This is a genomic window from Chromatium okenii, assembly GCF_002958735.1.
Classification (GTDB): Bacteria; Pseudomonadota; Gammaproteobacteria; order Chromatiales; family Chromatiaceae; genus Chromatium; species Chromatium okenii_A.
On record NZ_PPGH01000035.1, the window covers coordinates 435,419 to 492,040 of the forward strand.

The 56,622-nt window shown below is 48.7% G+C and carries 61 protein-coding genes, 1 tRNA gene, 1 other RNA gene and 1 pseudogene (2 of these 64 only partly in view); 36 read left to right on the forward strand and 28 right to left on the reverse strand.

Going from position 1 to position 56,622, the window contains the following annotated elements; translation table 11 throughout:
* From pgl to CXB77_RS10350, 9 genes are all read right to left on the reverse strand, one after another.
* Positions 1-538, reverse strand: the 5' portion of a protein-coding gene (gene pgl, locus CXB77_RS10315; protein ID WP_105073817.1) for a 6-phosphogluconolactonase. Its footprint begins 158 nt before the window's first position; the window shows 538 of its 696 coding nt (coding positions 1-538); the start codon lies at positions 536-538; its stop codon lies off the left edge, out of view.
* A gap of 15 nt (positions 539-553) precedes the next feature.
* Positions 554-2,752 carry a DUF349 domain-containing protein gene (locus CXB77_RS23820; RefSeq protein ID WP_431520722.1) on the reverse strand — a complete coding sequence of 733 codons (2,199 nt, stop codon included), beginning with the start codon at positions 2,750-2,752 and terminating at the stop codon, positions 554-556.
* The gene (locus CXB77_RS21850) at positions 2,662-3,483 is read right to left on the reverse strand and encodes a hypothetical protein (protein WP_242445623.1); all 822 of its coding nucleotides are present in this window, start codon (positions 3,481-3,483) and stop codon (positions 2,662-2,664) included. The genes CXB77_RS23820 and CXB77_RS21850 overlap by 91 nt, the downstream gene beginning before the upstream one ends.
* On the reverse strand, positions 3,419-4,057 hold the full coding sequence (locus CXB77_RS10325; protein WP_105073818.1) for an MBL fold metallo-hydrolase: 639 nt from the start codon (positions 4,055-4,057) through the stop codon (positions 3,419-3,421). The genes CXB77_RS21850 and CXB77_RS10325 overlap by 65 nt, the downstream gene beginning before the upstream one ends.
* Before the next feature lie 13 nt (positions 4,058-4,070).
* Entirely contained in the window at positions 4,071-4,307 is a 237-nt protein-coding gene (locus tag CXB77_RS10330) for a YdcH family protein (RefSeq protein WP_105073819.1), read from the reverse strand.
* Positions 4,308-4,416: 109 nt separating this feature from the next.
* Positions 4,417-5,814, reverse strand: coding sequence for an SUMF1/EgtB/PvdO family nonheme iron enzyme (locus CXB77_RS10335; RefSeq protein ID WP_105073820.1), 1,398 nt, complete (start codon positions 5,812-5,814; stop codon positions 4,417-4,419).
* Between the two features lie 121 nt (positions 5,815-5,935).
* Positions 5,936-6,634: an HAD family hydrolase gene (locus tag CXB77_RS10340; RefSeq protein WP_105073821.1), complete on the reverse strand. Its 699-nt coding sequence runs from the start codon at positions 6,632-6,634 to the stop codon at positions 5,936-5,938.
* A gap of 19 nt (positions 6,635-6,653) precedes the next feature.
* Positions 6,654-7,058 (reverse strand): hypothetical protein, encoded by a 405-nt coding sequence (locus CXB77_RS10345; RefSeq protein ID WP_242445624.1) that lies wholly within the window; start codon positions 7,056-7,058, stop codon positions 6,654-6,656.
* Between the two features lie 8 nt (positions 7,059-7,066).
* On the reverse strand, positions 7,067-7,780 hold the full coding sequence (locus tag CXB77_RS10350; protein ID WP_105073822.1) for an SDR family NAD(P)-dependent oxidoreductase: 714 nt from the start codon (positions 7,778-7,780) through the stop codon (positions 7,067-7,069).
* Between the two features lie 191 nt (positions 7,781-7,971).
* Here CXB77_RS10350 and CXB77_RS10355 point away from each other — a divergent pair, with 191 nt between their 5' ends.
* The 12 genes from CXB77_RS10355 to CXB77_RS10410 all read left to right on the forward strand — a co-directional run bounded on the left by CXB77_RS10355 (position 7,972) and on the right by CXB77_RS10410 (position 17,422).
* Positions 7,972-9,903: an NADH-quinone oxidoreductase subunit 5 family protein gene (locus CXB77_RS10355; protein WP_105073823.1), complete on the forward strand. Its 1,932-nt coding sequence runs from the start codon at positions 7,972-7,974 to the stop codon at positions 9,901-9,903.
* On the forward strand, positions 9,903-10,763 hold the full coding sequence (locus CXB77_RS10360; RefSeq protein WP_105073824.1) for a respiratory chain complex I subunit 1 family protein: 861 nt from the start codon (positions 9,903-9,905) through the stop codon (positions 10,761-10,763). The genes CXB77_RS10355 and CXB77_RS10360 overlap by 1 nt, the downstream gene beginning before the upstream one ends.
* A complete protein-coding gene (locus CXB77_RS10365) occupies positions 10,763-11,101 on the forward strand; it encodes a transcriptional regulator (protein WP_347338102.1) in 339 nt (112 codons plus the stop codon). The genes CXB77_RS10360 and CXB77_RS10365 overlap by 1 nt, the downstream gene beginning before the upstream one ends.
* Positions 11,070-11,351 (forward strand): helix-turn-helix domain-containing protein, encoded by a 282-nt coding sequence (locus CXB77_RS10370; protein ID WP_105073825.1) that lies wholly within the window; start codon positions 11,070-11,072, stop codon positions 11,349-11,351. Before CXB77_RS10365 ends, CXB77_RS10370 begins: the two co-directional genes overlap by 32 nt.
* Before the next feature lie 61 nt (positions 11,352-11,412).
* Positions 11,413-11,862, forward strand: a complete 450-nt coding sequence (locus tag CXB77_RS10375; protein ID WP_105073826.1) for an NADH-quinone oxidoreductase subunit B family protein — start codon at positions 11,413-11,415, stop codon at positions 11,860-11,862.
* A complete protein-coding gene (locus CXB77_RS10380) occupies positions 11,859-12,254 on the forward strand; it encodes an NADH-quinone oxidoreductase subunit C (protein WP_105073827.1) in 396 nt (131 codons plus the stop codon). The genes CXB77_RS10375 and CXB77_RS10380 overlap by 4 nt, the downstream gene beginning before the upstream one ends.
* 3 nt (positions 12,255-12,257) lie before the next feature.
* Positions 12,258-13,340, forward strand: a complete 1,083-nt coding sequence (locus CXB77_RS10385) for a nickel-dependent hydrogenase large subunit (RefSeq protein ID WP_105073828.1) — start codon at positions 12,258-12,260, stop codon at positions 13,338-13,340.
* Positions 13,341-13,344: 4 nt separating this feature from the next.
* Positions 13,345-13,677 (forward strand): 4Fe-4S dicluster domain-containing protein, encoded by a 333-nt coding sequence (locus CXB77_RS10390; protein WP_105073829.1) that lies wholly within the window; start codon positions 13,345-13,347, stop codon positions 13,675-13,677.
* A gap of 80 nt (positions 13,678-13,757) precedes the next feature.
* A complete protein-coding gene (locus CXB77_RS10395) occupies positions 13,758-14,795 on the forward strand; it encodes a type IV pilus twitching motility protein PilT (protein WP_105073830.1) in 1,038 nt (345 codons plus the stop codon).
* On the forward strand, positions 14,795-15,952 hold the full coding sequence (locus tag CXB77_RS10400; protein ID WP_105073831.1) for a PilT/PilU family type 4a pilus ATPase: 1,158 nt from the start codon (positions 14,795-14,797) through the stop codon (positions 15,950-15,952). Before CXB77_RS10395 ends, CXB77_RS10400 begins: the two co-directional genes overlap by 1 nt.
* Positions 15,953-16,115: 163 nt before the next feature.
* A tRNA-Phe gene (locus CXB77_RS10405) sits at positions 16,116-16,191 on the forward strand.
* A 76-nt stretch (positions 16,192-16,267) separates the two neighbouring features.
* Complete coding sequence (locus CXB77_RS10410) at positions 16,268-17,422, forward strand: TIGR03088 family PEP-CTERM/XrtA system glycosyltransferase (RefSeq protein ID WP_105073832.1); 1,155 nt, start codon at positions 16,268-16,270, stop codon at positions 17,420-17,422.
* 6 nt (positions 17,423-17,428) lie between these two features.
* Here the strand turns inward: CXB77_RS10410 and CXB77_RS10415 are convergent, their stop codons facing one another.
* From CXB77_RS10415 to CXB77_RS10430, 4 genes are read right to left on the reverse strand one after another with little or no spacing between them, the layout of a single operon-like run.
* Positions 17,429-18,049, reverse strand: a complete 621-nt coding sequence (locus CXB77_RS10415; RefSeq protein ID WP_172452630.1) for a tetratricopeptide repeat protein — start codon at positions 18,047-18,049, stop codon at positions 17,429-17,431.
* Positions 18,046-18,936 carry a hydrolase 1, exosortase A system-associated gene (locus CXB77_RS10420; protein WP_172452631.1) on the reverse strand — a complete coding sequence of 297 codons (891 nt, stop codon included), beginning with the start codon at positions 18,934-18,936 and terminating at the stop codon, positions 18,046-18,048. The genes CXB77_RS10415 and CXB77_RS10420 overlap by 4 nt, the downstream gene beginning before the upstream one ends.
* Complete coding sequence (locus CXB77_RS10425) at positions 18,933-19,769, reverse strand: hydrolase 2, exosortase A system-associated (RefSeq protein ID WP_105073835.1); 837 nt, start codon at positions 19,767-19,769, stop codon at positions 18,933-18,935. The genes CXB77_RS10420 and CXB77_RS10425 overlap by 4 nt, the downstream gene beginning before the upstream one ends.
* Positions 19,769-20,026, reverse strand: coding sequence for an acyl carrier protein (locus tag CXB77_RS10430; protein ID WP_105073836.1), 258 nt, complete (start codon positions 20,024-20,026; stop codon positions 19,769-19,771). Before CXB77_RS10430 ends, CXB77_RS10425 begins: the two co-directional genes overlap by 1 nt.
* A 219-nt stretch (positions 20,027-20,245) precedes the next feature.
* Here CXB77_RS10430 and rpmB point away from each other — a divergent pair, with 219 nt between their 5' ends.
* From rpmB to pgsA, 5 genes are all read left to right on the forward strand, one after another.
* The gene (rpmB, locus tag CXB77_RS10435) at positions 20,246-20,482 is read left to right on the forward strand and encodes a 50S ribosomal protein L28 (RefSeq protein ID WP_105073837.1); all 237 of its coding nucleotides are present in this window, start codon (positions 20,246-20,248) and stop codon (positions 20,480-20,482) included.
* Positions 20,483-20,497: 15 nt separating this feature from the next.
* Entirely contained in the window at positions 20,498-20,665 is a 168-nt protein-coding gene (gene rpmG / locus CXB77_RS10440; protein WP_005222974.1) for a 50S ribosomal protein L33, read from the forward strand.
* Positions 20,666-20,896: 231 nt separating this feature from the next.
* Complete coding sequence (gene nifL / locus CXB77_RS10445; protein ID WP_105073838.1) at positions 20,897-22,534, forward strand: nitrogen fixation negative regulator NifL; 1,638 nt, start codon at positions 20,897-20,899, stop codon at positions 22,532-22,534.
* Between the two features lie 2 nt (positions 22,535-22,536).
* Positions 22,537-24,123: a nif-specific transcriptional activator NifA gene (gene nifA / locus CXB77_RS10450; RefSeq protein WP_172452632.1), complete on the forward strand. Its 1,587-nt coding sequence runs from the start codon at positions 22,537-22,539 to the stop codon at positions 24,121-24,123.
* Positions 24,124-24,134: 11 nt separating this feature from the next.
* On the forward strand, positions 24,135-24,710 hold the full coding sequence (gene pgsA / locus CXB77_RS10455; RefSeq protein WP_105073839.1) for a CDP-diacylglycerol--glycerol-3-phosphate 3-phosphatidyltransferase: 576 nt from the start codon (positions 24,135-24,137) through the stop codon (positions 24,708-24,710).
* A gap of 1 nt (position 24,711) precedes the next feature.
* On the opposite strand, the gene metF is transcribed toward pgsA, so the two are convergent.
* Both metF and CXB77_RS10465 read right to left on the reverse strand, forming a co-directional pair.
* Positions 24,712-25,557 (reverse strand): methylenetetrahydrofolate reductase [NAD(P)H], encoded by an 846-nt coding sequence (gene metF / locus CXB77_RS10460; RefSeq protein WP_105073840.1) that lies wholly within the window; start codon positions 25,555-25,557, stop codon positions 24,712-24,714.
* Between the two features lie 253 nt (positions 25,558-25,810).
* The gene (locus tag CXB77_RS10465) at positions 25,811-26,605 is read right to left on the reverse strand and encodes a Rha family transcriptional regulator (protein WP_105073841.1); all 795 of its coding nucleotides are present in this window, start codon (positions 26,603-26,605) and stop codon (positions 25,811-25,813) included.
* Between the two features lie 168 nt (positions 26,606-26,773).
* On the opposite strand from CXB77_RS10465, the gene CXB77_RS10470 reads away from it, so the two are divergent.
* From CXB77_RS10470 to CXB77_RS10485, 4 genes and pseudogenes are all read left to right on the forward strand, one after another.
* Positions 26,774-27,760 carry an IS5 family transposase gene (locus CXB77_RS10470; protein ID WP_105072451.1) on the forward strand — a complete coding sequence of 329 codons (987 nt, stop codon included), beginning with the start codon at positions 26,774-26,776 and terminating at the stop codon, positions 27,758-27,760.
* 678 nt (positions 27,761-28,438) lie between these two features.
* Positions 28,439-29,491, forward strand: a complete 1,053-nt coding sequence (locus CXB77_RS10475) for a DUF1566 domain-containing protein (protein WP_105073842.1) — start codon at positions 28,439-28,441, stop codon at positions 29,489-29,491.
* A 93-nt stretch (positions 29,492-29,584) separates the two neighbouring features.
* Positions 29,585-29,689 (forward strand): annotated as a pseudogene (locus CXB77_RS24630) (InlB B-repeat-containing protein); the annotation flags it as partial.
* Positions 29,690-29,707: 18 nt separating this feature from the next.
* Positions 29,708-31,126 carry an InlB B-repeat-containing protein gene (locus CXB77_RS10485; protein WP_105073843.1) on the forward strand — a complete coding sequence of 473 codons (1,419 nt, stop codon included), beginning with the start codon at positions 29,708-29,710 and terminating at the stop codon, positions 31,124-31,126.
* A 149-nt stretch (positions 31,127-31,275) separates the two neighbouring features.
* On the opposite strand, the gene CXB77_RS10490 is transcribed toward CXB77_RS10485, so the two are convergent.
* The gene (locus CXB77_RS10490) at positions 31,276-32,145 is read right to left on the reverse strand and encodes a phage antirepressor N-terminal domain-containing protein (protein WP_105073844.1); all 870 of its coding nucleotides are present in this window, start codon (positions 32,143-32,145) and stop codon (positions 31,276-31,278) included.
* Between the two features lie 611 nt (positions 32,146-32,756).
* Between CXB77_RS10490 and CXB77_RS10495 the strand changes: the two genes are divergently transcribed.
* The 4 genes from CXB77_RS10495 (at position 32,757) to CXB77_RS10515 (ending at position 35,396) form a co-directional block, all read left to right on the forward strand.
* Complete coding sequence (locus CXB77_RS10495; RefSeq protein ID WP_105073845.1) at positions 32,757-33,053, forward strand: hypothetical protein; 297 nt, start codon at positions 32,757-32,759, stop codon at positions 33,051-33,053.
* A 105-nt stretch (positions 33,054-33,158) separates the two neighbouring features.
* Entirely contained in the window at positions 33,159-33,542 is a 384-nt protein-coding gene (locus CXB77_RS10500) for a DUF1566 domain-containing protein (RefSeq protein WP_105073846.1), read from the forward strand.
* A gap of 37 nt (positions 33,543-33,579) precedes the next feature.
* A complete protein-coding gene (locus CXB77_RS10505) occupies positions 33,580-33,798 on the forward strand; it encodes a DUF1566 domain-containing protein (RefSeq protein ID WP_242445625.1) in 219 nt (72 codons plus the stop codon).
* Positions 33,799-33,800: 2 nt separating this feature from the next.
* Positions 33,801-35,396: an InlB B-repeat-containing protein gene (locus tag CXB77_RS10515; protein WP_146108793.1), complete on the forward strand. Its 1,596-nt coding sequence runs from the start codon at positions 33,801-33,803 to the stop codon at positions 35,394-35,396.
* Positions 35,397-35,545: 149 nt separating this feature from the next.
* Here the strand turns inward: CXB77_RS10515 and CXB77_RS21855 are convergent, their stop codons facing one another.
* A complete protein-coding gene (locus CXB77_RS21855; RefSeq protein WP_105073848.1) occupies positions 35,546-36,364 on the reverse strand; it encodes a Rha family transcriptional regulator in 819 nt (272 codons plus the stop codon).
* 612 nt (positions 36,365-36,976) lie between these two features.
* On the opposite strand from CXB77_RS21855, the gene CXB77_RS10525 reads away from it, so the two are divergent.
* The 6 genes from CXB77_RS10525 to CXB77_RS10550 all read left to right on the forward strand — a co-directional run bounded on the left by CXB77_RS10525 (position 36,977) and on the right by CXB77_RS10550 (position 44,153).
* The gene (locus CXB77_RS10525; protein ID WP_105073849.1) at positions 36,977-37,900 is read left to right on the forward strand and encodes a DUF2887 domain-containing protein; all 924 of its coding nucleotides are present in this window, start codon (positions 36,977-36,979) and stop codon (positions 37,898-37,900) included.
* Positions 37,901-38,215: 315 nt separating this feature from the next.
* A complete protein-coding gene (locus tag CXB77_RS10530) occupies positions 38,216-40,687 on the forward strand; it encodes a site-specific DNA-methyltransferase (protein WP_105073850.1) in 2,472 nt (823 codons plus the stop codon).
* 14 nt (positions 40,688-40,701) lie between these two features.
* On the forward strand, positions 40,702-40,893 hold the full coding sequence (locus CXB77_RS10535) for a hypothetical protein (RefSeq protein ID WP_105073851.1): 192 nt from the start codon (positions 40,702-40,704) through the stop codon (positions 40,891-40,893).
* A gap of 18 nt (positions 40,894-40,911) precedes the next feature.
* A complete protein-coding gene (locus CXB77_RS10540) occupies positions 40,912-41,172 on the forward strand; it encodes a hypothetical protein (RefSeq protein WP_105073852.1) in 261 nt (86 codons plus the stop codon).
* Positions 41,173-41,355: a twitching motility protein PilT gene (locus tag CXB77_RS10545; protein ID WP_105073853.1), complete on the forward strand. Its 183-nt coding sequence runs from the start codon at positions 41,173-41,175 to the stop codon at positions 41,353-41,355.
* Positions 41,352-44,153 (forward strand): BPTD_3080 family restriction endonuclease, encoded by a 2,802-nt coding sequence (locus CXB77_RS10550; protein ID WP_105073854.1) that lies wholly within the window; start codon positions 41,352-41,354, stop codon positions 44,151-44,153. Before CXB77_RS10545 ends, CXB77_RS10550 begins: the two co-directional genes overlap by 4 nt.
* A gap of 89 nt (positions 44,154-44,242) precedes the next feature.
* On the opposite strand, the gene CXB77_RS10555 is transcribed toward CXB77_RS10550, so the two are convergent.
* The 10 genes from CXB77_RS10555 to CXB77_RS10600 all read right to left on the reverse strand — a co-directional run bounded on the left by CXB77_RS10555 (position 44,243) and on the right by CXB77_RS10600 (position 52,230).
* Positions 44,243-44,995, reverse strand: a complete 753-nt coding sequence (locus tag CXB77_RS10555; RefSeq protein ID WP_242445626.1) for an ATP-binding protein — start codon at positions 44,993-44,995, stop codon at positions 44,243-44,245.
* A complete protein-coding gene (locus tag CXB77_RS10560) occupies positions 44,989-45,552 on the reverse strand; it encodes a metallophosphoesterase family protein (protein ID WP_105074041.1) in 564 nt (187 codons plus the stop codon). Before CXB77_RS10560 ends, CXB77_RS10555 begins: the two co-directional genes overlap by 7 nt.
* Before the next feature lie 31 nt (positions 45,553-45,583).
* Positions 45,584-46,582 carry a zinc-dependent alcohol dehydrogenase family protein gene (locus tag CXB77_RS10565; protein WP_105073855.1) on the reverse strand — a complete coding sequence of 333 codons (999 nt, stop codon included), beginning with the start codon at positions 46,580-46,582 and terminating at the stop codon, positions 45,584-45,586.
* A gap of 21 nt (positions 46,583-46,603) precedes the next feature.
* Positions 46,604-47,527: a 2-dehydropantoate 2-reductase gene (locus CXB77_RS10570; RefSeq protein WP_105073856.1), complete on the reverse strand. Its 924-nt coding sequence runs from the start codon at positions 47,525-47,527 to the stop codon at positions 46,604-46,606.
* Between the two features lie 24 nt (positions 47,528-47,551).
* Positions 47,552-47,941, reverse strand: a complete 390-nt coding sequence (queF, locus tag CXB77_RS10575) for a preQ(1) synthase (protein ID WP_105073857.1) — start codon at positions 47,939-47,941, stop codon at positions 47,552-47,554.
* Between the two features lie 90 nt (positions 47,942-48,031).
* Positions 48,032-48,571 (reverse strand): glycine cleavage system protein R, encoded by a 540-nt coding sequence (locus CXB77_RS10580; RefSeq protein ID WP_105074042.1) that lies wholly within the window; start codon positions 48,569-48,571, stop codon positions 48,032-48,034.
* A gap of 241 nt (positions 48,572-48,812) precedes the next feature.
* Complete coding sequence (locus tag CXB77_RS10585; protein WP_105073858.1) at positions 48,813-50,066, reverse strand: 6-phosphofructokinase; 1,254 nt, start codon at positions 50,064-50,066, stop codon at positions 48,813-48,815.
* A gap of 36 nt (positions 50,067-50,102) precedes the next feature.
* On the reverse strand, positions 50,103-50,447 hold the full coding sequence (locus CXB77_RS10590) for a hypothetical protein (RefSeq protein ID WP_105073859.1): 345 nt from the start codon (positions 50,445-50,447) through the stop codon (positions 50,103-50,105).
* Entirely contained in the window at positions 50,447-51,772 is a 1,326-nt protein-coding gene (gene pepP / locus CXB77_RS10595) for a Xaa-Pro aminopeptidase (protein ID WP_105073860.1), read from the reverse strand. Before pepP ends, CXB77_RS10590 begins: the two co-directional genes overlap by 1 nt.
* Positions 51,769-52,230 carry a UPF0149 family protein gene (locus tag CXB77_RS10600; RefSeq protein WP_242445627.1) on the reverse strand — a complete coding sequence of 154 codons (462 nt, stop codon included), beginning with the start codon at positions 52,228-52,230 and terminating at the stop codon, positions 51,769-51,771. Before CXB77_RS10600 ends, pepP begins: the two co-directional genes overlap by 4 nt.
* Before the next feature lie 518 nt (positions 52,231-52,748).
* Here CXB77_RS10600 and CXB77_RS10610 point away from each other — a divergent pair.
* The 4 genes from CXB77_RS10610 to rpiA all read left to right on the forward strand — a co-directional run bounded on the left by CXB77_RS10610 (position 52,749) and on the right by rpiA (position 54,559).
* A complete protein-coding gene (locus CXB77_RS10610; protein ID WP_242445628.1) occupies positions 52,749-53,033 on the forward strand; it encodes a cell division protein ZapA in 285 nt (94 codons plus the stop codon).
* A gap of 15 nt (positions 53,034-53,048) precedes the next feature.
* Positions 53,049-53,235, forward strand: a non-coding RNA gene (gene ssrS, locus CXB77_RS10615) — 6S RNA.
* 30 nt (positions 53,236-53,265) lie between these two features.
* On the forward strand, positions 53,266-53,874 hold the full coding sequence (locus tag CXB77_RS10620; RefSeq protein ID WP_242445629.1) for a 5-formyltetrahydrofolate cyclo-ligase: 609 nt from the start codon (positions 53,266-53,268) through the stop codon (positions 53,872-53,874).
* Positions 53,875-53,899: 25 nt separating this feature from the next.
* Positions 53,900-54,559, forward strand: a complete 660-nt coding sequence (gene rpiA / locus CXB77_RS10625) for a ribose-5-phosphate isomerase RpiA (RefSeq protein WP_105073861.1) — start codon at positions 53,900-53,902, stop codon at positions 54,557-54,559.
* Between the two features lie 80 nt (positions 54,560-54,639).
* Here the strand turns inward: rpiA and CXB77_RS10630 are convergent, their stop codons facing one another.
* On the reverse strand, positions 54,640-55,725 hold the full coding sequence (locus CXB77_RS10630; protein ID WP_105074044.1) for a porin: 1,086 nt from the start codon (positions 55,723-55,725) through the stop codon (positions 54,640-54,642).
* 299 nt (positions 55,726-56,024) lie between these two features.
* Between CXB77_RS10630 and ppsR the strand changes: the two genes are divergently transcribed.
* A protein-coding gene (gene ppsR, locus CXB77_RS10635) for a posphoenolpyruvate synthetase regulatory kinase/phosphorylase PpsR (RefSeq protein WP_105073862.1) crosses the window boundary here: on the forward strand, positions 56,025-56,622 show its 5' portion. Its footprint extends 248 nt past the window's final position; 598 of the gene's 846 nt are visible here — the first part of the coding sequence; the start codon lies at positions 56,025-56,027; its stop codon lies off the right edge, out of view.

Sequence of the window (56,622 nt, forward strand, 5' to 3'; positions counted from 1 at the left end):
CGACGAGCGCCGCTGGCGTGAGCGACACCCGCGTTGCTGGCGGTTTCGGCGCTTGATACACCGGAATCACCAAACCGGACGGAAGCGGTTGCTGTGGAAACAAACTGGCGGTGTGCCCGTCCTCGCCCATGCCGAGCAGCACCAGATCAAATGGCAGCCGAGAACGAATCAGCGCGGCATATTCCGTTGCCGCTGTTTCAATGCCAATTTCAGTGCGGATCGGATACCACTGCGCCGCTGCGCTCGGTTGCTGCGCCAGCACAATCTGCTCAATTGCCAAGCTGTTACGCGCCGGATCATCCGCTGCCCCGCTGCGTTCATCACCACAAAACAGATGCCATCGCGCCCACTCAATGTCGGGCATGGCGACGAGCTGGGCATAAACCGCCAGCGGCGTCGTGCCGCCCGCCAGCACCAACTGAAATCGCCCCCGCGCTGCAATCGCCTGTTGTGCAACTTCGGCAATGTGCCGCGCAGCAGCAGCGGCAACTTGTGCTGCATCGGCGTATTGATGATTACAGAGGCGCAGTGAACACATGATGGCGCAGGTTTTTCAACCAGCAAGTATTTGATAAACCCGCGTAAAACGCGCTGCCAATGCCGCATCCACCGGCGCTGGACCGCAGCGATACCATTCGTGCAGCAACTGCGTTGCGCCTTGCAGCGGATCATCTTCACCAGCAACCATCCGCTCGGCCAGCCGCGCTACTTGAAACTCCAGCCGTTGCTGCGCGAATTCCGGCGGCGATTCAATGCCCGCGATAATTTCCAATTGCACACACAACCGCTGGCGCAGCGCAGCGTTGGCGGCGTAACGACTCCGCAATGCGTCCACCTGTTCCGGTTGTGCCGCAGCGGTCAGTGCCTGTTCAAACCGCGCCACCACTGCTGGATGCGCGGCGTGCTCAGTGGACTGCAACGCTTGCCAACGTTGACGGGCAACTTCTGGCGTGATCGGTTCGGCAGCCACGCCGAGTACGCTGTGTTCAAGCTGTTCACATAACGCAGCTTGTTGTTGCAGCAACGCCAACGCCGCTTGTCGCTGCTGCGCTGCCGCTGCGTGAATGCGTTGCGCCAGTGTTTCATGGCAGTCATGCCATTGCTGCGTGATTGCTCCGGCAGCTTGACGCGGAACCGGCGCATGTTGCGCAACACGCCAGCGTTCTTCCAATGCAGACAGTTGCGCGGCAAGCTGCTGCGGATCAATGTCAGTCGCAGCAATCAGCGCCTGCGCCTCGGCACAGATCGTTTCGCGGACGGCAAGATGATCACGCAGCGCGTTGCTATGCGCCTGAGTGAGTGCGGCGCGACGTTCAAACACTGCATCGCAGGCAGTGCGGAAGTTTTGCCACAGCCGATTCTCAATTTTTTGATGCGTGGGAACAGTGGTGTGCCATTCGCGCTGCAACGTTTTGGTCTGCTCAATCGCTGCGTCCAAATCCGTCACTTCTGCCAGCGCCCGCACTCGCTCAATCAATTCCTGCTTAAACGCTTGATTCACCTTGCGTTCGGCATCTAAACGCCGATCAAGCTGGCGCATTGACTGATGAAAGCGCCGCTCCAGCACTTTGCGATGTCGTCCTTCAGTCACGCCAATCGTTGCCCACATTTGGCGCGTATCACGTTCAGCACGGAGAATTTTTTTCCATTCCACTCGCGCCCAATCCACCTGCTTGAGAAATTCCTCAAGCTGCTGGCACACCTGTTCCCGCGCTCGCCGATTTGCCTCGCGTTCTGCTGCCTGCGCTTCCATAAACGGACGACACCGCGCAAACACCAATTCGGATGCAGCGTGAAATTGTTCCCACAAAGTTTGATTCGCTGGCGAACCGGATTGATCCAACTGTTTCCAATCCATTTGCAGCGCGTGCAGTTGTTCTGCCAGTGCTGCCAACGGTAAATCCTTATGAATCAAGGCATCCATCTCGGCGCACAACCCTTCACGATGTTGATCTGCGCCCCAGCGTCGCCAGTGCTGCAACTCGCGCAACTGCGGTGCGAGATGACGCAGCCGCTGCGCAATATCGGCAGTCGCCTGTTTCGGTAATTCGCTGGCGTGAATTAAATCCAATGCGGCTTGCAGGCTTTGGTACAGCGGATCGGCTTTTTTCAACTCACCGGCAGCCAGCCGCACTTCCAATTCCGCGAGTCGCTCGGGTAATTGCTGTAGCCGCTGTTCGGCATGTTTGCGTTGATGATTCAGGCGCATTTCCAAACGCTCGGCAATGGCTGCGAACTCCTGCGCCAGCGCCACATTCGGTTGCGCAACGGCGAGCGAGCGCCCCTGTTCAATCAAAGTGCGAGCGCGTCGATGCTCCATCAATTTGGTGTCATCGAGCAGTCGCTGCACCTGCGCCAGCGTCCGCTGCAAACGCTCGGTATTTTTACGTTGTTCCACCAGCGCATTGTGAGCGACATCAACCGCTTGCAGCAGATTTTGATATTGCACCGCCACGTTGCGATGCTGCGCATCCACTGGCGGAAGCGCGATCCATGCGGCATGAATTCGCTCACGCTCGGCGCAGATAGCCGTTTCATCAGTCAGCGTCGCTGCGATGGCGAGCGCATCCAGCAACATTTGCCGTTCACTGTGTGCTGCGTCAAGCGTGTCCTGAGCAGCAAGCTCGCGCTCGGCGCTGCGATTTTGCTCCGCAGCAATGGCTAAAAATCGTTCCCGTTCTGCCTGAAATTGGGCGGATAAATCTGCTGGCGCTTCATCTGCCAGCGCAGCCCATTGCCGTTCCAAATGCACCAACAGCGCCCGATCTTGCTGCGCATTGCCGGGACGACCAGACGCGCAACCTTCGCGCATAATTCTTCACCTTGCGCTCGAATCTGCGCCGGTCGCGCTTCCTGCTCGGCAAGGTGACGCAGCTTGTCACGAGCAACGCGATGAATATGCTTATCTTTTTTACCAATTTGCCGTGCCACCAGCTCCAACGCTGCGCGATCGTGCAAGCGTTCCACCGCGAAACTGCGATGTCCCGCCACAGCATCATTCACGGCGCATTCCGCCAGCACTGCGGGCGTGGTGACGCGCTCCAGTGCGGCACGGCGTAATGTTGGCTCCTGCGCGTTAATCGCTACCAATTCAATGAGTTGTGCGTCATCGCTGGCAGCAAGTGCGACTTGCTGTGCGGCAAGTGAAAGCTCGGCGCTGGCGCTGGCACACAACAATTGCTGATAACGGGTTGCCGCAGCTTCGCGCACTTCAGGCGCAGTGTCATCGTTGGCAAGCTGCTGAAGCAGTGATAAATCAAGCAGTTGTGCGACTGCTGCGCCGCGTTGTGCCGTATCGCTGGGATGACGGGCTTGGATAGCGAGGTCGTCCTGCGAGGGAACGGAAGTGGGGGCGGAGTGTCGCTTGCGGTCTTCAGTCGTTTGGTCAGGAATCGCGCAAATAACATGTCGCCTCCAATCAGGGTTTACTGGCGAGAAATGGGTTAGTCCGGCGCTCGTGGCCGATGGTGGACATGGCGCCATGTCCGGGAATAAAACGGAAATCGTCGCCAAGCGGCAATAAAAAATGCCGAATAGAATCAAGTAATTGTCGATGATTTCCGCGTGGTAAATCGGTGCGTCCAATCGCTCCACGAAATAGCACATCACCGACTTGTGCCAACTGCGACTGCGTGTTGACGAATACGACATGTCCGGGCGTGTGCCCCGGACAATGCAGCACCTCAAGCTGTACGTCACCAAAGGTGAGCGTATCACCGTGATTCAGCCAACGTGCTGGCGCAAAGGCAGCGACTGGCGAAAAGCCGAACATTTGGCTTTGCATCGGTAGCGTTTCGAGGAGAAAAGCATCGTCGTGGTGCGGACCCGTGATCGGCAGCGCCAGCGCAGTCGCCAACGCCACACTCGCGCCAACATGATCGAGATGACCATGCGTGAGCAAAATGTGTTCGGGTTGCAATTTCAGTTCGGCAATCAGCGCGAGAAGCTGCGCTGGCTCGCCGCCGGGATCAATGATCGCTGCCCGGCGAGTGCGCTCACACCAAAACAGGGTGCAGTTCTGCTGAAAAGCGGTGACGGGCAGGATGTGATAATTCACGGTGATGCAGCATTTAAGTCCGTAACAATTGATACAGCATGTCTTTAAGATGCAGCCGCTGCTTTTTCAATTCTTCAATCGTTTCATCGGCAACTGGTGTGCCGAGTTCTTCGAGATCGCGCACATGCGCATCCAACGCATCGTATTCATCCATTAGTCGCGCAAACTCAGCATTTTCAGTGCGCAGCACAATGATTTTTTCTTCGAGATTCGGGAATTCATGACGCAAATCGTGCATTTCACCGAGCATGGAAAGTCTCCTTGGGAGTGGTAAGTCACTGCAACATTGAAGTGTGAGTGACTTGATGATTAAAAGGTGCGGAAAAAGTTGCCGCATAGCGCGTACAAACGCCGGTACTTTATGGCTGTCGAACGACGCGAAAACCCAGCATGTTGAGTTTGGCCAGCGGAGTAAAACGGGCACGAACATAAACGCGCATGGATGCTGCCGGTTTATTGAATGCGCCACCTCGCGCTACTCGCGCTGTGCAATCACCAGTGATCCAAGCGCGTCCGTTATTCGGTGCGCCCTGATAATTCGGATGATAGCAATCAGCAACCCACTCCATTGCATTGCCCGCAGTATCGTATAACCCAAACGGATTAGGCGCAAAACTGCCGACCGGCGCAGTTGAACGGTTATCCCATGAAGTCCCGCAATCAAAGCAGAGAGCGCGACCTGGTTCCGCTGCAAATCCCCACCAAAATGAACTGGTTGCGCCACCTCGTGCTGCAAATTCCCATTCTGCCTCGCTCGGCAGCCGATAACTGTGACCGGTTTTATCTGACAGCCACGCAGTGTAAGCATTCGCCTCTTGCCAACTGACGCCAACCACCGGACGCGCCCCGCGTCCCCAGCCGAAATCGTCGGGTAACGGCTGCCCCGTCGCCTGCGCAAAACGGTCGTAATCCTGATAGGTCACTTCGTGCACGCCAATTAAAAACGGTGCAATTTCAACCTGATGCGCTGGATTAAAATCTTCACCTGTCAACCGATTCGTGCCCATTTCCAACACTCCGCCCGCCAGCATTGCAAGCGTCGGCGCAAACCCACCGCCCGCCAAACGGTCCCGCAGCGTCCTCGGCGGTTGTTGGGGCGCTGGCGTGTTGACTGGCGCAATTTCCTCCGTTGGCGTTTCCACCGATGCAATTTCTGGCGCGGGCACGATCACTGGCGCAGCAGTCAACAACGCACTGAACTTATTTTGTCCATGTTGCCACGCAGCGGTAAATGATTCCCGCGACCACCAAATTAACCAAATGGCTGCAACCAATAATGGAACAACAATGATCAATAATTGAATGCGCTGCCAATGTGGGGATTGTTTTAATACAGAAAATCGTAGACTTACATTAGACGGCTGGCGATTCTCTAGTTCCCGACGCATTTGCGCCATTTCTTCTCGCGCTTGAATAAGTGCACGTTCTTTACGTTCAATTTCCTGCTGCAATCCATCGAGCGCAATGTTTTGATCTTCTAGCGCATCTTCTAAACGCCGACATTCTTCAGTAATGTGCTCAAGCGCCGATTCTTTCGTTTCGAGTGCTTGATTTAAAATTGTCATTTCTTGCTGCATCGCCAATTGCGCCGTAACCGACATGACAGCGGTATTAGTTTGACGCGAGCGTTCGGCGATTTGTTGATTCAATCGCAGCACTTCCTGCTCGGCTTCTTGACGCATTTTTTGAAGCGTTTGGCGCAGCGCGATGAGTTCAGAATCGCTATCGGTGTTTGGCAATGTTATAGGTGTTGTCATATTAAATTGTCGTTAAACATCTTGATCAAGCACTGGCGCTTCAGCTCGAAGTGTGACGTGTTTTCATTCATTTTGTAGCGGTTGGGGCAGCGTTGTGATTGATGGTTTCACGAGCGAGAGATTATTTAATGAAAAATGGAAAATCAAGATCGAACGCATGAATAACGCGCTGACAGAGTTCAGCAGGAGTACGCGAAATCAGCTCTTCAGGAATACCTGCTTTTTGCGTGAGATGTTGATGATCTTCAAATCCATAAGACACCATAAACGGGTGCATTCCGGCGTTAATCGCAGCATGAAAATCTTTGCGTTCATCGCCGCAAGCATAGCTTTTTGCTGGATTGATATTGAAGTGTTCTCGAATGGTTTTAAATTGCGCAGTCTTTTCTTGATGCAGCGGAATATGCACTAAAAAATCCAGTGCTGTGGTGTCAACGCCGTGACGATTAAATAGAACATGCAGCGTTTCTTCGGGTTGAATGGTGATATTACGGGTGACAATACCAACACGCAGTTTTGGAGTGGCAATCAGTGTTTGAATCAGCGATGCAATTCCAGGAAACAATTGGCTTTCTTCACGATAGACTTCGGTCAGTGTGCTAATCAGTGCGTTGCGTTTACGTTTGCTGATTTGCCGACTGATATTTTTAGGAAATGCTTTTACTCCGCCAAGATATTTGAATAAGTGCCGACGTTTTTGAAAGCTCTCTAAATCACCCAACTCCATGCCCAACCGTGAAAAGGTTTCGGCAATGGCATCAAAAGCGTTAATTGTGGTGCCATCTGCATCTAAAATCATTAACCGATCATTGCTATACATGATTAGTGTGCCATTTAAATTAAGGAATTGCTCGAATTGCCGCGAGTGCCGCATTATAACGCGCAGTGAATTGATCAACCATTCCTGCTGCTTTTGCTGCTGCACAACCACCAATTTGTTCAAGTTGAATGGTGACATCTTGTTCCATACGCTGTTGAGCGCGGCGGTAATTCTGTTCAGGAAAACACTCATCTTCAACAGTTAATACGGTGATGCGCTGGGTACTCACCAGTAATTTATTGAGATTATCCATGCGTCGCCCAGAACCATCGCCTCGACAGCGAGCATGATAAGCATCGACTGCCGTTGCTGCTTCAACTGCGGTGACGAATAGTTGGCAATGTGCTGTATTGGTCATTTGCGCCAATGTTGTCGAATGCACTGCCGCGCCAATGAGCAATAACCTGAGGTGTTGTATTCGCATCTGATCGCTCAACTGCGCCCATAAACCGGAATTGCTGCGCCGGTAATGGCGCGAGCAGCATCAGATGCGAGAAAAACAATCACTGCTGCCAGCGCATCCAGTGCGACCCAATTCTGATGCTCTTGGTCGGGCATCGCAGCGCGATTTTCTGGCGTATCAAGTGTGCCGGGCAGCAGGCAATTAACGGTGATGTCGTGAGATTTGAGTTCCGCAGCGAGGCTTTCCGTCAATGTGACCACTGCCGCTTTGGAGACACAATACGGTGCCATTCGTGCACTGCCTTGGGTTGCAGCGCGAGCAGCGATATTGATGATTCGCCCGCTGCCAGCGGTCAATAAATGCGGCACAGTAGCGCGAACGCAGTTGATAACAGAACGTAAATTCAGCGCCAACATCGCGTCCCACTCGGCATTCGGTGTCTCATGCACCAGCGCTCCCATCGTGAACCCACCCGCCAAATTCGCCAGCACGTCAATCTGCCCAAAACGGGCTGCAACCTGCGTCACCATCGCTTCAACCGCTGTAGTATCAAGCACATCCGCTACAAAAATATCTGCGGCGCAGTCTGCTGCAAGTGTCTGTTTGATCTCCGCGAGCCGCTGCGGATCGCGCCCCACCAGTGCCAATCGCGCCCCCTGCGCCGCGCAAATCTGCGCCGTGATGCGTCCTAGATTACCGGTCGCCCCAGTAATAATCACAGTTTTATCATTGAGTTGAAACATGATAACGCTACTCCATTGTTTGATTATGCCGTAGTCATTTCAGGATAAAACAAATTTAATTGCCTTTTCACAATGAATTTCTGATGCTTTGCACAAGTTGATCGGCTAAATTGAGATTGACTGATTTAGCGTGTCTCGTTTGATGCGCCAGTTTCAACCGCTATCCGTCGTAAATACCAGAGGAGTTACAAATGCTTTTAATTGCTCTTCTCATCCTGTTCCCGTTACTTGCGGGTGTGACGATTTTTTTTGCTCCAACGCCAGATCGCCGCGCCGATTTTACCCGCTGGGCAGTGTACGGACTGGGCGCAACAACGGTATTGCTGGCGCTGCTTTATTTTCGTGCCCCGCCGCAATTTTTCACCATTGGCGCTTGGCTCAGTGAAATTCTGAATAGCGCCTTTTTCATTGGCGGAATCGCAGTCTCCGCTTATTTACTATTCGCGTGTCGCCGAATTAAAAAACGCGAATGGTGGATTCCCTTATTGATTTTAATACAAACTGGGTTGCTGCTATTTGCTGAACTTGCACCAGCGCATCCCGAAGTGGCGCAACCATTTTATGTGGACAGCTTTTCAATTTTAATAGCATTAATCGTCGGCATTGTCGGTGGACTGATTTGTATTCATGCCATTCACTACATGAATGATGATCAAACGCAGCATCCACAAACTGCAGATCGTCGCCCAGCATTTTTCTTCATGTTGTTTGTATTTCTCAGCGCCATGTTTGGTGTTGTTTTTGCTAATCATCTGCTGTGGCTGTTCTTTTTCTGGGAAATCACCACGCTGTGCTCGTTCTGGCTAATTTCCTATTCCGGCACTGAAGAAGCTATTCGTAATGGCTTTCGCGCACTGGGATTGAATTTAGTTGGCGGTGTTGCCTTTGCTGGCGCGATTGTGTGGTTGACATTTAGCGCAGAATTACACACTTGGGAATTAGATCAACTCATTGCTGCTGGCAGTACGTTGGCGCTCATTCCGGCAGCGTTAATTGCCATTGCGGGATTGAGTAAATCCGCACAATTGCCATTTTCATCTTGGCTGCTGGGCGCAATGGTCGCACCCACCACTGTTTCTGCGCTGCTGCATTCAAGCACGATGGTAAAAGCTGGCGTATTCATTTTAATTAAACTTGCGCCGGTATTTCATAATACCGCTGCGGGATTGCTGCTCGCATTCGTTGGTGGTCTAACTTTTCTCATTACTTCGCTGGCAGCAGTCACACAACACAATGCCAAACGCGTATTAGCCTATTCGACGATTGCCAATCTCGGTTTAATTGTGATGTGCGCAGGTGTGGGCACGGCCAATGCGCTGTGGGCAGCAATCCTATTGATTCTGTTTCACGCCGTGGCGAAAGCGTTGTTATTCCTTGGCGTCGGCACGACCGAACATCTCATCGGCAGCCGCGACATCGAAGATATGGAAGGTTTGGTGTATCGGCGTCCATTGCTGGCGGGAATGTTATTGGTGGGCATTCTCGGCATGTTCCTCGCGCCATTTGGCATGTTGCTGGGTAAATACACGAGTTTTCAGGCATTTCTGACGCTCGATGTGTTGCCACTGGGCGGCGTGTTGCTGGCAGCAATTCTGGCATTCGGCAGTGCTCCGACGCTGTTTTTCTGGAGCAAGTGGATGGGTAAACTGGTTGCCATGCCGCGCCGCCCGCAGCCAGTAGACATGCCGCTGGCGCGAGATGAAGCGATTGCGCTGGTGGCACTGACGGTCATCACTTACGTGGCTTGTGCGTTGTTTCCATTGGCAGATTGGGCATTTGTACAGCCCTACACCGACGCGCTGGCTGCGGCGCATTTATTGCCGATGACTGCCGATCAAGTTTCCGGTGAAACCATTGCATTGATGACGCTGATGCTGGCGGTGCTCTTTCTGATGCCGCTGTGGTTTTGGCTGCGTCCGCCGCGTTTCGCAGTGGTCAGCGGATATTTAAGTGGAGCCAATGTGGACGGCAGCGCCAGCTATCGCGGCGCAATGGGCGCGACCCGCGAGGTAGATAGTCGCGGCTATTATCTCACTGGATTTATTCAGGAAAACGTGCTGATGCAGCGCGGGCTGTGGGGCGCAATGATCCTGTTAACGTTGCTACTGTGGAGCGCCAGCTGATGAGTGCGCAATCTTGGATGTTTGCTCTTGCCTTCGTTATTTTCGGGCCGGTACTTGGCGCACTGCTCGCGGGCGTGGATCGGCGGTTAACGGCGCGGATGCAGTCGCGGCAAGGTCCACCGCTGCTGCAACCAATGTATGACGTGTTGAAATTGTTAGAGAAAGACACGCTGGTCGTCACAGAATTGCAGACGCTTTATCTCTGGGGCTTTCTGTTGTTCATGGTGATTTCTGGGGCGATTTTCTTTCACGGCGGCGATCTGCTGCTGAGTTTATTTGCACTCACCGTGTCGGGGATTTTGCTGTGTCTCGCCGCTTACGCCACCAATTCGCCCTACAGCAATATCGGTTCCTCACGCGAATTGCTGCTGATGATGGCTTACGAACCGATGTTGATTCTGACGGCGCTGGGCTTTTTTCTGGTCGCAGGCAGTTTTCGCGTCACGGACATCGTGGCGGGCAGTCCGTGGCAAGTGCTGCAACTGTTCGGCATTTTCCTTGGCTTTCTGTTCATTTTGACGATCAAGCTGCGCAAATCGCCGTTTGATTTGAGTGCGTCGCATCACGGGCATCAGGAATTGGTCAAGGGCATCACGACCGATTTCTCCGGGCATGATCTGGCGCTGGTCGAAATTGCGCACTGGTACGAAAACACCATTCTACTTGGCTGGCTGTATCTGTTTTTCGCGCCATTTGGCTGGATGTGGGCGCTGCCGCTGGCGCTGGTGCTGTTTTTTGCTGAGGTGCTGGTTGATAACACCCATGCCCGTTTGACTTGGATGACCACGCTCAAAATCACGTGGTGGGTGACAGGTGCGCTGGGCGTAACCAATTTGCTGCTGCTGCCTTTAATGAATTGATGCTGCGCACGGTTGCAGAAACAGACGTATTCAAACGTTATGCGGCTTTCATTTGGTCGGATGATGAACGTATTGCGTTTGTAAATTGGATTGCAGCGAATGCGCTGGCTGGTGATGTTATTCCTAGCTCTGGCGGTTGCCGTAAGGTGCGTTGGAATCGTTCCGGTATGGGAAAACGTGGCGGTGTGCGTGTGATCTATTGCAATGGCGCGGATGGTCGTATCTGGTTGTTAATCGTCTATGCCAAAGCGAAATTTGACAATTTACCTGCGCATTTTCTTCTCAAGCTGAAAGCAGAGGTTGAACATGGATCAAGAAATGTTGGCATTCCAAAATGATTTACTGAAATCTGTCCGTGAAATGAATACAAATCAGGCGGCGTGTATCACTGAAGTAACACTCTCATTAACTGCTGCAGTTCGTTGCTCCTGCGATCTATCACAAATGCAGTTTGCTGAGTTATTAGGCGTTTCAGTGCACAGATTGCAAGACTGGGAAGAAGGTCATAGCGAACCCGTCGGTGCAGCAAAAACCTTGCTCAAAATTCTGGAACGTCATCCTGATGTATTGCGTGAGTTGGCAGCCTAATAACGCTGTTTCCAATGTCGATCACAGCAATTTCCTGAAATAACGACAGGCACAGATACCGATGAGCTTCCTAAAAAAATCTCCGTGGATTTTGCATTACGCTGCAACCAGTTGTAATGGTTGCGATATTGAATTGCTGGCTTGCCTGACGCCGATGTATGACGTGGAACGGTTCGGCATCGTGAACACCGGCAATCCGAAACACGCTGACATCTTTCTCGTCACCGGCTCGGTCAACGAAGAATCGCGCAAAGTGGTCGAAAATCTCTACGCGCAAATTCCTGAACCCAAGGCAGTCGTCGCCATCGGTGCTTGCGCCCTGAGCGGCGGGATTTTCCGCGATGCCTATAACGTTTATGGCGGGATCGATAAAATCATTCCGGTCGATGTTTACGTCCCCGGCTGCGCAGCACGCCCAGAAGCAATCATCGACGGTATCGTGCAAGCACTTGGAATCCTTGAACAACGCGCCAGCGAGCGCAAACGTCAACGTAAATTGGTGGCGTCATGAATCAGCACGAATCGTTTGAAGAAATTGCGCTGGCGCAGTGGGTGGACACTGCGCGTCGTCATCAAGCAGAAGGGTTTCGCTTGGTGCAGATGACCGGCACAGCGCGAGCGGATTATTTCGAGGTGATGGTGAGCTTTGATAAGGATTATCGCTGCGTTAATTACCGTGTTCACGTACCCCGCGAGCAGCCGGAATTGCCCAGTTTAAGTGCGGTTTATCCGGCATCGTTTACGTATGAAAACGAATTAAAAGACCTGTTTGGTTTTAGCATTCCGGGGCTGGCGCTGGATTACGGCGGCAATTTTCTGCGCACCAAAACCAAGATTCCGTTTTCCGGCGATGTCACGCTCAAGCCAGCGAAGCCGAAAAAATCGGCGCAGGAGGAGGGCTAAAACATGTCGAAAACCACCATCGTTCCCTTTGGTCCGCAGCATCCGGTGCTGCCGGAGCCGATTCATCTTGATCTGGAACTCGACGACGAGCGCGTGGTGCAGGCGCTGCCGTCGATTGGTTATGTGCATCGCGGTCTCGAACTGCTCGCCGAACGCCATGATTTTATTGAAATGGCGCAGGTTGCCGAGCGCATTTGCGGGATTTGCAGCTTCATTCATAGCCAAGGTTATTGTCAGGGCATTGAGCAATTGCTGGGGCTGAAAGTGCCGCCTCGCGCTGCGTATCTGCGCACGATGTGGGCAGAAATGTCGCGGATTCAAAGCCATTTGTTATGGCTGGGATTGTCGGCAGATGCTTTTGGGTTCGAGAGTTTGTTTCAGCACAGTTGGCGCATCCGCGAAATGCTGGTTGATATTATTGAAGAAACGACTGGCGGACGGGTGATTTTTGGCACCTGCAAAGTCGGCGGCATTCGCAAAGATGTCGATGCAGAAACGCTGCAACGGGTTGGCGGCAAAATCCGCGAGATTGAAACTGCGTTTGATGAAGTGGCCAACATTTTCAGCATTGATCACACCGTCAGGCAGCGCACCGTTGGCATTGGCGTGATGACCGCCGAAGATGCCCACGCGCTCGGCGCAGTTGGTCCGGTGCTCCGCGCCAGCGGTCACGCCTATGACCTGCGGCAACTGGGTTATGCGGCGTATGGCGAACTGGATTGGGAGCCGGTCGTCGAAACTGCTGGCGATTGTTACGCCCGCTGCATCGTGCGGTTGCGCGAAATCAGTCAGTCGATTGACTTGATTAAACAATGCCTTGATCGAATGCCGGACGGGGAAATCGAAGTGACGTTCAAAGGCAAACGACCGCAGGGCGAAACGATGATTCGGCTGGAACAGCCACGTGGCGAGGTTTGTTATTACATGAGCGCCAATGGCGGAAAATATCTGGAGCGGTTCCGGGTGCGCACACCAACTTTCGCCAACATCGCGCCGCTGGTGCACATGCTGAAAGGCTGCGAGCTGGCGGATGTGCCGGTGATTTTATTAACGATTGATCCCTGCGTGAGCTGCAACGAGAGGTAATCCAATGTCTTGGTTCTCGATTTCCGCGCTGGTCACGCGCAGCGCCTTACACCGCCCAGCGACTCGGTTATATCCCGTAGAAAAACGGCAGCCTTATGCCAAAACTCGCGGGCATATTGCCTTCAAAATCACCGATTGCACCTTTTGCACCCTGTGCGCAGTGAAATGTCCAACGGGCGCGATTGTGGTGGGAAAAACCGATAACACTTGGGCAATTGACCACGGGCGCTGCATTCTGTGCGGCAACTGCGTCGAAAGTTGTCGGGAAAGTTGTATCAGCCTGCGCCAGCAGCCGTACCCGTCGATGCAACAACAGGAAGTTATCTGCTATCGGTAACTTTTGGAATATGTCTGAGGGCGCTGTTCATCGAGCAGCGCCCTTTATTTTGTAAGAGTTGACGACTGACGGAGTGATTCGTGGACATCGCCGAACTTCTCGCTTTTAGTGTTAAAAACAACGCTTCTGATCTTCATCTTTCTGCTGGCTTGCCGCCGATGATTCGCGTCGATGGCGAAATGCGCCGAATTAATGTTCCGCCATTGGAACATCGCGCCGTGCATTCGCTGGTTTACGACATCATGAATGACAAGCAACGTAAGGATTATGAAGAGTTTTTGGAAACCGACTTTTCGTTTGAGATTCCCGGCGTGGCGCGATTTCGTGTCAATGCTTTTAATCAAAAACGCGGTGCTGGCGCAGTGTTTCGCTCCATTCCATCCAAAGTGCTGTCATTGGAAGAATTAAAAGCACCAGTGAGTTTCAAAGAAATCGTCAACGTGCCGCGTGGGTTGGTGTTGGTGACTGGGCCGACCGGATCGGGCAAATCCACCACGCTGGCAGCGATGGTCGATCATCTCAACGAAAACGATTACGCCCACATTCTCACGATTGAAGACCCAATTGAATTCGTGCATATCAGTAAAAAATGCCTGATAAATCAACGCGAAGTGCACCGCGACACGCTCGGCTTCAGCGAAGCATTGCGTTCGGCGCTGCGCCAAGACCCCGACATCATTCTGGTCGGCGAAATGCGCGATCTGGAAACCATTCGGCTCGCGCTTACCGCTGCTGAAACCGGACATCTCGTATTCGGTACGCTGCACACGACCTCTGCCGCCAAAACCATCGACCGTATTATTGACGTATTTCCGGCAGCAGAAAAAGACATGGTACGCGCAATGTTATCGGAATCATTGCGCTCGGTAATTGCACAAACCTTATTGAAAAAAATCGGCGGCGGGCGAGTGGCAGCGCATGAAATTATGATCGGCACTCCGGCAATTCGGAATCTCATTCGTGAAGGCAAAGTTGCACAGATGTATTCAGCAATTCAAACCGGTCAAGCGCACGGAATGCAAACGCTGGATCAGAATCTAAAAGAATTGGTACAAAAAGGACTTATTAACCGTAAAGATGCGCGGACGAAAGCGCAGAATAAGGATGATTTCATGTAATGGACTTCAAACGCGCATTAGAACAATTACTCACTGCCTTAGATGATAAAAAAGGTTCTGACCTATTTATTACTGCGGGGTGGCCGCCGAGTATTAAAATTAACGGTACTATTTATCCTGCTGCGAAACAACCGCTCACTGCCGATCAAGTGCGCGGAATGGTCTATGAAGTAATGAATGAGCGCCAACGCGCAGAATTTGAGGACACTAAAGAATGTCAGTTTGCAATTGATCGCGCCTCACTAGGTCGTTTTCGCGTCAGTGCTTTTGTACAGCGCGATTGTGCGGGAATGGTTTTGCGGCGAATTGAATCGCAAATTCCCACATTAGAAGAACTTAAATTGCCCGCAATTTTACGCGAATTGGCAATGAATAAACGTGGGTTAGTGATTTTTGTCGGTGCAACTGGTACGGGCAAATCCACTTCATTAGCTGCATTGGTTGGTTATCGCAACCGCAAAAGTAGTGGACACATCATCACCGTTGAAGACCCTATTGAATTTGTTCACGAACACGACGGCTGCATCATTACCCAGCGCGAAGTTGGAGTGGATACAGAATCTTTTGATGTTGCATTGCGTAACACCCTGCGCCAAGCTCCTGACGTGATTTTAATCGGTGAAATTCGCGCCCGTTCTACGATGAAATATGCAATGACTTTTGCTGAAACTGGTCATCTGGTGTTGGCGACTTTGCACGCGAATAATGCTAATCAAGCACTTGATCGTATTATTAACTTTTTTCCAGAAGAATCCCGTGATCAGATGCTGCTTGATCTTTCTTTGAACCTTAAAGCCATCGTTGCCCAGCAATTGATTCCATGCAAAAATGGTCAGGGGCGGCGAGCGGTAATCGAAATCTTGATCAATACACCGCTGGCAGCTGATTTAATTCGCAAAGGCGAAATTAATAAACTGAAAGAGCTGATGAAAAACTCCGGCGAACAGGGCATGATTACCTTCGATCAAGCATTATTTAACCTTTATGCGGAAGGTGAAATTAGCTATGATGATGCCATTCATTTTGCCGATTCAGCTAACGAAGTTCGTTTAACGATTAAACTCCAAAGCGGTGACGCGCAACGCGCTGCAACGGATCGCGCAATTGATGCGATTACTTTGGTACAAGAAAGCGAACATAAAAAGTCCCTGCGTTAATGATCATCTGAGTTATCAATAATGTACATTGCGAAGTATTGATATTTCAAATAACGCTACGGATAAAACCATACTCATAGAAGACGCTCAAAAATGATGCTTGACACCGAGCGATCATGTTGTTCTAATACGCCCCTCAATTGAGTTGCACCTTTTTTGATACGCCCAGGTAGCTCAGTTGGTAGAGCAGAGGACTGAAAATCCTCGTGTCGGTGGTTCGATTCCGCCCCTGGGCACCAAACAAAAATCCTCGCTTTTTTGATAAAGAGCGGGGATTTTTTATGCCAGCGCATTTGGCTATTTGGCGGAACCAAGATGTCGCATTCCACGCGCAACAACCCACCACTCATTGCTCATATTATTCACCGATTAGCGATTGGTGGATTAGAAAATGGTCTGGTTAATTTAATCAACCACATGCCAACTAATCGTTATCGTCACGCCATTATTTGCATGACCGAATACACTGATTTCAGTCAGCGTATTCAACATAACGATGTCACACTTCACGCGCTACATAAGCGCGAAGGCAATGATTTTTCAATTCATGGACGATTATGGCGGCTTTTGCGTCAATTACGCCCAGCAATCGTGCATACCCGCAATTTAGCAACACTAGAAATGCAAACTACAGCCGCATTTGCTGGAGTGCGGCATCGTGTACATGGCGAACATGGCTGGGATATTGGCGATCTGGATGGTTCCAGTATTAAACAACGACGCTTGCGGCAGTTATTTCGACCTTTTATTAGCCAATACATTGTACTTTCTCAACATCAACGCGATTATTTATTGAAACATATTGGCGTTCCTGCTGCGCGTATCAGCCATATTTGCAATGGCGTTGATACACAGCGTTTTTATCCTACTTCTGCATCGCATATTAGTGCGCTTCCAAATGGCTTTGCGCCGCCAGGAACACTCGTGATTGGTACTGTGATGCGAATGCAGCCGGTTAAAGCGCCTGAAATTTTAGTAGATAGTTTTATTCAATTGCTTGCGCAAGAACCAACAGCGCGTGAACGAATACGCTTGGTGATGATTGGTGACGGCGCATTATTACCAATGCTGCGTGAACGTCTCACCGCAGCAGGCGTGATCAATCTAGCTTGGTTGCCCGGTGCTCGTGATGATATTCCTGACTTATTACGCAGCTTTGATGTATTTGTATTGCCGTCATTAGCAGAAGGAATTTGCAATACTATTTTAGAAGCGATGGCAAGCGGTTTACCTGTCATCGCAACGCGAGTGGGTGGAAATCCTGAACTGGTGATTGCAGGAGAAACCGGAGATTTAATCGCGCCAGCAAACGTTAATGAATTAACAGCAACACTTGCAGCTTATTTACATTCACCGGCGCGTATTCAAAGAGAAGGTGAAGCGGCACGTCATCGCGCTGAACAGGAATTCAGTCTTGATACAATGGTTGGGCGCTATCTGGCAGTGTATGACAAGTTATTAACGCATTGAGTGACGTTACTTTATTTTTCCACTTTTAGCTGCATCACCGCCCTGAGATTCAAGTTCTCTCAAACGGTGAATAAGCATGTCTGATTTATTACTCTTTGCGATACCCTGTTTGAGAATTTTAACTGCCTCAGCTTTATCGCCTTTCTCAACATAATAATCACTGATACGTGCATACGCTGGGCTGTAATTTGGACGTAGTGCAATCGCTTTTTTAAGCCAAGGCACTGCATCATCAGGTTGATTGAGTTTGAAAAGAATTCGTGCTTTTGAGACGTAAATTTCGGGAAGAAAAAAGAATTTAGGATCGTGGTTGTTTCTTAAAACGTAATCAATATCACTAATAGCATGAAAAATTTTACTGTGTGCAAGATCACGATCTGACATGTATACCGCATTATTTTCACTATTCAGAGCCCAGCAGTAATGATGTAAGTGGTTATAACCAAGACCATAGCGTTTAATGTATTCTTCAATTGGCACAGGATCACCGCTAATTTCTCTAATCTGCTGCGTCCCTTTACAATAAGCCGGTAATCGCAACAACTCACTGACGCTTTCAACATTGTCAGCTTGGACTGTGGTTGCAAAGAACAACGCCAACAAAACAATTAATTTTTTTATGTTCATTTGTGTTTCTCCTGATCCAAAAACCAAATTGTTGATTTTGAAACTTCGTTTCGCCATTTTTTACTCGAAAACGTGTGATTTGCTTGAGGAATAATGTGCTGAGAAATGTTCTCCTTTTGAGAAGCAATACGCCATTTACGATGACGTTCTTTCAACGAAATGAATTCCTGTGCTGTTAAATCATTTCCGCTCAGAATAAATAGGACTTTACCCTGAAAACACTGTAATCCACTGCACATTTTTTCAATAAAATTTGTTGCTGTGACTGTTTGAGTTGATGAAGCAACTGACTTTATATCTGAATTATCAATATAATTTTTTATTGAGCGAACCGATTTTAATAAATCAAGTGATGAACTGAAAAACCCAAATCGACCAGAAAATAATTTAGTCCAAAAAGAACGTTGCAGCAATCGCTTGGAATAATACTGTGTCAAACGCACCCGTGCTGCCGCTTCTTCAGTATGCACCCAAGGATTGAGCAAAATCAATCCACTCACTCTCAAATCATGATGCGCATAAATCAACGCAGCAGAAGCAGCATCACATAACCCCCAAATGATGACAGAAGTTAATTCTGGTCTGTGCTGCATTAAACAATCAATTGCGGTTTTTATATCCACATCTACGGTATCAAAAGCTCGTTGCTCGCCCTCGCTGTCGCCCATACCGCGATAATCAAAACGCAGACTTGCAATTCCATTCTCAGCTAAATCACGCGCCAGTAATGTGAATTGACGATGACTCCCAGCACGATATTGTGGTCCGCCAACAACAATTAACACGCCGATTTTAATCCGCTGATGATGTGGTTGCGCAATGATTCCAATTAAACGTTGACCTTCGCAATTAAAAACCACTGGAGATTCTGAATAATGATCGTTCATTGCAGTATTTGCTCCATCATTTCCATTGTTGCAGTCAACAACGCAGGGCATTCACTGATTTCTTGTGTCATCCAAAACGGTTCGCCTACAACGTAGCGAGTGTATAAATGACAGCCATTATTTTTCCATTCTTGAATCACTTTTTGCTGTGCTGGAATTGGTAAACTTTCTGCACCAGCAACAATATCAATCCAAATAATAGGGCAAAAAGGCGTCATTTGTTCTAAACGCAAAGTAGCAATCGTTTGTGCGAGTTCTGCTGCTAGAAAATAACCGCCAATTTCTACTGATTCACCAGCCGTTAGTTGCTCGCGCAATTGACGGGTTCCGATTCGTGCTTGACCTTCGCTTAACATCTCGCTGGCAAGTTTAATTCGTAAAAATTGGTTAATAAATAATTCGCCATTGATAATAGGTTGCCACAATATCATTCCTGCGATATTTGGCAGTTGTTTTGCGCAATCAACCGCGAGCATTCCTCCCAAACGTAAGCCCCAAATAAATAGCGACGTATCGTTATTGGTTTCGTTATTTAACCAATCAATGGCACAAAATACATCAGCTTTCCAACGTTCCCAGCGTGCATCGCCAAAATCACCCCAACTATCGCCGCAACCGGTTAAATCTAGTTGTAATACTGCGATGCCTGCTGCGGCACATTGACGTGCTTGCAATGCTGCCATGCGCCGCGATTTGTGCATTTCTTCTGCAAAAGGATGAAGATAAATGACTTTAGCGCGAATAGGCGCATTCACCGGCGTTGAATACATACAAAACAAGTGACCCAATGGCGTTGGTAGGAAAAACGGATTGATGTTCACTGCCGCATTCATTAGGCAGAACCATCAAGTTTTCGTGTCACAAATTCGACTAAACTGCCCAGCGTCTCGAAACTTTCAGCGCTAATTTCATCATCATCGACGCAAAAACCAAAGTGTTCTTCTAACGCGGTGATGATATTAACCACCGCCATTGAATCCAATTCAGGAATTGCGCCCAGCAATGCAGAATTGGCATTCAGATTTGCACCGCGATTACCGAGTTGCAGCGTGTGAACCAATAGCGTTTTCACTTGATTAAAAGTGTTCATGGAATAAGACCATAATGGTGATGAATCGGTTTTTTATGGCAAACAGTTTAAAATAATTTTATCGCTATCGCTAGACTAAATGATTGATTTTAGAAAATATGATGATAATGAAAACCATCAAAATCATTCGCTAAGACTTGACATTTGATAAACCAACATGCTTGAATCCCGCTCCTTTCTGTACTGAAACACAGTCGTTGACTCGCAGGAATTCCAACCATGTCTAAGGTATGCCAAGTTACTGGCAAGCGCCCACTTACCGGTAACAATGTTTCACACGCAAACAACAAGACCAAGCGCCGTTTTCTACCTAATCTCCATGAGCACCGCTTTTGGGTTGCCAGCGAAAGCCGTTTTGTGAAATTGCGGGTTTCCGCCAACGGAATGCGCACCATTGATAAAAAAGGAATCGACATCGTTCTCGGTGAGATTCGCGCCCGTGGCGAACAGGTCTAATTAGAGGATTGCTTTATGGCTAAGGCAGCACGCGAAAAAATCCGTCTCAATTCTAGCGCCGGTACCGGTCATTTTTATACGACCACTAAAAACAAGCGCAATCAACCCGGTAAGATGGAAATCAAAAAGTTTGATCCCGTCGTCCGCCAGCATGTGATGTATAAAGAAGGCAAAATTAAGTAGCCGCAATTTACCCCGCGTCACCTGCTAAACGATTCTAAAACATCGACATGCGCTTAACTGCATGTCGATTGTTCCATCCTAATTCCCGCATCATCGTTTGATTCCGCACTAACACGCACCATCATTTACGTTGCTCTCATCGCGCTTGATTCACTTGGCAACAGATCGCCGTGATTTTACATTCGGCGCTGAATCACCCTAAATTTTGATCCAAATTTCAAGGAGAACACTGTGTCGGTTCGACCTGCATCGGAATCCGCTCAACAAACGGTGATTGACGCGCTGACAGCTTTTCTCGCTGCGCCGCCAGCCGGAACGCCACCGGAATTGATTGAGGCACTCGCATTAATGGGCGGTCATCCGTCTAACCCGTTGCCGCCACGCTTGTTTTTTGAAGCAGTCGAACAGGCACCGCTAGCAATTTCCATTACCGACGCTCGCGCTACTATTTTGTATGCCAATCTCGCCTTTGAAACGCTGACCGGTTATCACCGCGCTGAAGTGTGCGGCAAAAACGAATCAATTCTTTCTAATAATGCCACGCCAGCCAGTATTTACGCGCAATTGTGGCACACCATTCAGCGCAAACAAACGTGGACTGGCATACTCGTTAATCGCACTAAGCAAGGCGGCGATTATCTCGCTGAACTGATTATTTCGCCGGTATTAAATGCGCATGGTGAATTGCAATACTTTCTCGGAATGCACCGCGATGTCACTAAAGTACACGAATTAGAAGGTGCATTGCGCCAGCAAAAAGCACGAATTGAAATGGTGCTCGATGCTGCGCCAGTGTTAATGGCGCTTTTGGATAGCAATGGGCGCGTCATTCTCGATAATCAGGAATATAAAAAGCTGCTCGGCGATTTGCGCGGGCGCGAACCAGTTGATTTGTTTCAACAGGCGCTCAGTGAACAACTCGGTCGGGATGCGTTTGCGAGTTGCCTTGACGGTCAAGATTTCAAAAACGTGCAAATCAGCATTGATATTCAAGGACATTCTGGAACGCGCTGGTTTGCGTGTTCGGGAACGCGCATTGAAGAATCCGATCCTTCAGCGCGGAGTTATTTCGGTCAACAGCAGCCCGGTGAGCGCCGACTGCTGCTGTTGGTCAACGAAGTCACTGCGCATCGCCGCGAGGTTGAACGCGCCCAGCTCGAACATCTTCGCGCCAGCCTCGCCGAACAACAATTGATGCACGGAATGCGCGAAGCACTCGCGGCAGCCATTTACCAAATTCAAGGTCCGCTCAACGTCATCAACGCTGCGGCTGGCATGTTGCGCAGTGGCGCGGGCAATGTGGAAACGCTCGCCGGAATGCTCGATCAAATCAATGTTTCTGGCAGCAAGGCGCTGGAAACCCTCCGCGCCGCGCTGCCGGAAGAACCGCGTGAAATCGGCGTGTTGGTCAATATCAACGCGCTGCTGCGGCAAGTGCTCGAACTGGAAACTGCGCAGCTGCTGGCAACCGGCATCGTCGTCGATTGGCAACCTGCGACCGTGCTGCCGGAATTGCCCGGACATCAAAACCAATTGCGTTCGCTGTTCAAACATTTGATTAATAACGCGATTCAGGCGCTGCGTGAAGCGCGACCGCCGCAGCGTGAATTGCGTTTGACCACGCGCCGTTTGGAGCGCGGCGTTGAAATTGAGATTCAAGACAACGGTCACGGCATCGCGCCCGAGGAACGCTATCGCGTGTTTGAACCCTTTTATATTGGCTGGCGCGACCGCCGCGGACGCGCCGGAATGGGGTTGGCGCTGGCGCAGGAAATCGCCAACGTTCACGGTGGTTCCATCAGCGTTGATTCCGAAGCGGACGGTTGCCTGCTCCGCGTGACGCTCACTGCTGTAGCAATGGACGAATAATCGTGACTGCATCAATTCCCATTCCGACCGAACGCATTGACCCGCAGCGGCTGGCGCTGCTTGAAACACAATTGACCGCGCTGTTTGAAGTTAGCAGCGTTTTGAGTCGCTCGCTGAATCTGCGCCAAACGCTGCGCGAAGTGCTCGGCGTATTGCACGATCGCGGACGGCTCAGTCACGGTTTGGTGTGTTTACTTGACGACGAGCGCGGCGAATTGCTCATCAGCGCCATTCACGGCGCCGACGCCGAACCCTTTGAAAAGGTGAGTTATCAGCCCGGCGAAGGAGTGCTCGGGCGCATTTTGTCCACCAATGAACCGTGGATTTTGCCGCGCATCGCCGACGAACCGCGTTTTCTGGATCGGCTCAGTTTGTACGATGCGGCGCTGCCGTTTATCGGCGTTCCGATTCGCTTCGGCGATGGCGGCGCGATTGGCGTATTTGCTGCGCAGCCGCCCGCTGGTGAGGAATTGCTGGCGGAACGGTCGCGTTTTCTCGAAATGGTCGCCAATTTGATCGGGCAAGCAGTGCGGCTGGCGCGAACGGTGGAAGCCGAGCAGCTGGCGCTGCGCGAAGAGCGCGATAAATTGCGGCGCGAAGTCAAAGGCAGTCACGGGTTTGACAGCATTATTGGTCGCGCCAATTCAATGCGGTTGGTATTCGATCAGGTGCGGCAGGTTGCCAAATGGAATACGACAGTGCTCATTCGTGGCGAATCCGGCACGGGTAAAGAATTAATTGCGAACGCGATTCATTACAATTCGCCGCGCGCTCGCGCTGCGTTTATTAAACTCAATTGCGCGGCGCTGCCGGACAATTTGCTGGAATCGGAATTGTTTGGGCACGAAAAAGGCGCGTTTACTGGCGCAGTCGCGCTGCGCAAAGGTCGATTTGAGCAGGCCGATGGCGGCACGTTATTTCTCGATGAAATCGGCGAAATCAGCCCAGCATTTCAAGCCAAATTGCTGCGCGTGTTGCAGGAAGGCGAATTCGAGCGCGTCGGCGGCGGACGCACTTTGAAGGTCGATGTGCGCGTGATTGCGGCGACCAACCGCGATTTGGAGGCCGAAGTTCGTGCTGGCGAATTCCGCGAGGATTTGTATTACCGCTTAAATGTGATGCCGATTCGGATGCCAGCACTGCGCGAACGCATTGAGGATGTGCCGGATTTAGCGCGGTTTTTGGTCAATAAAGTGGCGCGGATGCAGGGGCGCGAGCTGGCGATTACTGACAGCGCGTTGCGGGTGCTGATGCGTTACGACTGGCCGGGCAATGTGCGCGAATTGGAAAACTGCATGGAACGTGCCGCAGTGATGAGCGAACAGGGCGTGATTGACCGCGATGTGATTCAACTCACGGGGATTGATGTCAGCGCCAGCGGTGTTGATTCTGCGCCAGCGCCGAGTGCCAACGTTGCCACCAGCGCCGTTGATTTGCATGATCCCGATCTTGACGAACGCGAGCGCGTGATTGCGGCGTTGGAAGAAGCAGGCTGGGTGCAGGCGAAAGCGGCGAGGTTGCTGAATATGACGCCGCGCCAGATTGCGTATCGCATTCAAACGCTCAATATCCGAATGCGGCAGTTTTGAGCTAATCAATGATGTGGAATTTACCTAACATACTGACATTATTGCGGATTGCGTTGATTCCGGTCTTCGTTGTCGTGTTTTACATTGAGGCATGGTGGACACCTTACGCGGCTGCAGCCGTATTCGGTATCGCCGCACTCACTGATTGGCTCGACGGCTATTTGGCGCGGCGCTGGGCGCAAACTTCGCCGCTCGGTGCATTTCTTGATCCAGTCGCAGATAAATTGATGGTCGCAGTCGCGCTGGTCGTATTAATGCAAGCTGATCCGCGCATTTTGCTGGCGCTGCCGGTGATGGTCATTATCGGGCGAGAAATTACGGTGTCAGCGCTGCGCGAATGGATGGCGGAAGTGGGAGCGCGGGCAACGGTGGCGGTGTCGCAGCTCGGCAAAATCAAAACTACCGTGCAGATGATTTCCATCACGTTATTGATTTTGCGCGATTCTTTGCTGGGATTCTGGGTTTATCCGCTGGGGCTGGCGTTGCTGTACATCGCCGCAATCCTGACGCTGTGGTCAATGGTGGTTTATCTCATCGCCGCATGGCCGAGTTTATCCGGTCAAACGGCAATGAATACGCGGAAATAAATCATTTGGTTGGCAAATGAAGCTCAGTCCATAAACGCACAATTGGTGCGGATTGATTCATCGTATAGAAATGCAACCCCGGTGCACCGCCAGCGATTAATTGCTGGCACAAATTCAGCACCACTTCGTGACCAAAGGCGCGAATACTTTCGACATCGTCGCCAAATCCTTCTAATTGCCGCCGAATCCAGCGCGGAATTTCTGCTCCGCAAGTATCCGAAAATCGTGCCAATTGCGTGTAATTGGTAATCGGCATAATGCCCGGAATAATGGGAATGTTGATTCCGCTGCGCTGGCAATTCGTAACAAAGGCAAAATACGCATCTGCATTATAAAAATACTGCGTAATTGCGCCATCGGCTCCAGCGTCCACTTTACGCTTAAAGTTCTCAAAATCACGCGCCGGATTACTTGATTGCGGGTGATATTCGGGATAAGCCGCAACTTCAATTGAAAACGCATCGCTAAATTCAGTACGCACGAATTGCACCAATTCATTCGCATAATGAAAATTGCCACGTTCACCAGCACCCATTCCTGATGGCATATCACCGCGTAAAGCGACCAATCGTTTAATTCCCAGAGTTTGATAATGCGTCAATAACTCGCGCACTTGTTCGCGGGTCGAACCAATACAAGCGAGATGCGGCGCAGTATCAATGTTCAATTCGCGCAGCCAATTCACCGTGTCTAACGTTCCTTCACGAGTGGAACCGCCTGCGCCATAAGTGACCGAGAAATAAGCGGGATTCAGCGTATTGAGTTGGCTAATTTCTAACTTGAGTTTCGCCATGCCTTCAGCGGTTTTAGGTGGAAACAGTTCAACGCTGTAAAGTGGAGTTATCATTAATATATTCTCTGAAAAATGAAATGCTGGCGTGATGGGTATTTGATCAATCCAGTACCGTTGGTTAACGGGTAATCATACTCGAAACTGACGGCGATATTCTAATTCAATAATAAGGGACAGGACTCGGTTAGTCGTGGCATCGGCATCAAGATTTTTCGGAATTGAATCATTATTGCTTTAATCAATAACGCAGTTGGTGTTAAGTGGAGCAATTTATTTAACGCCAACTGCGTTTGTTCATCCTGCTATTTTATTGCGCTGGCAGCAATTTATTTCCATCCAGATGTGCTTCCAATCGCGCCAGTAATTCGGGAAAGCGATTTACAAAAAACAGCGGTTGGGTCTCGCGGGGATTATTCGGGCTGGTTTCATTGCGCCCGTATTGCAAACCTTCTTCGGTCAAACTCCAGAACTGCTTGATCTTACCGCCAGTACTCTTGCGTGACAGATGCTCCAGAATTCCCATTGCTTCCAATGCGGGATTGACGGTGTTAGCGACCTTACTACCCAGCGAATGTCCCATCCCTTTCAATAGCGGAGTAATCGCTCTTACCAATGGTTCATCAACATAATCCGGCAGAAAATCGGAATTGAATCCTTCCGATTCAATAAATTTAGCCAACATCCGAATCTTGCTGGTTTCTGATACGCGCAATGACCGCATCGCTAATTCAACAATCTGAACCTTCATTGCTGGTTGATAAGGCAGCGTATAGGTGTCGGGTTGAATAGATGATTGTTGCAGAGTTGATGCAAAAGCAGCTTCAAGTTCCTGCCAGCGATCCACTAATTTAGCAGTGAACTCAGGTGAAAGCTGGGCAACTACAATGAACGTGTCGCGCTTGTGTGCGTGAGTGAAGACGTAGACCTGAACAGGTTTAGTAGCTGTAGAAATTTCCTCAATTTGAGGTAATTCGATAACTCCTTGATTTGCAAGAGACTCAATCGTGCGTTTCACGTTGTCGTGACGCTTGCCGGTGAGTTCTGCGATCTCGCGGGAAGTCATGGTGACGGGTAATACGGAAAGGGTGTTGCAAGTTTCCATTACGGAAAACCTCTTAGATTTGCTGTTATGCAAAGGGATTCCCCAAATAGGCTTCGGGTCAGCCGGGAGGATAACAACGGCTCTAAGGAAACACTGATTAAATAGCCAGCATCGTTGCGATCTAAATGATAAAATAGGCATCAGTCGTAATGTAAATATGATACCAGCATGAAACAATTTTCTTTTGCACAATCAGAATTTTTAGCAAAAAAGAAAACGACGCGCCGTGAACGTTTTCTCAATGATATGGAAAAAATTGTTCCATGGTCAACTTTGGTTAAAGCATTGACACCTTATTACTACCCTGATAGTCAAGGTAAGCGTGGTCGTCCGCCAATAGGATTAGAGCGGATGTTAAGGATGTACTTTGTACAGCAATGGTATCATCTTGCTGATGAGGCACTGGAAGATGCAATTTACGATAGTCAATCATTACTGCAATTCATAGGTATTGATTTGAGTGTTGAAGCGGTACCAGATGCAACAACACTGTTGAAATTTCGCCATTTACTCGAACGTCATGCACTGACTACAGTGATTTTTTCTACAATCAATGCGCATTTACGCGAGAAAGGATTGTTGTTAAATCAAGGGACAATCGTTGATGCGACCATTATCAATGCCCCTTCTTCAACAAAAAACGAAGCAAAAGAACGCGATCCAGAAATGCATTCTACTCGCAAGGGAAATCAATGGTATTTCGGAATGAAAGCACACATTGGTGTTGACGTTAATTCTGGGTTAGTGCATACCGTGGTTGGCACGGCGGCAAATGAGCATGATGTCACTCAAGTTGAAAACATTTTACATGGTCAAGAACAAAAAGTTTTTGGTGATGCTGGCTACACTGGTGCAGATAAACGCGAAAAAGTTAAAAACAAATTTAATGAAAAAGTGGTCAGTTGGAATATCGCTGAAAAACGTTCTAAAGTTGAAAAAATGGATGATGGTTTGTTGAAAAATCTCACGCAACAGATTGAAAAAATTAAGGCGCAAATACGCGCGCGTGTTGAACATCCATTTCACATTATTAAAAATCTATTTATGCACCGTAAGGTACGTTATAAAGGGCTTGCGAAAAACACTGCGCAACTACAAACTTTGTTTGCTCTGGCTAATCTCTTAATAGCAAAAAAGGCGCTGTTAAAAGCCTAATATAGAGTTCACAGCATAAGAGTACCTTAATTTTACCTAATAAAGAGGTTGACTATTTTGAATCACTAAAGCAAAAACTATTTATTTAATATCCCCTCTATAAAAATATGCTTTTAAAAAGGCAACGTGGAGAACATTAAATAGATCAGCGGTTCCCTAAGTCACCGCGTGGGTATTCCTGAATGGTTCAGGCTATTCGCCACACTCCCGACCGGCTGACCTTCATAATAAACCGTGCGGGCAAAAAAAACGCGCCTGTCTGTCGGGGGCGTTTCCGCTTAGATGAGGTTGTTATTCCTTCTGCAACATAGCAAATCACTTCAGCGCACCGATGTCAACTACAATTTTAACGTTGCATAATCGCTGGGTTATTTTAATCCTGTGCAATCGCCAGCAATTATGAATGTTAATTGTTTTTTAATTATGCAGAAACGTGAAATTGATAACAGCATTATTTCGTTTTCTTTAGCGTCGATTAAAAATCTTTTTTCCAGTTTGCCCTGCGTTGGAGAACAGAATTGAATCAGCGTTTTCTAAAATAGCGCGAGCACTGTTGAATTGCTGGTGGTGACTACGCTGATTTTTGAGTACATCAAACCTTGATTTTATGCAATAGCAAATTTGCGTTGCAGGTCTATACTTTCCCCGCACGTCAATTCATCCATTCAGGAACAAGTCATGTCTGACTCACTGCGTTTTCTGCGTTCTTATCTGCACTGGGCGAGCATCGCTGCGCTGCTGCTGTTTCTTCCCGCCACTCACGCCGCCGGTCTCAACGACACCGGCATCACCACTTGCTCAAATGCAACCAAAAACGGCTTGCCGTGTCCGGTCGCGGGTTTCCCCGGTCAAGACGCCGAATTCGGCAGCAACGGTTTTGATTTCACGAAATTAGATGCAGCCGGAAATGATTTGCCAGCAACCGCTACCAATCACACCTGCGTCCGCGATAATGTCACTGGTTTAATCTGGCAAGTGAAACTCAGTGATTCAACTTTCACTTTTGACCAAACCGCTGCTTATGCTGAAACTGTTAATTCAACTGGTTTATGCGGATTCAAAGACTGGCGAATGCCGAATATAAAAGAATTGATGGGGATTGCCGATTACAGCCGCTATTCACCGGCAATTGATACCAATTATTTTCCGGGTACGCCGAGTTCGGGGTTTTGGTCCGGTTCTCCGGATGCCAACTACTCGAGCAACGCGTGGAGCGTGGATTTCGGCTATGGCAACCCCGGCGGCGACTACTATGGCCGCGCCGACAAGCACAATCGGAGCAATGCGCTGCTCGTCCGGCTCGTCCGCGGCGGACAGTCTTTTGACACCTTTGCTGATAACGACGATGGCACAGTCTCCCAAACTAACACCGGGCTAATGTGGGCAAAATGCAGCGAAGGACAAACTGGCACGAATTGCACTGGTAATGCGACGTATATGGATTGGATCGCCGCATTAACCGTCGCCAATAATTCCAATCTGGGTGGCTATAACGATTGGCGGCTGCCGAATTTCAAAGAGCTGCAAGCCTTGGTCGATTACAGCCGCTATTCACCGGCAATTGATACCACGCAATTTCCCAATACGCCGAGTTCGTGGTTTTGGTCCGGTTCTCCGAATGCCAACTACTCGAACTACGCGTGGTACGTGTGTTTCAGCAGTGGCCACGCCTACTACGACGGTCGGAGCAACGGCTACGGCCTCCGCGTCCGGCTCGTCCGCGGCGGATAGTCTTTTGATCCTTTTGATTCTTTAAATGTTAATAAAACTGGGAGTGGTAGCGGTAGCGTCAGTAGCAATCCAGCAGGAATTAACTGCGGCGCGATTTGTGCGGCGGATTTTAATCGCGGCAGTGAAATAATCCTCACCGCTGCGCCGGATGCTAATTCGACCTTCGGCGGCTGGAGCGGCGCGTGTTCCAATAAAACTGGCGATTGCACGGTCACAATGTCTGAAGCGCAAACCGTTACTGCGACTTTTACCGCCAAACCAATCACTTATAAACTCTCAGTCAGCAAAGTTGGCACTGGCTCGGTCAAAAGCGATCCGTCTGGAATCAATTGCGGCAGCGACTGCGTGGCGAGTTTCGACAAGGGCAAAGTGGTGACGTTGACCGCGACGGCAGCGAGCGGCTACAGCTTTGGCGGCTGGAGCGGCGCGTGTTCCAACACCAGCGGCACTTGCTCGGTGAGCATGGCAAGCGCCAAAACCGTCACTGCGACATTTATTGTTGCTGCGCCGGTAAATTATCAATTAACGGTAAAGAAAACTGGCAGCGGAAGTGTTAACAGCGATCCAAACGGAATCAATTGCGGCAGCAATTGCAGCGCCAATTTCGAGAGCGGCAGCGCCGTGATTCTCACTGCCGAGCCAGCCAGCGGTTATGAATTCAATCGTTGGAGCGGTTGCACCGCGTTTGCCACCAATCCGCTGCAATGTCAGGTTGATATAAATAAAGCGCAAACCGTTAGCGCGACATTTACCGCAGCAGCGCCAACTACGCCGGTGAATTATCAATTAACGGTAAAGAAAACCGGCAATGGCACAATCAACAGCGATCCAAACGGAATTAACTGCGGCAGCAATTGCAGCGCCAATTTCGAGAGCGGCAAAACGATCACGCTTACCGCTGCGCCCGCTGCTGATTCAACCTTTGTCAGTTGGAGCGGCTGCACCGCAGTTGCCGCAAATCCGCTGCAATGCACTGTCACGATGAGCAAAGCACAGGCAATTACCGCGACGTTTGCGGTTATTCCCACAACCGGCGGCAATCTCACGGTCAAAACCGTTGGCAATGGCAACGTTACCAGCGATCCGTTGGGAATCAATTGCGGTTCTCTTTGCGCGGCGAGCTTTAGCGATCGCGTTGTCACGCTCACTGCGTTGCCCGCGAGCGGTGAAACATTTGTGCGTTGGAATGGCTGCATTGCAAATGCAACTAATCCCATGCAATGCCGCGTAACCTTAACTAAAAATCTCACCGTGACCGCTGAATTCAGCAATAAAACAACCCTTGAAGCTGATATTCAAATCACCAACGTGGTTTTAACTCCTGTTTCTCCGAGTGCAGGAAAAAGTTTCACAGCACAAATCACCTTAAAAAATATCGGCAATATCGCCTTAACCAGCGGCAGTCATTTGGAAGTGTGGGCGAGTGAACCGAGCGGACAATCTTGTGGCGCAATTGGTGATGCGTTTGCGGATATTGATCAATTGGCACGCAATGACAGCACAACCATTACTGTCAAACTCATTGCGCCTATTAAAGGAATGCAACGCTTGCGCGTATTTGCGGATAGTCAGTGCAAAATGACTGAATTAAGCGAAAGGAATAATCAACTGGTTAAACATTATACCGTCAACTAATGAATGATCGGCATTGCCATGAATTCATGCGCCTATTCATGGCATCAAGACTTTTCTGAATTGAATCATTATTGCTTTAATCAATAACGCAGTTGGTGTTAAGTGGATCAATTTATTTAACGCCAACTGCGTTTGTTCATCCTGCTATTTTATTGCGCTGGCAGCAATTTATTTCCATCCAGATGCAGATGTACTTCCAATCGCGCTAGTAATTCAGGAAAGCGATTTACAAAAAACAGCGGTTGCGTCTCGCGGGGATTATTCGGGCTGGTTTCATTGCGCCCGTATTGCAAACCTTCTTCGGTCAAACTCCAAAACTGCTTGATCTTACCGCCAGTGCTCTTGCGTGAAAGATGCTCCAGAATTCCCATTGCTTCCAATGCGGGATTGACGGTGTTAGCGACCTTACTACCCAGCGAATGTCCCATCCCTTTCAATAGCGGAGTAATCGCTCTTACCAATGGTTCATCAACATAATCCGGCAGAAAATCGGAATTGATGCCATTGCTTTTACAAAAAGTGGCGTACATCCGAATCTTGCTGGTTTCTGATACGCGCAATTCCCGAATAGCAGATTCAAAAATTTGAATCTCAAGTGCTGGTTGATAAGGCAGCGTATAGGTGTCGGGTTGAATGAATGTAGATCGCGGATTGATTGCCTGCCCCTGTGTCCAATAGTCCCAGAGCGCATCATCACATTCATTCTGATAAACGATGACGGTCTCGCGGATGTCTGGCTTCACTTTATTCGGATGAATGGTCATCAGCCAGCCGGGGAGCTTGCGGAGTGGAAAACACACCATTTCGCGTTGCTTGCCATCCTCAGCAACCATTGTGATTTCCACAATGGTTGAAGCAAATCGTTGATTAGACTTGATTTTTGTGAACTGACTCGCCCAATCAAGCCCCATGCCTTCGACGATGGGCTTCATCGGCGTATACGGAGTGCCGTCAATGTCAACGAGGAACAGAGTGGTATTGCGGAAAGGAACGGGAATGAGCGTATTGCTAGTTTCCATTACGGAAAACCTCTTAGATTTGCTTTAGTGCAAAGGGATTCCCCAAATAGGCTCAGGTCAGCCGGGAGGACTAAAACGGCTCTAAGTCACCGCGTGGGTATTCCTGAATGGTTCAGGCTATTCGCCACACTCCCGACCGGCTGACTTTCATAATAACCGAGCGGGCAAAAAAATACCGCCTATCTGTCGGGGGCGTTTCCGCTTAGACGAGGTTTTAGTTCCTCCTGAGACATAGAAAATCACTTCAGCGCACCGATGTCAACTACAATTTTAACGTTGCATAATCGCTGGATGATTTTAATTTAATTTGTGCTGTGCAATCGCCAGCAATTATGAATGTTAATTATTTTTTAATTATGCGGAAACGTGAAATTGATAACAGCATTATTTCGTTTTCTTTAGCGTCGATTAAAAATCTTTTTTCCAGTTTGCCCGGCGTTGGAGAACAGAATTAAATCGGGGTTTTCTAAAATAGCGCGAGCATTGTTGAATTGCTGGTGGTGACTACGCCGATTTTTGAGTACATCAAACCTTGATTTTATGCAATAGCAAATTTGCGTTGCAGGTTTATACTTTCTCCGCACGTCAATTCATCCATTCAGGAACATGTTATGTCTGACTCACTGCGTTTTCTGCGTTCTTATCTGCACTGGGCGAGCATCGCTGCGCTGCTGCTGTTTCTTCCCGCCACTCACGCCGCCGGTCTCAACGACACCGGCATCACCACTTGCTCGAACGCAACCAACGGCTTGCCCTGTCCGGTCGCCGGTTTCCCCGGTCAAGATGCCGAATTCGGCAGCAACAGTTTTGATTTTACGAAATTGGACGCAGCCGGAAATGATTTGCCAGCAACGGCAACCGATCACACCTGCGTCCGCGATAATGTCACCGGCTTAATTGGCAAGTGAAAATCAGTGATTCAACTTTCACTTCGATCGAAGCTGGTTATGTAAATAACTTAATTCAACTGGTTTATGCGGCTTTAAAGATTGGCGAATGCCAAATAAAAAGAATTGTTTGGAATCGTCGATCACAGTATTGCTTATCCCGGTCCAGCAATTGATACCAATTATTTTCCGGGTACGCCGAGTTCGTGGTTTTGGTCCGGTTCTCCGAATGCCACGGCGCGAACGGCGCGTGGGCGTGTATTTCGGCAATGGCTACGCCTACGACGACGATCGGGGCAACGCCAACCACGTTCGCCTTGTCCGCGGCGACAGTCTTTTGACACTTTTGTTGATAACGCGGATGGCACTGTAACGCAGTCGAACACTGGGCTGATGTGGGCAAAATGCAGCGAAGGGCAAAGCGGCACGAATTGTACCGGTGACGCAAAAACAATGAATTGGAGCGCCGCATTAACTGCCGCCAATAATTCTAATCTCGGGTGGTTATAACGATTGGCGGCTGCCGAATTTCAAAGAATTACAAGCCTTGGTCGATTACAGCCGTTATGACCCCGCAATTGATACCACTCAATTTCCGAATACACCGAGTTCGTGGTTTTGGTCCGGTTCTCCGATTGCCAGCCTCGCGCACTACGCGTGGGGCGTGTATTTCGGCTATGGCTACGCCGGCAACTTCTATCGGGACGGCAGCTCCACGTTCGCCTCGTCCGCGGCGGACAGTCTTTTGATCCTTTTGATTCTTTAAATGTGAATAAAACTGGCAGTGGTAGCGGGAGCGTCAGCAGCATTCCAGCAGGAATTAACTGCGGCGCGATTTGTGCAGCGATTTTAATCGCGGCAGTGAAATCACTCTCACCGCTGCGCCGATATAATTCAACTTCGGCGGCTGGAGCGGCGCGTGTACCAATAAAACCGGCGATTGCTCGGTCACAATGTGCAGCGCAAACCGTTACTGCGACTTTTACCGCCAAACCAATCACTTATAAACTCTCGGTCAGCAAAGTTGGCGATGGTTCGGTCAAAAGCGATCCGGCGGGAATCAATTGCGGCAGCGACTGCGTGGCGAGTTTCGACAAAGGTAAAGTGGTGACGTTGACCGCGACGGCAGCGACTGGCTATGAATTCGGCGGTTGGAGCGGCGCGTGTTTCAACACCAGCGGCAATTGCTCGGTCAGCATGGCGAGCGCCAAAACCGTTACTGCGACATTTATTGTTGCTGCGCCGGTGAATTATCAATTAACGGTAAAGAAAACTGGCAGCGGAAGTATTAACAGCGATCCAAACGGAATCAATTGCGGCAGTAATTGCAGCGCCAATTTCGAGAGCGGCAGCGCCGTCATTCTCACTGCTGTGCCTGCCAGCGGTTATGAATTCAATAGTTGGAGTGGTTGCACTCCATTTGCGACCAATCCACTGCAATGTCAGGTTGATATAAATAAAGCGCAAACCGTTAGCGCGACATTTACCGCAGTAGCGCCCGTGACTTATCAATTAACGGTCAGCAAAGTCGGCAACGGTGCGGTCAGCAGCGATCTATTTGGAATTAACTGCGGCAGCGATTGCACGGAGAATTTCGCCAGCGGCAAACTAGTCACACTGACCGCCAAACCAGACACCGGCGCAACCTTTGTGAGTTGGTCAGGTTGCGCCGCAGTTGCGGCAAATCCGCTGCAATGCACCGTCAAGATGAGCAAAGCGCAGACAGTTACCGCGACGTTTGCGGTTATTCCCAGTGGCTATACGCTAACCGTAAACACAACCGGCAATGGCGTTATCACCAGCAATCCGCTTGGTATTAATTGTGGCAGCGGCTGCATTAAAACCTTCGCTTCCGATGCTGTGATTACGCTCACTGCTAAACCTGCCGATGGTGAAACATTTGTGCGTTGGAATGGCTGCATTGCAAGTGCAACTAATCCCATGCAATGCCGCGTGACCTTAACTAAAACTATCACCGTGACCGCTGAATTCAGCAATAAAACGACCCTCGAAGCTGATATTCAAATCACCGATGTCGTTTTAACTCCTATTTCTCCGAGTGCAGGAAAAAGTTTCACAGCACAAATCACCTTAAAAAATATCGGCAATATCGCCTTAGCCAGCGGTAGTCATTTGGAAGTGTGGGCAAATGAACCGACCGGACAATCTTGTGGCGCAATTGGTGATGCTTTCGCAGATGATATTGGTCAATTGGCACGCAATGCCAGCACAACCATTACTGTCAAACTCATCGCGCCGGTTAAAGGAATACAACGCTTGCGCGTATTTGCGGATAGTCAGTGCAAAGTGACTGAATTAAGCGAGAGGAATAATCAACTGATTAAACGCTATACGGTGAAATAACGACTGTTCGGCATTGCCATTAATTCATGCGCCTATTCATGGCATCAAGACTTTTCTGAATTGAATAATTATTGCTTGAATCAATAACGCAGTTGGTGTTAAGTGGAGCAATTTATTTAACGCCAACTGCGTTTGTTCATCCTGCTATTTTATTGCGCTGGCGGTAGTATTTTATGATCCAGATGTGCTTCCAATCGCGTCAATAATTCGGGAAAGCGATTTACAAAAAACAGCGGCTGGGTCTCGCGGGGATTATTCGGGCTGGTTTCATTGCGCCCGTATTGCAAACCTTCTTCGGTTAAACTCCAGAACTGTTTGATCTTACCGCCAGTACTCTTGCGTGAAAGATGCTCCAGAATTCCCATTGCTTCCAATGCGGGATTGACGGTGTTAGCGACCTTACTACCCAGCGAATGTCCCATCCCTTTCAATAGCGGAGTAATCGCTCTCACCAATGGCTCATCGACATAATCCGGTAGAAAATCGGAATTGAATCCTTCCGATTCAATAAATTTAGCCAACATCCGAATCTTGCTGGTTTCTGATACGCGCAATGACCGCATCGCTAATTCAACAATCTGAACCTTCATTGCTGGTTGATAAGGCAGCGTATAGGTGTCAGGTTGAATAGATGGTTGTTGCAGAGTTGATGCAAAAGCAGCTTCAAGTTCCTGCCAGCGTCGTATCACTTTGAAACGCGCTTTAGCATCGTAGCCAGTTAACAGCGTGAGGGTGTGATCCTTGTCAAGACTGATTGTTGATAGGCGTTTTGTGTGATTGTCGAACTCAAACGTAACACCTTGAATTTCTTGATAACCCAATTCCGGGTTATCTTGCAAATCATGGACTTGCGAAAGCATTGTTTTAATGTCGCGCAAAACGTGATCGTGACGCTTACCGGTGAGTTCGGCGATTTCGCGGGAGGTCATGCTGAGGGATAAAACAGTGAGGGTGTTGCAAGTTTCCATTACAGAACCTCTTAGATTTGCTTCTATTGCAAAGTGAACCTCAAATTGGATTTGAGGCAGTCAGGAGGATAGAAACGGCTCTAAGTCACCGCGTGGCTATTGCTGATTACTCAGGTTATTCACCACACTCCCGACCGGCTAACCTTCATAATAAACCGTGCGGGCAAAAAACGCGCCTGTCTGTCGGGGGCATTTCCGCTTAGACGAGGTTCCTATTCCTCCTGAGACATAGAAAATCACTTCAGCACGCCAATGTCAACTACAATTTTAACGCTGCATAATCGCTGGATTATTTTAATCCTGTGCATTCACCAGTGATTGCGAGCGTTAATCATTCAATTGCGGCGACATATTCAAGTTTCATTTAACTAGCAGCGCGATTTTTAATTGTGCGTAAATGTGCAGCCGTAATTATTGGTTTATACTTTTCTCTACACATTTATTCAGGAGTGTTTTATGCGTGATTCATTGCGTTCCTGTCTGTGCTGGGTGGGCATTGCTGCGCTGCCGCTTCCCGCCAGTCACACTGCATCAACCAACATCATTTTCTGCTCGAATTGACGGACTCAATCCAAACTAATGTGCCTTACCTTTAATTCTTAATGAGTTGCAATGAAAACCGATAAACATATTCACACATTATTAACCTCTGGTCCCGAAGCATTTCGTTTTCTCACTGGTGGTTTAGAGCTTATTGGCAGCTATCAAGATCGTTCCATTGTGTTCAAAGAATTGGAACGCCGCGCTGATCATGTATTTGAACCAGATAATAGCATTGGTCCGGTGTATATTCTGGAAATTCAAACCCAACATTCTGGTGATGTTTATGATCGGTTAGTATTGGAATTGGTGCTGTATCGCAAATTGCATCCGAATTGCACAGTTCATGGTTTGGTGCTATTTATCGAACGCAGCGGTGATGAGCCAGAATCGCCATGGCAACCTTATTTAGGCGTGGGTTCGCTATTACTAAAATCTGTCTATTTGGATGAAATCATTGAGCGGGCGCGAATTGAACAACCAGATCATCCGTTATTAGCAACTTTTCTGCCATTAGTCGCTAATAATAAAGAATTAGCGCAACAAGCATCGGCAGCATGGCAACAATTGGCAGCGCGGACTGAACCAGATGCTACTGCGTTAATGGATGTCTTTACATCATGGTTAATGGAACGTTATAAACATCAAACTTATGAGGAGGTTATGGCAATGTTGCATCTTCCAACAACACCATTAGAAGAAACGCGAGCGTATCAGCAATTGGTGGGCATTGGTATTGAGAAAGGACGGATTGAAGGGAGAACTGAAGGGCGCATTGAAGGTCGCCAAGAAGGCCGTCAAGAAGGGCGTTATGAGGGACGTAAAGCTGAGGCTCGCGCTATTCTCACTAAGTTGATTCGGCGGCGCTTTGGTGATTTACCTAATTGGGCAGTAACGCGCTTGCAGAAAGCAAATACGGAGCAATTGGAAGCGTGGGCGGAACAGATTTTTGATGCTGCCGATGTCGCAACTTTACTCGGCAGTTCATTGGATTAAATCCTACTCAACCCCCGTTTTCAAAGGGGGGCTTAAAGTGATGCGTTGCAATGCGCCATTCATTACGGCATCGAAAGTGCCGATTCATACATGCAGCGCGTGATCTGAATTCGGTTTATCCGAATGCAGAATCTGATCACTTGGCGTAACAATTACGCCGGTCGGAAGGGTTGAATGGAATCACCCTTGATTGTAATATCAATGGCGCTCGTGGGATTTTTCTGCGAGAATTGAAAAATACATACTCGCTCAGAAATGAGTGTTAACATCAATATATCGTTTCTATCTCTGTCCCAGCGCATAAAAAATAACATCATGGCTAAAAAACCCACTCCGCAAAAACCAATTGAAAACTATATCCACACTGATAAAGAGCGCATGAATAATCCGCCAGTTGGTTTAGTCACGCCGCGTACTGATCCCGATAAAGGTGAAAAGAAAACCTACACTTACGATCCGCATCTTGAGCCGCAATTGCAATGGGCGGGTAAAGCAGAACACTCCAGTTTTGAAGTGCCAACGGTGAGTTTGCATGTGCATGAACGCATTGATACTAAAACCATTATTGATGCGGTAAAAAAAGCCAAAGATGACCATGGTCAAGCCAGTTTGTTTGATGAACCATTGCCGTTGCGTGAAGCGTTGGATTTTTATAAGCACAAGGAAAACTGGAGTAATCGTTTAATCGCTGGCGATAGTTTATTGGTGATGAATTCACTGCTCGAAAAAGAAGGCATGGCAGGTAAGGTGCAGATGGTGTATTTCGATCCGCCGTATGGAATTAAATACGGTTCTAATTTTCAGCCGTTTGTGAATAAGCGCGATGTGAAAGACGGTAAAGATGAGGATTTATCCAGCGAACCTGAAATGATTAAAGCATTTCGGGATACTTGGGAATTGGGCATTCATTCGTATTTAACCTATTTGCGTGACCGTTTGTTATTGGCGCGAGAGTTATTAAGCGATAGCGGCAGTGTGTTTGTGCAGATTTCCGATGAGAATGTGCATCATGTGCGGGAGATTATGGATGAGGTGTTTGGGGCGGAGAATTTTATTAGTTTAATTACGTTTAAAACAAGTAGTGGTTTTATATCTCGTTATCTTAAAACAACATCAGATTATTTAATTTGGTATGGAAAAGATAAAGAACAAACAAAATATCATCAATTGTATGAAGAAAAAAATTTTGGAGTTGATAGTTATTTTGATAAAGCAGAACTAGATAATGGTGAAATTGTTGACTTATCAAAAATAACTGATGATGAAAAAAGCAAAATTAAGCGGTATGTTGTTTATCGTCCTTTAGTTTCAGGTGCATATTCTGCAACAACAACTTTTGATTTTGAGATAAATGGAAAAAATTATCATCCAGGAAGTAATCGCTGTTGGAAAACTACACGGGAAGGAATGAAGCGGTTAATCGAGCTTCGTAGAATAAATATTGCAGAAAATACTCTTAAATTTATAGCAAAAAGTGATGATTTTCCTTTTATGGAAATTTCCCATGTATGGGAAAATACAATGGAGTTAATAAGCAAAAAATATGTAGTTCAAACAGCTATAAAAGCAATCCAACGCTGCCTGTTAATGACCACCGACCCCAGCGATTTAGTGTTAGACATCACCTGCGGCAGTGGCACAACCGCTTATGTTGCCGAACAATGGGGCAGACGTTGGATCACCTGCGATACATCCCGCGTTGCTTTAACGCTGGCAAAACAACGCTTAATGACCGCAAACTTTGATTATTACCAATTAGCGCGTCCGACCGAAGGTGTTTCTAGCGGTTTTGTGTATAAAACCGTGCCGCATATCACCTTAAAAAGCATTGCCAATAACGAACCGCCTGCCACCGAAACCCTATACGACCAGCCATTAAAAGACACCAAACGCAGTCGTATTACCGGTTCATTTACTGTTGAAGCCGTGCCAGCGGTTCATGCGCTAAGTTTAGATGACATCGACAATGAAAACACGGGCGCAGATCATTCAATTGCTCGCTCAGGTGAAACGCATCGCCAAAGTGAATGGCGCGATGAATTATTAAAAACCGGAGTACGCGCTAAAAACGGCGGCATGATTGAATTTTCGCGCATTGAAACTTTAGCGGGTGCAAAATTCATTCAAGCCCAAGCCGAAACCAAAGAAGACCTGCCGAAAAAAGTCTTGATTGTGTTTGGTTCTGAATTTGCACCGTTAGAAGTTCGCACCTTTGAAAATGCGTGGCAAGAAGCGCGATTGTTTAAACCTGATATTTTGCTGTTTTGTGCGTTTCAATTTGATGAAGAAGCAGCAAAAAATATCGACGAACTCACGCCCAGTATTGCGGGAATGCAGTTATTAAAAGCGCAAATGAATGCGGATTTACTCACCGATGATTTACGCAAAAAACGCAGCAGCAACGAAAGTTTTTGGTTGATTGGTCAACCCGATGTGAAAGTGCACGAATTAGTGGACGGCATGATGCGGGTCGAAGTGTTGGGTTTTGATTATTACAATCCGAAAAACGGCAACATCGAGAGCGGCGGCAAAAACAATATCGCCATGTGGTTGCTTGATACCGATTATGACGGACGCAGTTTATTTCCCAAACAGGTGTTTTTCCCAATGGCAGGCAATGGCGAAGGTTGGAGCAAATTAGCCAAAAATCTAAAAGCCGAAATTGATGAAGAAAAAATCGAGGCGTTTAACGGTACGTTGTCGCTGCCATTCGCCAAAGCGCAAAAAATTGCGGTCAAAATCATTGATGATCGTGGTATTGAATGCTTGCGCGTGATTTCACTTTAAGCTGAGGACTCTTTATGTACGCCATCGAATTTGAAACCACTGTGCAAAATCATGTTATCCGTATTCCTGACAGCATTCCCAACGGTACAGCCATTCGGGTTTTAGTGTTAATGAATGACAGCCAAATTAATAAAGAAACCACCGATGATGACTTGGCTTTATTGTTTGAACGCGATAAAGATACAGGCAGAGATATTGCGCTATGAGCTATTAAGGAGCATGTGATGCACACTTTTCAGTTAAACGCACAGATTAATGAGCATGGTATTTTGTCAGTGGCTTTGCCCAAAGAATGGGCAAAGCAATCAGTTAATATATTATTGGTTTTAGAACCACAAGCCGATTCAACAGATGCACAACAACGTAAATTAAAATTAAAAGCGTCATTAAATAATGCCGTGTCGCTCAACATATTTGATGGCGTGGATGGCGTTGAATGGCAAAAAGTGCAACGACAAGACCGTGCATTGGCTTGGGAAGAATAAATGCTCATTGACAGCAATTTGATTATTTACGCACTACAACAACGTAAAATGACTTTAGGTGATGCGCTGATTGCCGCAACTTGTTTGGAGTACGATAAAACTTTAGCAACTCGCAATACGGTAGATTTTATTTGGATTAAAAACCTTCAAGTCATCAATCCATTGGAAAGGAATTGCCTGTGAAAAACATTGATAAACTGATTATTAACAGCCCTTACCAAGAACCGGCTCAACATTGGGATTACGAACGCGAAACCCGCAATTTTTTGATTAAAAAAGGTCGCCGCCCCGCAGGTTATGTGATAGCCACGCCTAACACAAAAGGCTTTGATGATGCAGGCGTGTTTGTTGAAATTGAATTAGTGAATAAAATTCGTCCGCGTGTTAAAGCGTGGCGTGAAGCAGGTTATACCGGCGTGACAGGCATCACCAAGCGATTATTAGCGCATTGGCAAGATGAAACCGAGCGCGAAAACAATAAATTTTTCTTTTGCCAATTAGAAGCCATTGAAACGTTAATTTGGCTAAACGAAGCCCCTGCCGCTGATAAAGTCGGTATTGATATTCAAGGCGACGGCGGCGCGTTTACTCGCTGGTGTAATAAAATGGCAACGGGGACAGGCAAAACCATCATCATGGCGATGATTTTGGCTTGGCAGTTTTTAAATAAAATCACCTACCCAAACGATAGCCGATTTAGTAAAAATGCGTTAATCATTGCGCCGAATTTGACCGTTAATAGCCGTTTACAAGTGTTATTACCAGCACACGAGCAGAACTATTACCAAGCCTTTAACATCGTTCCAACCGATTTAATGGACAAATTAAGGCAAGGTAAAATCATTATTCACAATTGGCACAAGTTAGCGTGGGACAACCAAGAAAAAATTGATGCTAAAGTGCAAAAAGGTCAATTGCGCTCAGTAGATAAACGCCAGCGTATGGAATTAAGCGGCACGGCTTACGCAAAAGAAGTATTACGCGATATGGCAACCGCTAAAAATATCATTGTCATCAATGACGAAGCTCATCATGCGTGGCGTGTTCCTGCTGAAAGTAAAATCAAAGGCGTTAAAAAAGAAGATATTGAAGAAAGCACAATATGGGTTGGTGGTTTAGATCGCATTCACGCTACACGCGGCATATTGCACTGTTTTGATTTATCCGCCACTCCATTCGCGCCATCGGGTAAAAAAACCGATGAAGAAGCGTTATTTTCGTGGATAGTCTCTGATTTTGGCTTGAATGATGCGATTGAATCAGGGCTAGTGAAAACCCCGCGTGTCGTGGTGCGAGATAACAGCATTGTTACGGATGATTTGAAATCGCGGCTTTATCACATTTATCGAGATAGTGAAGTTAAAGACGATATAAACCGTAAAGCCGAACCCAGCGAACCCTTACCCGATTTGTTAATTAACGCTTATTTTTTATTGGGTTTGGATTGGTTGGAAACTAAAAAAGCATGGCAACTGCAAGGGCATAAAATACCACCCGTGATGATTACCGTTGCCAATCGCACTGAAACATCAGCACGGATTAAATATGCCTTTGAACATCAACAAATTCATATTCCTGAATTATGCGAGTCTGAAAAACTATTACAAATTGATAGCAAAATTTTAGAGCAAGCAGAAGCAGAAAGCGAAGTCGATGTATCAACCGATGACAATACGGAAGATTTAGAAAACACGCCCAAACTCAGCAAAAAACAGCAAGCTGAATTGTTGCGATTAACAGTTGATACCGTTGGCAAAGCAGGGCAACCAGGCGAACAGATTCAAAACGTGTTATCAGTGGGAATGTTATCGGAAGGCTGGGATGCAAAAACCGTTACGCATATCATGGGTTTACGCGCATTTTCTAGCCAATTGTTGTGTGAACAAGTTATCGGTCGCGGTTTACGGCGAGTGTCTTATGAAGTCGGCAGTGATGGCTTATTCGAGGCGGAATACGTCAATATCTTTGGTGTGCCTTTTACCTTTTTGCCACATGAAGGCGGCGATGATGTTGCGCCACCACCGCCTTTACCTAAAACAAAAATCGAACCTGTCGCAGAAAAAGCGCGGCACGAGATTAGCTTCCCTAATGTATTGCGTATTGATTCGGTTTATAAACCCAAACTGACATTAGACTGGGATAAAGTAAAAACCTTAGAGATTGATCCTTATGCTTCAATCACCGAGTTAGAACTAGCAGCAATTATTGCAGGTAAGCCGAATGATAAAGTCAAAGCGGCAATTGGTTTAGAAAAAATCACCGCAGAAACGCGAGTGCAAACCATTATTTTCAAAGTCGCATCAACGATCTATAACGCTGAAAACAGACTGGATTGGAAAGGTAGCAAAGAGATTTTTCTTGCTCAGTTGGTGCGCTTAGTTGAACAATTTATTCAATCTGAAAAAATCCAAGTGAAACATGATATTTTTCATAGCGATGATTCAAAACGTAAAGTTTTAATTATGCTGAATATGAATAAAATTGTGCAGCATATCTGGACAGAAATCAGAGCCGAAAACACCGAAAAATTAGTTCCGGTTTTCGATAAAGAAATGCCGATGTTATCAACCGCGAATGTGGGAACGTGGTGGACAAGCAAACCGTGTGAATGGTTAAGCAAGTCACACATCAGCCATTGTGTTTATGACAGCAGTTGGGAAGCCAGCGAAGCGTATTTTTTAGAAAAGTCTGAATATGTAAAATCGTTTGTGAAAAACGACCATTTAGGTTTTGTAATTTTTTATAATGATCAAGGTGTAATCAGAAAATATTACCCTGATTTTATTATTCGCTTGAACAATGGAGAGCATCTAATTCTTGAAGTTAAAGGGCAGGATGACCAAAAAAATCAGACCAAACGCGAGTTTTTAAAATCTTGGGTAAATGCCGTTAATGAACAGGGCAGTTTTGGGCGTTGGCATTGGGATGTGTCACTTTCTCCATCAGATTTGGAAATGATTTTAAGTAAACATTTGAGTTAGTGAGAAGATATAACTGTTTTATCACGGTTAAATAACGACTGCTCGGCATTGCCATGACATCATGCGCCTATTCATGGCAATTCTCACCGCTATTCAACATCAATTCTACCCGGCTGCGGCAATTCACCTTCAACCATGATTGGTTTCAGTGCGTGAAGAATGTTCGCAAATAAATGACGGTGCGCCGTTTCTTCACGAGCAAGCAGAGTTTTCATGTATTCGCGCTGCGTTGGTTTTGAGAAACAAGCCGGACATGAATCCGCAATCACCGGCAATTCAGCACGCATTGCAAAATCCGCCATTTGGCGCTCGCGGCAATACACCAGCGGGCGAATAATCCGCACATCTCCAGCTTGATTGGTGTAATGCGCTTTCATGGTTCGCAATTGCCCGCCGTGAAATAGCGACATCAATAAACTTTCCGCCAAATCATCCAAATGCTGCCCCAGCGCCAGCACGTTGTAGCCATATTCACGGCATAAGCGATACATAATTCCGCGCTTCATTCGTGAGCAATACGCACAAAACGCATCGCCGTCCATGTGCGTTTGCGCCTGTTCCAACAGCGGCTGCTGTTCATAATGCCAAGCAATACCGAGACTTGCGTAATAATCTTTGAGCGGCTGCGGATCAAAGCCCGGCACTTCTGGATCAACCGTGAGCACTGCCAGCTCAAAGCGCACCGGCGCATAACTGCGCAGATGATTGAGAATATGCAGCAGCGACAACGAATCTTTGCCGCCAGACACACCCAGCAAAATCCGATCACCTGCGCCGATCATGCGGAAATCCGCAATCGCCCGCCCGACTTGGCGCAGCAACGATTTGGGTGGTTTTAGCATGAAGAAATAACGCTCGCGTAATGGCTTAAATGCGGATTTAACGGAGACGGCGCATAACGATAAGTCTCGATTTGCCAAGCAGTTGGCGTTGCCGTCAACACCATGCACGACGGTCCGCCGTGAGTACGAATACGTCCCGCTGCGCCCGGATTGAGCACCCATGGAACGCTTGTTGTATCCAGCGCCAGCCGATGACTGTGACCGTAAACAATCGCCCGCGCTTGCGGAAATCGCGCCCGCAACAAGCGATGCCGCTCTCGCGCTGTGGTTTGATGACCGTGAATCGCCATCAACTTTCCGCCCGGCAGCGCCAGCTCGAACCATTCAGGAAGATGCACCAGTAAACGCCGATCCGGTTCCGGCCATTTGGACGCAATATCGTTGTTGCCAAACACCGCCAGCACACGCCCCAAACGCGGTTGCAGTTGCGCCAAAATTGCGATGCCACCGATGTCGCCGCTGTGCACGGCCAAATCACAATGCGTCACCAGATGTTGAATCCGCGCATCCAGCACACTGTGCGTATCGGACAGCAACGCCACCCGCACCCGTGTCATCCCAGCAATGTCCAGCGGTTTCGCCGCCAATTTAATTCAACACCAGCGCCAGCTTACCGGTCACATGTCCCAACTCAATTTGCCGATGCGCGTCTGCTGCCTGCGCCAGCGGGAACGTTTCTGACACGACAATCCGCAACGCGCCGCGTTCAACTAACGCCGCGCAGCGATTGAGAATGTCGCCCTGATGCGCCAGCGCGGTCGGCAAATTGCGCAATTGCGGCGTCAACATCAACGTCAAACTCAGGCGCAGATTTCGCATCCGCGCTTCTTTCAAATTCAGCGCCGCGCTGGGATCAAGAATTGTCACCAAATCGCCGTAATGCGCCACCAGCGGAATGGTTTGTTGAAACACTGCGGGGCCGATCGTATCGAACGCAATGTCCACGCCGCGCCCGTTTGTCCACTCCAGCACTGCATTTTCAACATTTTCCTCGCGGTAATTGATGCAGCGTTCTGCGCCCAGCGCCTGCGCCAATGCCGCTTTTTCCGCGCTGCTGACCGTGGTGCAAACCCGCGCTCCAGCCGCAACCGCCAATTGAATCGCCACATGCCCGACACCACCCGCGCCGCCGTGAATCAGCACCTGCTGCCCAGCGGCAATCCGCGCTCGATCATGCAGCGCCTCCCACGCAGTGATTAAAACCAACGGCGCAGCGCCAGCTTCGCTCATGGTCAATGCTGGCGGTTTTGGTTGCGCAAGTGCCTGATCAATCACGCGATATTCCGCATAATTGCCCGCTGCGCCACCGAGTCCGCCGTGACAAAACCAGACTGCATCGCCGGGCTGAAACCGCGTCACCGCAGCGCCGACTGCTTCAATGACTCCCGCGCCGTCGCAGCCGAGAATCGCTGGGAATCCCGCCGCTAACATCGCGCCATTGCGACGGATTTTGGTATCGACCGGATTAACGCCAGCGGCTGCCAGCTTGACCAACATCTCGGTCGGCGTGGTGATTTCTGGGCGCTGGCGCTCGACCAGTTGCAGCACTGACGGCTCGCCGGTTTCATGAATTTCAATGGCTTGCATCGGTTTCAAGCTCCGCAGAGTTTAGACTGAACGATTGTAACGATCAGCGACGGTCAACAGCCGCGTGATCGCTTCCACCGCTGGCAGCCGCACTCCGTGCCGCGCCACTTCGCGCAGCGGTCGCCGATAGAGATATTCGATTTCCAATTCGCGTTTTGCCAAATAATCCAAACGCATACTCGGCGCGTAGGGCTTCATTTGTGCCGTAGTTTCAAGCAATTGCGCAGGAAAATGATCGGCAAACTGCACTCCGCAGACTGCTGCGCCAGCGACTACTTCCGCCATCAACTGCTCTGCCAACGCTCGCGCTTCAGCGTCCGCCATCAGCCCGTCGGTATTCATGCCGAGCAGCACTGACAATCCGTTAAACGGGATATTCCACAACAACTTACGCCAACGCGCTGCGGTCAATTCCGGCTGAGATTCCACTGGAACGCCTGCCGCTGCGAACGCGCTCATCAGGCGCGGAATCCACGCTGCGCCGCGTTCGTCAAATGGCGCAAAACTGACCAAACCATAATCGAGATGGGCGATGTGACCGGGCGCAATTTTGTTGGAACACAGAAAACATAATCCAGCAATCACAATCGCTTGCGGAAAGGCAGCGGCTAATTCTGCTTCCGCCGTCAAGCCGTTTTGCAGATTCAACAGCACCGTGCCGTCGTGCACCAACGGCGCGAGCAGTTCCGGCAGCAGATGATTCTGGGTGGTTTTCAACGCGATGCAGACGACATCGGACGGCGGAATCGCGTCGCTGGCGGCATACACCGCGACCGGCTGGTGGTGCAAATTGCCGAGCGGCGAATCGACACGCAGCCCGTGCTCACGTATGAATTCAACGTCGCTGTGCGCGATAAATTGCACGGTTGCGCCGCTGTGCAGCAGCCGCGAGCCGTAAAAGCCGCCGAGTGCGCCAGTGCCGAGAATGGTGAAAGTGGGCGTCATGCAGTTCACCGCTGTAGCCGCAAATTAAGGCAGTTGCACCGGCGTGGGCGGTTCCCAGCCCACGGCGCGATGTTCAGCAATAACCGTGGTGAAAATCCCGCCGCGCACGTTGAACTCGGCAGTCAGGCGCATGAAACGCGGTGCGATGGTGACGACCAGATCGCTGAGGATGCGATTGGTGATTGCCTCGTGAAACGCGCCGTCATTCCGATATGACCAGATGTAGTTTTTGAGTGCCTTGAGTTCGATACACAACTGATCTGGCACATATTCCAACCGCAATTCGGCAAAATCTGGCTGACCGGTTTTTGGACACAAGCAGGTGAACTCAGGAATCCGCATTCGAATGGTGTAATCGCGTTCTTGCTGCGGATTGGGAAAGGTTTCAAGGGTTTTGCTGGGGGCGCTGGGCATTGATTCAGTCTCGTCAACAATAAAAAGCCCCCTTTGAAAAAGGGAGCAACCAAAGCCCCCCTTTGCAAAAGGGGGTTGGGGGGATTTGCTTTAGCCTTTCAGCGGTTCCAGCACTGCGTCGAGATTGAGACCGTCGCAATAATCCATGAATTCCTCGCGCAGCCCAGCGATGTGAATATCTGCCGGAATCCCGACGGTGATATGCACTGAAAACATTGGCGTTCCCGTGTGCGCGGCGGCGTAACTGCTGGTCGCCATATCTTCAATGTTGATTTTTCGGTCGGCAAAGAATCCCGCGAGATTGTTGATGATGCCGGGATGATCCATCGACACCACATCCACTGCGTAAGGCAGCAAATTGCGCAAAGTGGCGCGTTCGCTGGTGCGTTTGGAAATGATGATCATTCCCAGCTGGCGCTCTAATTCAGGGAGCGCATTTTCAATCTTAGCTAACGTATTCCATTTGCCTTCCACCAATAACATCGCCGCAAATTCGCCACCGAGCACGGTCATGCGGCTGTCTTCGATATTGCAGCCATGTTCCAGCACGGTTTTGGAAAGTTGATTGACGATACCGGGACGGTCTTCGCCGAGTGCTGAGATCACAAGGTAGGTTTTTTGCCGGGTCATAGCTTGGCCAAAAAGTTGGTGGTTGAGAGGAAAAATCGCGTTATGCGGAAGCAAACGGGTTGCGAGTTTAGCACGCAAAATAAGTTCGGATTTAACTGCAGTATTCTTTGCTAAAAACGATCTATTTTTTATCGGGACAACACATTAAATAAATCTGTTTTTTGTAAAAAGTAATCTGGACAACTTATTTCAACTGCATCGGTTCAACCCCCTTTTTGTAAAGGGGGCTTCATTCAGGAGTTTAAACTTCAAATGCGGTGAGCTTTTTAGCAACTGCCGCATTTTTCAACGTGACGTATTTCGGCAACCCATATTCAAACGGCGGGTAATCTTCACCCTGAATAAGCGGTGTTAGATACTGCCGACATAACTCGGTAATTCCAAAACCATCCGCCGAAATGAAATCACGCGGCATGAATTTCTCCACATTGGCCACATCCGCCAGCGCAGCCATTCCCACTTCCCAAGCGTAGGGCGCGTGATTCAAGCGTTTCACGGTTGGCATCACCGCATTATGTCCGGCAAGCGCGAATTCCACACCAGCGCGACCCATCGCATAAGCCTGTTCTACATCGGTTTTTGACGCTAAATGTCGCGCTGCTCGCTGCAAATAATCAGCCACTGCCCAATGGAATTTATAACCCGTCGCATCTTTAATGAGATTCGCTACCACTGGTGCTGCCCCGCCGAGTTGCGCATGACCAAACGCATCTCGTGTGCCCTGCTCGGCAAGAAAACGTCCGTCGGGATATTTCGCACCTTCAGACACAATAATGGTGCAGAAATCAAATTGCGCGACCTTTTCTTTAACCGCAGCAATAAACTGTTCCTGATTGAATTCAATTTCTGGGAATAGAATCAATACGGGAATGTTTTGCGTTTCAATTAATCCACCAGCTGCGGCAATCCAACCGGCATGGCGTCCCATGACTTCTAATACAAAAATCTTGGTTGAAGTCCGCGACATCGAACGCACATCAAACGAGGCTTCTAATGCAGAAGTCGCAATGTATTTAGCCACCGAACCGAAACCAGGGCAATTGTCAGTAATCGGTAAATCATTATCGACTGTTTTCGGAACGTGAATCGCTTGCACTGGATAACCCAGTGATTCCGAAAGTTGCGACACTTTATAACAGGTATCTGCCGAATCACCACCACCGTTATAAAAGAAATAACCGATGTCGTGCGCCTTAAATACCTCAATTAAACGCTCATATTCGCGGCGATTAGCATCGAGACTTTTTAATTTATAGCGGCAGGAACCAAATGCACCAGATGGTGTAAAGCGCAGTGCGGCAATTGCTGCATCTGATTCCTGACTGGTATCAATTAAATCTTCGGTCAATGCACCAATAATCCCGTTACGACCCGCATAAACATTAGCGATTTTTTCGGGACACCGCCGCGCTGCTTCAATCACTCCGCAGGCAGAAGCGTTAATCACTGCGGTCACGCCACCAGATTGTGCATAAAAAGCATTTCGTGCAGACATCGTATGATTTCCTCGTGGGTTTTAGTAAACAATAGGTTAAGCATTGCCTTGTTGAACAACAAAATCCGCTTGAGCTTGCAATAATGCAACAGCGCATTCTGCAAGATTATTGTATTGACGAACACCAGTGCCCATTTGTTTATATGGTTGGTAAAAAAATTGGCAACGATAACTGGAGTCACCAGTTTTAAAAATCACGAAATGGCAGCCATCATCTGCTTGCCAATAGATTGTTGGACAAATTGTTAATTCACGATCGGAAGGAGCCAAGCGAATTTCTGCATCCGCAAATTGCATTTCTATTTCGCGTCCATAACGCTCGCGCAGTGTGGTACGCATTAACCATTGTTCGGTGTCAGTAATGTCAGGAATGGTGCGCATCAGCAGCGGGTCTCAATAGAATGATGGGTCATCAACGCTTCAATCGCATCAGGATGTTTAGGCACGGCCGCAGAAAGAACTTCGTTACCAGTTTTAGTAATTAAAATATCGTCTTCAATCCGAATACCGATATTGCGATAGGACTCAGGTAGAGCCTCATTATCAGGCAAATATAATCCCGGCTCAATCGTCAAAACCATACCCGGTTCCAATGGTCGCCATTCGCCGTTTTTCTGATATGCGCCGACATCGTGAACATCCATACCAAGCCAATGACCAGTGCGGTGCATGTAATACGGTTTATAGGCTTCTTCTTTAATTAAAGAATTCACTTTGCCGCTTAAAATACCCAACCGAATTAATCCTTTGGTTAACACGCGCACTGCTGCATCATGCGGCTCATTCCAACGGTTACCCGGCTGCGCTGCATCAATTGCTGCCAATTGCGCCCGTAATACCAATTGATATAATTCCCGCTGCGATGGAGTGAATCGACCATTTACCGGAAAGGTGCGGGTAATATCAGACGCATAACCATTTAGTTCACAACCGGCATCAATTAGAACTAAATCACCATCGCTTAATACTGCGTTATTGGCGGTGTAATGCAATATGCACGCATTCGCGCCACCACCAACAATCGTTGGATACGCATTAAAACGCGCTCCCGCAATCGCGCAAGTGTGTTGAAAATCTGCCTCCAGCGCCAGCTCGGTGATGCCCGGAGCGCAGCGTTGCATCATTCGGCAGTGCGCATGAGCGGCGATGCGTGCAGCTTGTCGTAAAATCGCAATTTCGACACGGGTTTTAATGAGGCGTTGTTCGTGTAACACGCTGTCAAGGTTGATAAAAATGTCTGGGGCAATTGCGCCAGTGCGTACTTTGGCGCGTACCTGCCGCACCCAGCCCATGACCTGTTGATCTAACGCTGCGTCGTGACCAATCGGGTAATAGACCCGCGCACAACCATCAATCAGTGTCGGCATGAGCGTGTCCAGTTCGCTTAATGGATACGCTTGATCAGCGCCAAAATCGGCGACTGCGCCTTCAATGCCAATGCGAGTGCCGTCCCATTGTTCACGTTCGGGATCACGTGGCTGGCAAAACAGAATGAATTCACCAGCTTTGCGTTTCGGTACAAACACTGCGAGCGCGTGGGGTTCAGGAAAACCAGTGAGATAACTGAAATCGCTGTGCTGCCGAAACGGATAATGCACATCACGGTTGCGAATCGACTCGCGGGCAGCGGGCACAATCACCACGCTGGAGCGACCAATCGTGTGCAGCAATGTCCGCTGGCGGCGGTGATATTCAGTATTGGTCATGGTTGAACCACGGAGTTGATGTGTGGCGGTGCGCATTCATCATGAATGAGCAATGCTGCAACGCGTACAAATTCAATGACATCCACTAATGCCTGCTCGTTGTCTTCATCGTCGTCGAGTGCATCGAGATCAATGCGCGTTAATTCAGTGAAATCGCGTAAAATTTCGCGCATCTGCTCGGGAAGCTCGCGCTCCGCCACGCCGAGTACACCAATTGCAAATAGAAAACCGCGCACCCAGTCGTAAAGTGCGGCTGCTCGCTCCGGTAATGGATGATCGTCATCTGGTAAACCCAACTCAAAACGCAGTTCAGTGTCGGCAAGCGCAGCGCCGAGCGTTTGCACCAACGGTTGTAGCGCAGCGTAATAATGGGTAAATGGAATTGCGGCAGCGTCATTTGCGCTTGCAGGCAGCAGCTGCGTTAGCCAAGTGCGAGCGGATCGGTCGCGCCGCCGCACATCAAACCGCAGAGCATTCCCTGCGCTTCGCTCGGTGATGGATCGAGGGACTGAGCGCCAGCACCTCGTGAAACAGATCGTGATCGGGGGCGGTCGTGGTCTCCATCAGCAGCAATACAGGCCTAAAATGATGATCTATTGAATCATAACATGCGCCTGTGGTTGATTGACCGCTTACAGCCCCTTCTATAGTGCACAAAATCTCAACGGAGTCGCGGACTTTGGCTAATTTTGACCTCGATGAACTGGAGCAAAAGGTGACTGCGTTGATTGAATTGAATCAACGGCTCCGCAACGAAAACGACGCTTTGCGCTCGTCAGGAAGCTGACGCGAGCGCGATGAGTGGATGAACAAAACGGTGCAAACCCGTAGTCGTATTGAAGCAATGCTGGCGCGGTTGCGAGCGATGGAGGAGCAGTTGTGAATGACGATCCGTTGCAAGTCAGTATCAAGATTTTAGAAAGAATATCTGATTGCCTGCCAGCCGCAGCAGGAGGAGATTTGCGCACTTCGCGCAGTGCTTGATCAGCGAATGCGCGAAATTCATAAACATGGGCGGGTAATCGGAACGGATCGCATTGCGGTTATGGCGGCACTCAATATCGCTCACGAGTTCATTCAATTGCAGCGGATCCGACCAACGCTTGATGAGGATTCAGCAGAACGGTTGCAGCGACTCCAGATGCAAATCACCACTGCGCTTGCTCCTGAATTGCCGCCAATTACTGCTGAAATCACGCCAGTTGACACCGATTTAGCGACCACAGTAACAATGCTAGACGCTCCAGATGAAAGGGTATAGTCTTTTGCCTTGAGACACCTCCTGTCGTGATCGAGCGTAGCCTGGGTATTTTCTTGAGCCTAATTGCTACCCGGGGGACATGAAAACCTCGCCGTTGTGCAAGTCCGTCACCGAGCGGAAAGCCTGAAGCGATGAACACTGTTCCCACTTGAACCCTTCCGGTTCAAGAACGAAGGTCTGCAGCGACACCAATGGGAGGCGTCTCATTTCCAACACAGTCACCAGGCGCGAATTGCGCACCGCACGTCGGCAGCTCCATCCTCGCCAGCAACATCAACATGCGATTCAAGTGCGACAACATCTCAGCCACCAGTGCTGGTTTTTGAATGCGCAGCATTTGGCGTTTTATTGGCCGACTGACGGCGAATTAGACCTGCGTCCGTTGTTGCAATATGCACATTTGCACGGCAAAACCTGTTATCTCCCAGTGCTTAAACCGCAACACACCCGCTGGGGACGCGGCAAACTTTGGTTTGCGCGTTATCAACCCGGCGACTCTGTACAACCCAATTGCTTTGGCATTCCAGAACCGCGCAGCCGCAAATTTCGCTTGCCGTGGCAACTCGATCTCATTTTGCTGCCGTTGGTGGGATTTGATGCAGATGCGCACCGGCTGGGCATGGGTGGCGGGTTTTATGACCGCACACTTGCGCCGTTGCAATTACGCCACAGTGGTCGTCGCCCGCACTTGATTGGCATTGCGCACGATTGCCAGCGCGTGGGCTGTATCGTGCCTAAACCTTGGGATATTCCGCTGGATGCAGTGGTGACGGAATGCCGAATCTATTGCCGCCAATCGTCAATGCGAAAACCTCTGGTATCATATCGCACCACAATTTAACCATCATCACTGAGAAAACAATTAAATGAATCAAGACGCAATGAAAAAACAAGCCGCCGAAGCAGCTTTGAATTACGTTGAAGGTGGCGTCATCGGTGTTGGAACTGGGTCAACCGTCAATCATTTTATTGATGCGCTGGCAACAGTTAAAAGTCGTATTGAAGGTGCGGTTTCCAGTTCAGAAGCCTCCAGTGTACGGCTGGCAGCACACGGAATTCCAGTATTCGATTTGAATGCAGTGGGGGCATTATCGCTTTATGTCGATGGCGCAGATGAAACGAATGCACAGTTTCAATTGATTAAAGGCGGCGGTGGCGCATTAACCCGCGAAAAAATTGTTGCAGCGGCGAGTCAAAAGTTTGTCTGTATTGGTGATGAAACCAAGTTAGTCAAGGTGCTTGGCGCATTCCCATTGCCGGTGGAAGTCATTCCAATGGCACGCAGCTATGTGGCACGTGAATTGGTTAAACTTGGCGGTACACCGATATGGCGCGAAGGTTTCGTCACTGATAATGGCAATGTGATTTTGGATGTACGGCATTTAGAAATTACTGATCCGATACAGATGGAGCAGCAAATTAATAATTTAGCAGGTGTGGTGACAGTGGGAATTTTTGCGTTGCGCCCAGCAGATGTTTTGATTTTAGGAACGCCCGACGGTGCAAAAACTGTAGATAAAGGGTGATGATTCATCGCTAATTGCAGACACAAAAAACGGAACCTAAAAGTTCCGTTTTTTGTCGTGTAAAAATTGCCAAGCAATCTTTAGAAATGGTGGATCATACCGATTGAAAATCCGTCCCAATCGTTGTTTGATAAATCGTGACTGTACTGATTGTAGAGGATATAAGCTGTGGTGCGTTTGCTCAGGTTATGATCGAACGCAATTGCCCATGTCGAATAATCATTGTTATCAAGGTTGCTGTATTCAGCAGCACCATACATTGCCTTGACCATGTTGCTGCCAAAAGAATAACCTGCTTGCAACTGCCACATTTGTTTATCGAACGATGAATCAGAAGCGGCTTGATCTTCGTAAATGCCAGTCACAGTAAAGCCATTCCAATCCATCAAGCCCAAACCTAAACGCCACTTGCTATAGTTATCGGAAATATAGTTGACGGAGGTTCTGGGTCCTTGGCTTATTGCGGTATTCATATAAAGTTCATTGCCTAAGGTTTCATAGGCTAATGACGCAAAAAGGGGACCGTTCTTATAAACGCCAGCAATTGAATAAGCGTCAGCAAGGCTGTTCGCATTGTTATTCGAGCCATAGCCAGCAGTTGTGCCACCACCAACAACTACAGCGCCAGCAAGCTGAAAGCCAGCTAAACTAGGACTGACATAGGCAACTGCGTTATCAGCACGAACATCGTCAAAGCCAACCGTATTGTTGTAGTCGGCCATCGTATTGGAAAACAGGTCGAGCTTTGCGGTCGAGGTATACATTGGAGTGTCATTACGACCAACAACAAAAGTACCCCAATCGCTGCTAAGACCAACATAGGTTTGTTGCATGGTGACAATATTGTCAGTGCCTCTAGCAACATTATCATTAGGCGTCAGACCATTCGCCTCATCAGTCAATTGAACGTTAATCTGTACATGATAAATTGCCTTCAGACCATTACCGAGGTCTTCGGAACCTTTCACGCCAATCTGGTTATCACGGTTATCTTTACCGGGCATTGCTCCGCCGCCATTGAGTCCCCAGCCGTCATAGCTGTCGTTCTCAAAACTTGCGTAATCAATAGAAACGTGTAAATCACCATAAAGAACTGCCTCAGCCATCGCAGCCGCAGGGGCTGTCAGGGCGGCGGCGACCGCGAGGGTAAGAAGTTTCTTGTTCATGCTGTTCTCCGCTGTTGTGAATTTGTCAGTTAGACTGCATAAAATTAGACGCAATCGTGCTTTGCGTATTCAACTATAGAGAACTGCATGGCGTTTTGCAACAGATTGGGCGGAAAAAAGACACAAAAAACCCAGTTGTCTCATTTTTACAGCAGGCTTATCAAATGTCCCGTTTTCCACACTTCGCACGCCAGCCGATACCTCAATCACGCGCTACGAATCACCTAAAAAATACTGTAAAATCAAATGCTTTATTATAAAATTCCACCGCAACTTTTTATCAACAATGACTCTCACTTATGAACCGAACCGTCTTTTTTGTCTCTGAAAGCACTGGCATCACCGCCGAAACCCTTGGTCACAGCTTGCTGTCGCAATTTGACACCATCGATTTTGAACAGGTGTACATGCCTTACATCAACACCGACCTGCGGGCGCTGGCACTCACGCAGCGGATGCAGGAAGCCGCTGAACGCGACGGCGCTCGCCCGATTGTATTTGCCACCATGCTGAATAATGAAATCCGCGAGATTCTCAAAAATGGCAATTGCTTTTATATGGAATTGTTTGAAGGTTTTGTCGAACCACTATCTGTAGAATTGTGCGTTCCTCCCAGCCGCAAATCTGGTCAAAGTCATGCGATTACCAAACCGAATTTTTACACCAAACGGATTGAAGCTATTAACTTTGCCATGGCTAATGATGACGGGATTCGCCCTGATAATTTCCACCGCGCCGATGTCGTATTAACTGGCGTATCGCGCTCTGGAAAAACACCAACCTGCCTTTATTTAGCTATGCACTACGGATTACGTTCAGCCAATTATCCAATTACTGAAGAAGATTTTGAACGCGGTGATGTGCCGCAATTAGTATGGGATTGTCGCCATAAATTAT

What these genes read in the sequence shown, in the direction of transcription:
- CXB77_RS10540 (WP_105073852.1), top strand. Translation starts at nt 40,912, where the DNA reads ATGCACACTTTTCAGTTAAACGCACAGATTAATGAGCATGGTATTTTG.
- pgsA (WP_105073839.1), top strand. Translation starts at nt 24,135, where the DNA reads ATGTGGAATTTACCTAACATACTGACATTATTGCGGATTGCGTTGATT.
- CXB77_RS10410 (WP_105073832.1), top strand. Translation starts at nt 16,268, where the DNA reads ATGTCGCATTCCACGCGCAACAACCCACCACTCATTGCTCATATTATT.
- CXB77_RS10330 (WP_105073819.1), bottom strand. Translation starts at nt 4,307, where the DNA reads ATGCTCGGTGAAATGCACGATTTGCGTCATGAATTCCCGAATCTCGAA.
- CXB77_RS10420 (WP_172452631.1), bottom strand. Translation starts at nt 18,936, where the DNA reads ATGAACGATCATTATTCAGAATCTCCAGTGGTTTTTAATTGCGAAGGT.
- CXB77_RS10485 (WP_105073843.1), top strand. Translation starts at nt 29,708, where the DNA reads ATGTCTGAAGCGCAAACCGTTACTGCGACTTTTACCGCCAAACCAATC.
- CXB77_RS10475 (WP_105073842.1), top strand. Translation starts at nt 28,439, where the DNA reads ATGTCTGACTCACTGCGTTTTCTGCGTTCTTATCTGCACTGGGCGAGC.
- CXB77_RS10565 (WP_105073855.1), bottom strand. Translation starts at nt 46,582, where the DNA reads ATGCAAGCCATTGAAATTCATGAAACCGGCGAGCCGTCAGTGCTGCAA.
- CXB77_RS10380 (WP_105073827.1), top strand. Translation starts at nt 11,859, where the DNA reads ATGAATCAGCACGAATCGTTTGAAGAAATTGCGCTGGCGCAGTGGGTG.
- CXB77_RS10350 (WP_105073822.1), bottom strand. Translation starts at nt 7,780, where the DNA reads ATGTTTCAACTCAATGATAAAACTGTGATTATTACTGGGGCGACCGGT.
- CXB77_RS10415 (WP_172452630.1), bottom strand. Translation starts at nt 18,049, where the DNA reads ATGAACATAAAAAAATTAATTGTTTTGTTGGCGTTGTTCTTTGCAACC.
- pepP (WP_105073860.1), bottom strand. Translation starts at nt 51,772, where the DNA reads ATGACCAATACTGAATATCACCGCCGCCAGCGGACATTGCTGCACACG.
- rpmG (WP_005222974.1), top strand. Translation starts at nt 20,498, where the DNA reads ATGGCTAAGGCAGCACGCGAAAAAATCCGTCTCAATTCTAGCGCCGGT.
- CXB77_RS10425 (WP_105073835.1), bottom strand. Translation starts at nt 19,769, where the DNA reads ATGAATGCGGCAGTGAACATCAATCCGTTTTTCCTACCAACGCCATTG.
- metF (WP_105073840.1), bottom strand. Translation starts at nt 25,557, where the DNA reads ATGATAACTCCACTTTACAGCGTTGAACTGTTTCCACCTAAAACCGCT.
- CXB77_RS10555 (WP_242445626.1), bottom strand. Translation starts at nt 44,995, where the DNA reads ATGCTAAAACCACCCAAATCGTTGCTGCGCCAAGTCGGGCGGGCGATT.
- CXB77_RS10630 (WP_105074044.1), bottom strand. Translation starts at nt 55,725, where the DNA reads ATGAACAAGAAACTTCTTACCCTCGCGGTCGCCGCCGCCCTGACAGCC.
- CXB77_RS10470 (WP_105072451.1), top strand. Translation starts at nt 26,774, where the DNA reads ATGAAACAATTTTCTTTTGCACAATCAGAATTTTTAGCAAAAAAGAAA.
- CXB77_RS10390 (WP_105073829.1), top strand. Translation starts at nt 13,345, where the DNA reads ATGTCTTGGTTCTCGATTTCCGCGCTGGTCACGCGCAGCGCCTTACAC.
- CXB77_RS10360 (WP_105073824.1), top strand. Translation starts at nt 9,903, where the DNA reads ATGAGTGCGCAATCTTGGATGTTTGCTCTTGCCTTCGTTATTTTCGGG.
- CXB77_RS10490 (WP_105073844.1), bottom strand. Translation starts at nt 32,145, where the DNA reads ATGGAAACTAGCAATACGCTCATTCCCGTTCCTTTCCGCAATACCACT.
- CXB77_RS10585 (WP_105073858.1), bottom strand. Translation starts at nt 50,066, where the DNA reads ATGTCTGCACGAAATGCTTTTTATGCACAATCTGGTGGCGTGACCGCA.
- CXB77_RS10400 (WP_105073831.1), top strand. Translation starts at nt 14,795, where the DNA reads ATGGACTTCAAACGCGCATTAGAACAATTACTCACTGCCTTAGATGAT.
- CXB77_RS10465 (WP_105073841.1), bottom strand. Translation starts at nt 26,605, where the DNA reads ATGGAAACTTGCAACACCCTTTCCGTATTACCCGTCACCATGACTTCC.
- CXB77_RS10530 (WP_105073850.1), top strand. Translation starts at nt 38,216, where the DNA reads ATGGCTAAAAAACCCACTCCGCAAAAACCAATTGAAAACTATATCCAC.
- CXB77_RS10545 (WP_105073853.1), top strand. Translation starts at nt 41,173, where the DNA reads ATGCTCATTGACAGCAATTTGATTATTTACGCACTACAACAACGTAAA.
- CXB77_RS21855 (WP_105073848.1), bottom strand. Translation starts at nt 36,364, where the DNA reads ATGGAAACTTGCAACACCCTCACTGTTTTATCCCTCAGCATGACCTCC.
- CXB77_RS10370 (WP_105073825.1), top strand. Translation starts at nt 11,070, where the DNA reads ATGGATCAAGAAATGTTGGCATTCCAAAATGATTTACTGAAATCTGTC.
- CXB77_RS10340 (WP_105073821.1), bottom strand. Translation starts at nt 6,634, where the DNA reads ATGTATAGCAATGATCGGTTAATGATTTTAGATGCAGATGGCACCACA.
- CXB77_RS10375 (WP_105073826.1), top strand. Translation starts at nt 11,413, where the DNA reads ATGAGCTTCCTAAAAAAATCTCCGTGGATTTTGCATTACGCTGCAACC.
- CXB77_RS10385 (WP_105073828.1), top strand. Translation starts at nt 12,258, where the DNA reads ATGTCGAAAACCACCATCGTTCCCTTTGGTCCGCAGCATCCGGTGCTG.
- CXB77_RS10430 (WP_105073836.1), bottom strand. Translation starts at nt 20,026, where the DNA reads ATGAACACTTTTAATCAAGTGAAAACGCTATTGGTTCACACGCTGCAA.
- CXB77_RS10525 (WP_105073849.1), top strand. Translation starts at nt 36,977, where the DNA reads ATGAAAACCGATAAACATATTCACACATTATTAACCTCTGGTCCCGAA.
- queF (WP_105073857.1), bottom strand. Translation starts at nt 47,941, where the DNA reads ATGCCCAGCGCCCCCAGCAAAACCCTTGAAACCTTTCCCAATCCGCAG.
- CXB77_RS10335 (WP_105073820.1), bottom strand. Translation starts at nt 5,814, where the DNA reads ATGACAACACCTATAACATTGCCAAACACCGATAGCGATTCTGAACTC.
- CXB77_RS10495 (WP_105073845.1), top strand. Translation starts at nt 32,757, where the DNA reads ATGTCTGACTCACTGCGTTTTCTGCGTTCTTATCTGCACTGGGCGAGC.
- rpmB (WP_105073837.1), top strand. Translation starts at nt 20,246, where the DNA reads ATGTCTAAGGTATGCCAAGTTACTGGCAAGCGCCCACTTACCGGTAAC.
- CXB77_RS10590 (WP_105073859.1), bottom strand. Translation starts at nt 50,447, where the DNA reads ATGCGCACCATTCCTGACATTACTGACACCGAACAATGGTTAATGCGT.
- CXB77_RS10560 (WP_105074041.1), bottom strand. Translation starts at nt 45,552, where the DNA reads ATGACACGGGTGCGGGTGGCGTTGCTGTCCGATACGCACAGTGTGCTG.
- rpiA (WP_105073861.1), top strand. Translation starts at nt 53,900, where the DNA reads ATGAATCAAGACGCAATGAAAAAACAAGCCGCCGAAGCAGCTTTGAAT.
- CXB77_RS10365 (WP_347338102.1), top strand. Translation starts at nt 10,763, where the DNA reads ATGCTGCGCACGGTTGCAGAAACAGACGTATTCAAACGTTATGCGGCT.
- CXB77_RS21850 (WP_242445623.1), bottom strand. Translation starts at nt 3,483, where the DNA reads ATGGCGCCATGTCCACCATCGGCCACGAGCGCCGGACTAACCCATTTC.
- CXB77_RS10355 (WP_105073823.1), top strand. Translation starts at nt 7,972, where the DNA reads ATGCTTTTAATTGCTCTTCTCATCCTGTTCCCGTTACTTGCGGGTGTG.
- CXB77_RS10535 (WP_105073851.1), top strand. Translation starts at nt 40,702, where the DNA reads ATGTACGCCATCGAATTTGAAACCACTGTGCAAAATCATGTTATCCGT.
- CXB77_RS10580 (WP_105074042.1), bottom strand. Translation starts at nt 48,571, where the DNA reads ATGACCCGGCAAAAAACCTACCTTGTGATCTCAGCACTCGGCGAAGAC.
- CXB77_RS10570 (WP_105073856.1), bottom strand. Translation starts at nt 47,527, where the DNA reads ATGACGCCCACTTTCACCATTCTCGGCACTGGCGCACTCGGCGGCTTT.
- CXB77_RS10345 (WP_242445624.1), bottom strand. Translation starts at nt 7,058, where the DNA reads ATGCGAATACAACACCTCAGGTTATTGCTCATTGGCGCGGCAGTGCAT.